This window comes from Elizabethkingia bruuniana, assembly GCF_002024805.1.
GTDB lineage: Bacteria > Bacteroidota > Bacteroidia > Flavobacteriales > Weeksellaceae > Elizabethkingia > Elizabethkingia bruuniana.
In genome coordinates this window covers 57,672-115,342 of sequence record NZ_CP014337.1, presented here as the reverse complement: position 1 = coordinate 115,342, position 57,671 = coordinate 57,672, and the positions used below count along the sequence as shown (strand labels likewise).

Below are 57,671 nucleotides of genomic sequence, written 5' to 3'. Positions count from 1 at the left end.
TGGAATAATGTAAAAATGTTATTCCGTCTTCCTTTAAATAAACTTTATATTCAAACTTAGACTGATCAAGTTGTTTAAAATCCTCCAGAAACTTTTTAATGTTGGTTTTATTTTCTTCAACATATTCAGGCTTTACTGTATAGCTAACCAATACATTAATCATAGTTTCTCGGATTAATTAAAACAAATCGTTTGCGGTAATACTCTTATCGTGTTTAGTATAATCCACCGGTCTCTTTGCAAAGAAGTCATCCATAGAATTAGCAAACACTTCTTCTTCAAACCACATCATTGGACGATACTGCTCTGGAGAAACATTGTAACGTGTTGCCATGTTGATTTTTTTCAAACTGTCATCTACACGGTACTTCATAAAGTTCAGTAAATCTTCTTTAGAGAAATTACTTAGCTCACCCAGTTCGAATATCCAGTCAAGGATTTCAGCTTCCAATTCTACAGACTGGTCTACTAATGTATAAATATCTTCGATATCAGAATCTGTAAGCAATTCAGGTTGCTCTTCTCTGATTTTGTTAATTAAATAGATCCCGGCATTAGCATGTATTTGCTCATCCACAGATGTCCATGCAATAATGTTGGATACATTTTTCATGTAGCCTTTAAATCTTGTAAACGAAAGAATAATGGCAAACTGAGAGAATAATGAAACGTTTTCAATTAAAATACTAAACAACAATAGAGAAGAAACATACTCTTTAGGTGTTGCAGAATTTGCATGCTTTAGCACATTAGAAAGGAAATCGATTCTTTTCTTTACTGCAGGAATTTCTACTACGTTCATGAACTCATCATTATAGCCTAATACCTCCAATAAACGTGAATAAGCTTCTGAGTGACGGAATTCACACTCTGCAAAAGTAGCTCCTAAACCATTTAATTCAGGCTTCGGCAAGTGATTATATAAATTCCCCCAAAAAGTCTTTACCGATACTTCAATTTGTGCAATTGCCAACAATGCATTTTTTACCGCATGTTTCTCATGAGGCTCCAATTGTGAATGGAAATCCTGCACGTCTGCTGTAAAATCTACCTCGGAATGTACCCAAAATGATTTGTTAATCGCTTCTATAAATTGTAAGACCTCTGGGTACTCAAAAGGCTTGTAACTGATTCGTTTATCGAAAATTCCCATAATGATTTGTGTATTTTAACTGAGTTCAACCAAAAACTTTTCTTTAACTGTAAAGTTAGATTACAAATTTATCAAAAGGTCCTTACAATAAAAAGTGGAAAAAGCCGTCATCCCCGTCAAAGCCTTATTTCTCGTAAAAAAGTTATCCACATTTATACCTAAGTACCTATGTTTACGCTAATTAAGAGGTGGATATTATTAGAAAATGCCTAATTACGTACTATATATTAAACACTTATTTTTTTTTGCCTGAATTAAAGCACTTATCGGTTAAACATTTTAAAATTATTCTCAAAAACATTTTTCGTGTAACAAACTGGCTTTCTATACTACCAATTAGTAAAACTCGTGAAATGATTACAATTGAGAATCTTGAAAAATCTTATGACACCGGAAAAAGCAAACTTCATGTTCTGAAAGGGATCAACCTGAATATTAAAGAAGGTGAGTTTGTATCTATTATGGGGTCATCCGGCTCAGGAAAATCTACGTTACTTAATATTATAGGAATACTAGATGAAGCTGATTCAGGAGTTTACGAATTGGCAGGGGTTCCCATTAAAAATCTTAACGAGGTAAAAGCAGCAGACTACAGAAGTAAATTCTTAGGTTTTATTTTCCAGTCATTCAACCTGATCTCTTATAAAACAGCATTGGAAAACGTAGCGCTACCACTCTATTATCAAAACATTTCCAGAAAGGAAAGAAATAAAAAAGCACTGGAATATCTGGAGAAAGTAGGTCTTGCTCAGTGGGCAGATCACTTACCCAGCGAACTTTCCGGAGGACAAAAACAAAGGGTAGCTATTGCCAGAGCCCTTATTACTAATCCAAAAGTAATTCTGGCGGATGAGCCTACAGGTGCGTTGGATTCCAAAACAACATACGATATTATGAAGCTATTGCAGGAGATTAATAACGAAGGAAAAACAATTGTAGTTGTAACCCATGAACCTGATGTTGCCGCACAAACCAAGCGTAATGTTGTCCTGAAAGATGGCGTTATTGAAAGTGACGAATTTATCAAACAATTAGTGTTAGAATAATGAATACATAAATGTGGATAAGTGAATTTGATAACAAAATGATTGCACTTCACCTCCAACTAATAAGCTTTATTCACTATTAACATACAAAATATAACAAAATATGTTCGATATAGACCGCTGGCACGAAATATTCAGTTCTATCCGAAGTAATATACTCCGGACGATTTTGTCGGGAGTAACTGTCGCTTTAGGACTCTTTATTTTTATTGTTCTTTTTGGTATTGGTAACGGATTACAAAATTCATTTCAAAATGAATTTAACGGAGATGCTGCAAATCTTATTACGATATTCAGTACACAGACTTCCAAGCCTTATGCGGGGATGCAGTCCAATCGTAAAATTATCATGCGGAACAGCGATTATAAAGAGATCACTGATAAAAATAAAACTCAGATTGAATCTGCTGCCCCGCGTTATAGTGCCAATATGATGGTAAAATATGGAAAAGAAAGTGGTAATTATCAGATTTCCGGTACCAATAGCGACGAAATAAAAATAGAAAACAGACTCGTTACAGATGGCAGGTATATTAATGCATCGGATGTAACACGTCAGCAAAATGTTGCGGTAATTGGCCGGCTGGTTCAGAAAGACCTCATCAAAAATGGAAGTCCTATTGGTAAAAGAATCAATATTAACGGAACCAGCTTTACTGTAGTCGGAGTATTCTCTGATAATGGTGGCGACTGGGACGAGCGTATGATTACTGTTCCGGTAAGTACTTTACAGATGATGAAAAAAAGTTCGGATACGCTGAATACTATTTTCGTTACCTACGACAAAAAAATGTCTACCCAACAAGCTATTGATCTGGGAAATGACATAAAAAAAGACATGAAAAGTAAGCACCGTATAGATCCTACGGATGACAATGGTATTATTGTAAGAAATAATGCTGAAAATATGAAAGATACCTTACAGTTTATGCTTGTACTAACTGTTATTGTAGGGGTTATTGGCGGCGGAACACTAATCGCCGGAATCATCGGGATCAGCAATATTATGGTGTATATTATCAAAGAGCGAACAAAAGAAATAGGTGTAAGGAAAGCTATTGGCGCCAGACCAAACAGTATTGTTGCTCTTATATTACAGGAAAGTGTGGTTATCACAGTAATCTCCGGACTAGTTGGTGTATTATTCGGCCTATTAACACTTAATCTGTTAGGAAATAGCCTGGAACCATATTTTATAAAAGAGCCAAAAGTAGGCACAGGAATGGTAATTTTCGCCTTCTTATGCCTTGTAATTGCAGGTGCTATTGCGGGATTCGTTCCGGCTTACCGTGCCTCCAAGATAAAACCAATCGAAGCATTACGAACAGAATAAAAACCTGACAAAGTGAAATTATTATTTAGTTTAGATACATGGCAGGAGATTTATTACTCACTGCGTAATAACAAACTCAGAACTTTCCTTACCATGATTGGCGTAGGCTGGGGTATGTTCCTGTATGTAAGTCTTCTGGGAGCTGCCAAAGGTGTTGAAAACGGTTTTAATAAAACTTTCAATGGCTTTGCTACCAATTCTATTTTTATGTGGGCGCAGAGCACTTCTATTCCCTATGGAGGATTCCCAAAAGGAAAATTAATGAAGCTGCATACCAACGACATAGAAATGTTGAAAAATAAAGTTCCGGGCATTAAGTACATTTCACCACAAAACAGTCGTGGAGCACGTTTTGGGAAACCCGAACCATTAGTACGCAACGGAAAAAAAGGTAATTATGGAATCACCGGAGACTATCCTATTGGAGATGCCATCAGTAAAAAGAAATTAACATTCGGGCGTTATATAAACGATCCTGATATCTCGGGCAACAAAAATGTAGTAGTAATCGGAAATGAGGTCTATGAATCTTTTTTTGATGCTAAAAAAAGAGAAAACCCTGTTGGTAAAACAGTAACAATAAAAGGAATATATTTTACTGTTATCGGAGTTTTTAAAGTGGCGACAAATGGCCCCAGAATGGAAAGCAATGATATGGTCTTTATCCCTTTCACAACATACAATAAAATGTTTAATAACGGAGATGTTGCCGAAATGTTTGCTGTTGTAGGAAAAGACAATGCAGATCTTGCTCAGATAGAAGATAATGCAAAAAGAGTATTAAAAGAAAAATACCATGTATCTCCTGAAGATGAAAACGCCTATGGAAGTTTTAATCTGGGGAAAGAATTCAAAAAGCTAACGGGTTTTCTTACCGGAATGCAGTTTTTGACCATTATTGTAGGAACACTTACTATTATTGCCGGAGTTATTGCCATTTCCAATATTCTTCTGATTACAGTGAAAGAACGTACTAAAGAGATTGGTATTCGTCGTGCATTGGGAGCCAAACCTTCGGAAGTTCGTAACCAAATCCTCTTGGAGAGTGTCGTTATCACACTTAGCTCAGGCCTTATTGGTTTCTTCCTGGGTATATTCCTGCTTATGGGGATTAATGCTCTTACGGAAAACAATGATTCATTCCCGTTTTATAATCCGAGTGTTAATTATTCCAATGTATTCTCTGCCATGTTTGTGATGGTATTCCTGGGACTGATTATCGGACTTATTCCGGCACAAAGAGCAGTAAGAATAAAACCTATTGAAGCATTAAGAACAGAATAAAACAGTGAATAGGTGAATGGGTCAATAAGTGAATTGAGGTGAATATATCAATAAAATAGTATGTTATGTTTTTAAAATTGAATCATCAAAATCTGGAAGTTTATAAATCAGCAAAGAAGCTACTTAATGCATCTTATGATATTCTTGAAAAATTACCTGATTCTGAAAATTTTAATTTAAAAAGCCAACTGAAACGAGCATCAACATCAGTACTATTAAATATATCCGAAGGTTCATCCAGAAAATCAAAAACAGAAAGAAACAGATTTTATAAAATCGCAAGAGGCTCAATAGTAGAAATCGATACCTGCTGCGAGGTTATTATTGAAAGAAATTATATAAAACCAGAAGAATTGACAGAATTAGGAAATTATATCATATCAACATTCATTTTACTAAGTAATCTTTTAAAATCATAAAAATTAATTATTCACAATTCACTCATTGACACATTCACAAACGACTGATTCATTACCCATTAATTTCTATTAATAAAAAAATAATAATTATATGAAAAAGAAGCTCAACTTCAAAAAAATCATTTATATCATCTTAGGAATTATCCTATTGCTGGTTCTTTTTAAAGGTATCAGTTATATGATCTCGTCCAATTCTGCAAAGGAAGAGGCCTTCTTAACACGTAAACCTACTATACAAACACTGGAGGATAAAGTACTTGCAACTGGTACAATTGTACCACGCAGGGAGGTTGAGATAAAACCAAATATTCCCGGGATTATAAAATCTATTCACGTAAAACAAGGAGATAAAGTTACAGCGGGGCAGTTAATCGCTACAATTAATGTTGTACCTAGTATTTCTGAGATGAATGCTGCACAACAGTCTATAAAGGACGCCGAATTGCAGATTGGCAATGCTAAAATTACTTTAAACAATCAGCAAAAGCAGTATGATATGCAAAAAAGGCTTTTTGCACAAGGTGTAATTTCTAAACAGGAATATTACAATGCTGAACAACAATATAAAGGTGCAGCACAATCTGTATCAATTGCAGAGCAACAGTTAAGAACTGCTGAAAAGCGCCTTCAGATTGCCAGAACCGGATCTACACCAGAATTACAAAGTCTGGCAACAACCCAAGTTCGTTCCAAGCTTAATGGTACTATTCTGGAAATTCCTGTAAAAGAGGGTAGCCAGGTTATCGAAGCAAATAACTTCAATGCTGGGACAACTATTTGTACTGTCGCTGACCTTAATTCACTTATTTTTAAAGGTACTATCGACGAAGCACAGGCTGGAAGACTAAAAGAAGGAATGAATATGAATATCATCATCGGGGCTTTACAAAATAAAACTTTCCCTGGAAAGCTAACGTTAATTGCTCCTAAAGGAAAGGATGAAACAGGAAGTATTAAATTCCCTCTGGAAGCAGATGTATTCAATCCTAACAACGAGTATATCCGCGCAGGATTCTCTGCCAATGGTGAAATCATTATGAACAGCCAGAAAAATGCTCTTCTTTTGGATGAATCTCTTATCCAGTATGAAAAACAAAATAACAAAGACAAAGCTTTCGTAGAAGTAAAACAAAAAGACGGTAAGTTTAAAAAAGTATATATAACTCTTGGTGCTAGTGATGGTATCAACGTACAGGTACTTTCTGGTATCACTAAAGATTCTGAAATCAAAGTATGGAATCCTTCTGAAAAGGATAAGGAGGAATTAAAGCAAAAAAACGCTAAATAAGTTTAAATTAGATATTGTTAAAAGAAGCGCCGCGGACTTTGTCTGCGGCGCTTCTGAATTATATAATCAGATAATTACTTACTTATAGTTCTTTGAATCCTCTGGCTAAACAGCCATTTCAACAAGTCAGGTTCTGCAAATGCCGAATCCCAGCTGTTATGATTTGCTTCGGGGTACAAAGTATACTTTACCTTTACTCCGTTCAATTTCATTGCTTTTACCATAGCATCTGAAAACCCTGAAGGCACTACATCATCTTTTCCACCATGAAAAACCCACCAGTTTGTAGCTTTCAGATTAGAAGCTGTGGACGGTTCCGCTCCACCACATATTGCGATAGCTCCGGCAAATACTCCCGGCTTGCGGTTCACCAGCTCAAAAGTTCCCATACCCCCCATACTAAGCCCCATAATATAAATCTGATCCTGTTTTATATTATACTGCTTTTGAAGATTTCCAAAAAGGCCAGATAATAGTGACATCGCTTTTGTTGGAACATCATTATTGGTGAAATAAAATTTTCTTTGCCCAACATCATCGGATACGATTTGCACGTTGCTCCAATAAGAATCCTCAGGGCATTGTGGAAAAACTACAATTGCCGGGAAATTTTTCCGATTACTATCATTCAAAAACAACTTCCCTCCATGAGTCAGCTGCTTCTCATTATCATTCCCACTTTCCCCTCTCCCATGCAGAAAAATAACCAACGGATATTTTTTCCCTGGATCGAAGTTTTCAGGTAATAATACCCTGTAAGGCAAAATCTGTTCTCCTTGTGAAAATCTGAATTTCTTGAACAATGAGAAATCCTGAGCAAAAAGAAAACTTACCCACATTAATGCTAAAACGAAACCTATCTTTTTTATCATATTTCAAAAATATAAAAAAGCAGCTTTTCAGCTGCTTTTGTTATTATTTATTCCAGTTTATTTTCGCATGTTTTACATCATGAGAATTTGTTCCTATCATAATATCGAATTCTCCGGCCTCCCAATCATACTTCAGTTCCGAGTTATAAAACTTCAGATCTTCCGGTGTAATTGTAAAGCTTACTTTTTTAGATTCACCAGCCTTTAAAAACACTTTTTGGAAACCTTTCAGCTCTTTTACCGGACGTGTCACCGAGCCTACCATATCACGAATATACAATTGTACTACTTCATTTCCATCGTATTTACCATTATTCGTCAATGTTATACTTGCTGTTAGCTGATCGTTACCACTTAGTTGCGTTTTACTCAGCTGTACATCTGAATATCCAAATGAAGTATAACTCAAACCATAACCAAACGGGAAAAGCGGTGTATTACATTCGTCTATATAGTTAGATCTGAATTTTTCGAATTCACATTTATCCGATTTGTCATCGCTCAATGGGCGGCCTGTATTTTTAGCATTGTAATAGATTGGAACCTGCCCTACACTCCTTGGGAATGTCATTGGCAGTTTTCCGGACGGATTGACTTTACCATACAATACATCTGCAATTGCATAACCTGCTTCGCTTCCTGCAAACCAAGCATTAACGATAGCATCAGCCTGCTTATTTTCATCATTTAAGACCAACGGACGTCCCGTAAAGAGCACCATCACAATTGGTTTCCCTGTCTTTTTAAGCTCTGCCAATAAATCTTTCTGAGCCTGAGGGATCTCTATATTCGCTCTGGAACTAGATTCTCCACTTAGTTCAGCTGTTTCACCCATAGCCAATACTACAACATCTGCTTTTTTAGCCGTTTCTACAGCTTCTTTCAGCAGTGCTTCTTTAGATCGGCTATCTCTGTTGGATACTTTACCAAACATTGTCGCCTTTTCTTCCATTTTAGCATCATAGAAAACATTGCTCCCTTTTGCATAAATGAAATTGACCCCTTTTACAGTTTCTTTAAGTCCTGTCATTATAGAAACAGCATCCTTTGTACGTGAAGCCACACTCCATGTTCCGGTCATGTTCTCATTATTATTGGCTAAAGGTCCAATAACAGCAACTGTTCCTGATGCTTTCAGAGGCAGAATTTGTTTATCATTTTTAAGCAGAACCATTGACTGCGCTGCAATATTTCTGGCTTCTTCGCGATTGGCTTTATTGAAAACTTCAGTTTTAGATCTTTTCTCATCAGTATATCGATACGGATCATCAAAAAGCCCCAGATCATACTTAGCTTCCAGAATTCTTCTGGCTGCAGTAGTGATTTGCTGTTCTGTTACTTTTCCTTCACTTATGGATTTTTTCAGTGTTGTTAAAAAACCTTCACCTACCATATCCATATCAATACCTGCATTCATTGCTAAAGCCGATACTTGTTGCAGATCTCCCATTCCATGCTGAATCATTTCATTGATTCCGGTGTAATCCGTTACAATAAAACCATTAAAGCCCCATTGTTTACGCAACACATCATCCATCAACCATTTATTACCTGTAGCCGGGATACCATCTACTTCGTTAAATGAAGCCATTACAGAACCTACTCCAGCATCTACAGCAGCTTTATATGGTGGAAAATACTCGTTGAACATTCTTATATGGCTCATGTCAACCGTATTATAGTCACGCCCTCCTTCCGGTGCTCCATACAGTGCAAAATGTTTTACACATGCCAATATGGTATTTTTAAGAGATAAGTCTTTTCCCTGATAACCATAAACCATGGCTTTTGCAATCTGGCTTCCAAGGTATGGGTCTTCTCCCGATCCTTCAGAAACTCTTCCCCATCTTGGCTCTCTGGAAACATCTACCATTGGTGAGAATGTCCAGTTAATACCATCTGCCGAAGCTTCCTGTGCTGCAATCTGTGCAGATCTCTGAATAAGATCCATATCCCATGATGCAGAAAGACCTAAAGGAATTGGAAATGTTGTCTCATAACCATGTATAACATCCATTCCGAAAATCATTGGAATCTTCAGACGGCTTTTTTCTACAGCTACTTTTTGTACATCTCTTATTTTACCAACACCTTTTATGTTGAATAATCCTCCTACTAATCCCTGTTCAATTTTTTTACCTATATCAGAACTCTGAGCCTGTCCTGTTGTAAAATCTCCGGATGACGGTAGATTAAGCTGTCCGATTTTCTCATCCAGAGTCATTTTTGCGATTAACTGATCTACAAATGCCTTCTTTTTAGAAGTATAAGCTTCTGTTCGAAAGCTTTGTACCGGCTGATGTACCAGCTGTGCTGAAAACAGAGGTGCAAGAATAAGCCCGGCTATAATTGATAGTTTCTTCATATTATTTTTAGTTTATTTATTGTCTCAAATAAAGACATTAAAAATTAAGACTAATATACAAAATTTTATTTTACTGCTTTTCTCCCTTTCGAAGGGTATTTTGAAGTAGTAAATCCTAGTTTTTTCAAACCTTGCTGAACCTCCGGAGCGTTCATAAAAAGTTTCCAGATTAATCCGGAACGGTAGTTCTCCAGCATAACAACTTCCGGCCCCTGATCTATCGCCAGATACCATTTGGCAGTCCATTTGTATTGAGGACTCAACGCATCATAGAACCCCGCTAGTCCCCATGAATCAGGATAGTTTTCATACAGGTTGCGTATGAAAGCTATAGACTCTTTGGGTGTATACACGATGGAGCTAATTGCCGCAGTTGGAGAAACAACACCTACATCATTTCCCGGCATATGCGCATTATAACCTGTACTTCCGTCCTCATTTCTGGAATAAGATGCTGTTAATCCCCAGAAATCTTTTCCATAGGCCTTATAAGCCTTAGGGTTTTCTACAGCATAGGAATAATTGATCATAGAGTGATCATAATTCAGTTTCTGATAGTCTGCATACTGATCTTTTAGTCCGTTCGGATCCAAACCAAGATAGGAATAATGTGCCCAAAATAGGGGCCCTCCCATTTTCTCGGCTCCATTATGTTTCAATACCAAGGGAAAATTATAAGCTACCTTATCGGAAATAATTTTACCATTACGTGCCCAGCCTTTATCATATGCATCTCTGCTTATCGTATGAGTTGGAGATGAAGCGGCCATTACATATGTAATTAAACATTCATTATAACCTTCCAATTTGAAGTTCATATCCCATGCATAATTTGGAGACCAGTGCCAGTACAGAGCATTTTCACCACCCTTTGTGTACCAATTCCATTCTATACCCTTCCACAGTTTGTCATACTTCCCTGCCAAAGCTTTTTCTTCAGCAGTTCCATTTTTGAAATACTCCCGCACAACAAGGAAGCCTTGGGCCAGAAATGATGTTTCTACAAGATCTCCACCATTATCTTTGGTTCCGAATGGTTTTACTTTTCCAGTTTCTCCGTCTATCCAGTGGGACCAGGCTCCATGAAAGCGATCTGCTTTCGTCAGAAAATCTGCTATTTTATTTAGACGTTCTACAGCTTCTTTCTTCTTAATATAGCCTCTGTTTGTAGCAGAAATAATAGACATTAGTCCAAATCCTGAACCTCCAGTGGTAACAATATTCGCATCACGATCCGGATAATTACCATCGGGATGATAACGCTCCCTTGCCATTCCTGAATGTGGCTCGGCAAAATCCCAAAAATACCGGAAAGTCTGTCTCTGAACTTTATCCAGTAGCTGGTCATCCGTTAGCTTTTTAGCATCTGGGTTCTTATTCTCCCTAACAGGACTTTGGCTACTGCAGGTAATCCCTGCAATAGCCAAAGTGAATATTAATATGTTTTTAAACCTCATTAGTAACCTGGGTTTTGAGTCAGAACATTCTGACTTTGTGTAATCGCATTAAATGGTATTGGGAACAATTCATTTTTACCTGCTTTAAAGCCATAAGAAGCTAAAACAGTTGCCGCTTGACCTGTTCTCACAAGATCTACAAAACGGTCACCTTCCATCGCCAGCTCAACTCTGCGTTCATGCCAAATTGCAGTTCTTAATCCTGCCTGAGATGAAGCCGTTGTATCTCCTAATTTTGCTCTGTTTCTCACTTTATTCAGAGAAGCCTGAGCTGCACCTGTATTCCCTAATTCATTTGCAGCTTCAGCATTAATCAGAAGAATTTCAGCAAATCTTAATACTCTTATATTTTGTACAGATCCCTGACCACATGTTGGATTTTGATCTGCCTTAGGAACATAAGCTTTATAGCTGTATGTATCTACAGAAAGTGGATCTCCTTTCTTAATCAGATCTCCTTCCGGAGTAGTCTGCCCTTCTCTCAGTATTGTAAATTGTTTTCTGAAATCTCCTGGTTCAAAGGCATCTTCTAAAGCCTGTGACGGAGTAAAGAATCCCCAGCCGAATTGATTTCTTACACCTTGTACCTCGGCATATTGGCTTCCTCCATATTGTGCGCTACATGAGCAGTCAACTTCGAATACTGATTCTGGTCCAAATTCCCCTTTCACACGGAACAAGTGATTGAAATCCGGATCCAGAGAATATCCCATTGCCATTACCTGATTTGAAGTATCATAAGCTTTCTGCCAGTCTTTTTTATACAAATAAACTTTTGATAATAGGCCTAAAGCCGCTCCTTTTGTTGCTCTTCCTAAATCAGAAGCACCATACTTATCAGGAAGAGCCTGTGACGCACTTAAAAGGTCCGATATAATGAAATTATACACTTCATCCTGAGTATTTCTTGGTTTATTATAATTCTCCTGGAGGCCATCAAAAATAGGAACTCCACCATAAATTCTCACCAAGTTAAAGTAAAAGTAAGCTCTAAGGAATTTAGCTTCAGCAATTAATCTACCTTTCATAGTAGCATCCATATTAATTTCAGGAACCCTTGTAATAACCTGATTAGAACGCGAAACGGCCTGCCACTGTCCTGTCCAGTACCCTTCTACACCACCATCACTGGCTGTATAGGTAAATTGGTCGTATGCATTAATAAATGAAGCATCTCCGGGATTAGAGCCTTTAATTACATCATCCGCTGGCACACCAAATATAAACTGGTAAGGAAAGGCTGAGTTTTCCCAACCTCTTAAAAAACTATAGATAGCATTGGTTGCCTTCAATGCGTCATCCTGTGTTTTGAAGAAGGCAGATTCTTCAGTCTGGCCTTCAACTGGTATATCTAAAAAGCTGTCGTTCTTACATCCTGCGAGAAACGAAACAACCGCTATTGACAAAAATATTTTTTTCATGATCTTTAATTAAAAGGTTAGGTTCATACCAAAAGTATAAATCGCCGAAATCGGATAGATATTATTATCAATACCCATCTGCACTCTGTCACTGTTCATAATCTCCGGAGAGAATCCATTGTATTTAAAGCTTGTCCACGGGTTTTGTGCACTGAAATACAATCTTAGCTTCTGAACAGATAACTGCTTTGTAAACTCTTTAGGCAGTGTATAACCTAACTGAATATTTCTGATTCTGAAGAAACTTCCGTCTTCAACAAAGAAACTACTTGGCAATATAATTGCCTGATTATTTGTTGTCATTGGGTAAGAGTTGGAAGTTCCTGCCCCCTGCCATCTGTTTTTGTAGAAATCCAAATCCCAGTTTTCGTTTCCGTAACGTTGTTCTCTGTTATAATTATAGATCTTATTACCCTGAACTCCCTGGAAGTCCATCGCAAAATCGAAATCATAAACGCTAAGGTTAAATCCAAAACCATAAGTGTACTTCGGAATCGGACTTCCTAAGAACGTTTTATCTCTGGCATCAATAACTCCATTACCATCTAAATCTGCAAATCTGAATCCTCCGACTGCCGCATTTGTCTGCTGTGGTGCCCCGTTGATTTCAGACTGATTCTGGAATACTCCTGCTACCTCATAGCCATAATAAGATCCTACAGGCTGTCCTGCCTGTAACCTGATAATTGTACTACCAAATAAATGAGCTCCCGGCTCATTAAAAGAATCTAAATAAACACTTGTTATTTTATTTTTAATCGTAGTAATATTAGCATAAACACCTAATCTTATATTTTCGCTAATCTTAGCGTCATAATTTACAGAAGCCTCAAAACCTCTGTTGTTGAATGAATACGCGTTGGTTACAAAATCGTTCCAGTTGCTTGCTCCGGAAATTGACGGCTGGTTAATGGCATAAACTACATTTTTGGAATCCTTATCAAAATAAGTTGCCTCAATTTTTAATTTATTATTCAGCAATGCCATTTCTACACCAATATCACGACCTGTTGTTGTTTCCCAGTCAATGTTAGGATCAACAACTCTGGTCACAGTTTCAGCAGGATTTCCTGTACCGCCAAAATAAGCACCAGAGTTAATGATGGTTGTTAACTTATCATAATCTCTTCGAACATCAGGATTCCCCAATTTACCCCAACTGGCTCTTAGCTTCAACAGATTAAAAAGATTCTGATTACTCATAAAGCCTTCTTTACTGATTACCCAGCCTACACTAACTGCAGGGAAAATTTTAAATCTGTTATTAGAGGAGAAACCTGTAGCTCCATCTCTACGGACAGAAGCATTTACTAAATATTTACCCGCATAATCGTAGTTTAATCTTCCGAATAAAGACTCAATACGATTTTTGTATGGGACCATATTTACTTCAGCATCTTTATTAAATGTAAAAGTTACCAGATCTGTTCCGTTAGTTGTTACCAGATCTTTATCGCTTCCGGTATAAGGAACGTTCAGTACTTTGGTATAGACTCCGTGATAATAATTTTGTGTACGGGAAAAACCTCCTAAAACTTCGAAATGATGTTTGTTGAAATTTTTCTTCCATGACAAAATGTTATCCCATACATATCCCTCGGTTCTTGTATCTCTTGTCACAAGATTGGATGGTATAGCCGGCTTGTTCGGATTATAGTCACTAATCGCAGTATATTCGTATTTATACAGATTTGTATTATCTATGGTATAACTAACTTTAAAACTAAAATCTTTTAAGAATTTAACTTCTCCCCAGACATTATTCAGAATTCTGTCCTGCTTATCTTTTGATCTGAACAAATCGAGCACAGCTCTTGGGTTAGCAGCAGAAATAAGTGAAAAATAATCATAATTATTAATTGCCGGATTTATCGGATAATAAACCGGAGGTGCTGAATAAGCTGTTAATAAAGGATTATTAGCATTGTTGGTATTAATATGTGACCATGTAAAATTGTTACCTATGGAAATATTATCATTAATTTTATAAGTAAGATTTAATCTTGTGTTTAGTCTTTTAAAATTATTACCGGAACTAACACCTCTGCCCGCTGCTAATGTTCCGCCATCATCTAAATAACCAATACTTCCAAAATAGTTTAATTTTTTAGCTATAGTACCTGAAGCAGAAAAATCATTAGAACTGATAAAACCGGTTTTCAGCACTTCATCAAACCAATTGGTATTCGCCGGATAATTAGCTCTTGAAATAAATTTGGTAGGATCAGTAACGCCTTCATTTCTCAGTTTTTCATTATAAAGCTCCACATACTGATCGGAGTTAGCCATTTTAGGAACATTCGTTACTGTTTTAACGCCTATATAAGAGCTAAAGTTGAATACTGTTTTATTTTTTCCTGATTTCGTTTTGATAATAACCGCACCATTTGTAGCTCTTGCACCGAAGATTGCCAAACTGGAAGGATCCTTCAGAATACTCATCGATTCTACATCCTGTGGATTAAGAAAAGAAATATCATCTGTAATCATTCCGTCAACAATAAATACGGTCTTCCCGGAAAGGGAGCTAACTCCCCGAATATCTACCCTGGGTGATCCTCCGGGAGCTCCAGAGTTCTGAATCTGAACCCCGGCAACTTTTCCCTGAATAGAACTAATTGGATTAGGGTTAGGCTTATCCGCAAGATCTTTGGCACTAATTACACCAATACTTCCGGTAACATTTTCCTTCTTCTGACTACCATAACCAATCATAACCACCTCTTCGATAGCTTTTTCTTTGGTTACAGTGTCATTTTTTTTGGTTTGAGCATGTACGTCGGCACTAAAATAAAATGCCGCTACAAGGCACGAAACCTGTAACACTTTTTTGTTCATACTAATACTTCTTTACTTTAACTTACATTCAATTGTCTCCAAAAAAGACTATATCAAATATATATTAATTTTTCTTAACATTACAACAACTTTTTTTAACATTTTATTATAAAAAAATAAAAACCCCTTAAAAAGGGGTTTTATATTGTTCTGTAAGCCAAATAATTAATGTTCCACTCTGAGTGTTCTTTTGCGAAGAAGCAATACCAGATTAAGGAATATAAGAAGAAAATCTAAAGTAATCCAAATGGCTTCTGTAACTGTATCATTAACATAAGCATTCACTTTTTTGACACCCAGATCGGACAAACGCTGACTTTGATTAATATAATTTCGTACCTCTACCAGCTGGTCTTCATTTTTGTTCACAACAGCATGCTGAGAAAAATATACCAGCTTTTTCTTTCCAATGAAGCCCATTAACCAGTATTCATCAGAATTTTTCACATTAAAATATTCTATTCTGTAGTATCCGGATCTAATTATACCCAAATGATTAATAACATCTCCGGCATCCGGGCCTTTATTAATTCTTACCGTATAGAAATCTATAGGTTGCTGTAAATTATTGATAATCTGAACCGATAAAGAGTTATCCGTAAGTCTTGGAAAGCTCTTTTTGAAAAACCACCAGCTAAAGAAAGTAATACCTCCGATAGTAATAACCCAGCGAAGTATTTTTATAGATAGTGCCAGCCTTCCTGTTCGTATTGTGGATAACAATAACGAAAGACACAGAAATATAAAGAGTATTATGGTAATAGCGTACATCATAATTTTCAACAAAAATAAGATTTTCTACGGAATAGCTCTACACTACTGCGTTCCATTCGTCATAAAATTGCTGCAAAAAATTTTCCATATACTGGTGCCTTATTGCTGCCATTTCTTTTCCTTTTTCAGTATTCATCAAGCCCCCCAATAATAAAAGCTTCTCATAAAAATGATTAATTGAGGTTCCGTTGGACTTCTTATACTCCTCTTTAGATAAATTTAGTTTTGGTTCTTCTCCAGGAATATAAATAGGATTATTCTTAAATCCTCCGAAATTAAAAACCCTTGCTATTCCTATCGCCCCGATAGCATCCAGACGATCTGCATCCTGAACCACCTGTAATTCTATTGGCTTTTCTTTAGGTGCTTCATTTCTGTTCTTAAAGGATATATTTCTGATAATAAAGATTACCTGCCGAATAATATCTTCATTTACATTATGGTTTTCTAAAAACCCTCTTGCAGTATCTGGTCCTATATTTTCATCACCATTATGAAATTTAGGGTCCGCAATATCATGTAATAATGCTCCTAATTCTACAACTTCAATATTACATTCTTCAGCCTCGGCAATCTTTTTAGAAAGTTTCCATACTCTTTCAATATGGAACCAGTCATGTCCTGCTTCTGCCCCTTCAAGTTTTTTCTTTACAAATTCAATTGTTTTAGAAATTAAATCACTCATGAATTAAATTTTATTGTTTGATTATCAATTATTTGAAAGATATTTTAAATTTTTCTGTAATAAACATCAACTCTTATCATCCTATATACAGAATATTCTAAGAAATAAGTTTATCAACCTTTAAATTAGTCACAATGGAAATTACATTTTTCAGTTACAACAAAGATACATTTAGTCCTTTTAAAAAAATATTTAAAATTTTTTTTTTAGCAGTTATGTTTTTTGGGTTTACCGTTTCTTTCGCCCAAAACAAATATTCCTTTGATGTAAAAGTTATAGGAAAAGGAACTCCGGTTATTATGATCCCTGGCTACAGCTGTAGTAGCGATGTATGGAAAGAAACGGTAGATCACTTAAAAAATAAATTCGAGTGCCATATCCTTACTCTTGCGGGCTTTGCCGGTCAGCCTTCTATAAAAGAACCTTTATTAGAAACTACGAAGAATGAGATCATTGCTTATGCAAAAGATAAAAAATTAAAAAATCCTGTTATCATAGGACATAGCCTGGGAGGATTTCTCAGTCTTTGGGTATCAAGCACAAGCCCTGAATTATTTAAGAAGGTTATTGTAGTAGACGGAGTTCCTTTCTACACAGCCTTACAAAATCCTGATATAACATCTGAACAAGCAAAGCAGCTCATTAATAAAGAGACTTTCTCAAAACAATATGCTGCCATGACCAACGAACAACTGAAAACCTATGCAGAAAATATTGCAAAACAATTAGTAACAGATTTGGAAAAGGCAAAATTAATTGCAGAATGGCAGGCAAAGAGCGACAGAAATACTTTGGCTGGTGCATTTTATGAAATGATGACAACTGACATCCGAAGCGATCTCTCTAAAATTACTGCTCCGGTTTTGGTATTGGGTAGTAAATTTGAAACATTAGAAAATTCAAAAAAGCAATTTGCTGAACAGTATAAGAATGTAAAAAACCTAATTTTACACATTGCAGACAGTAAACATTTCATTATGTATGACCAGCCCGAATGGTTCTTTCAGGAACTGGATACTTTCTTAAAATAATCCCATGAATATGAATACTCAGGAAAACTTCGAGAATATCTATAGACAGTATGCCCCGGGAATACGAAAGTTATGCCTTAGTTACACTGGAGACATGGACAATGCGGAGGATCTGCTTCAGGAAACATTTATCACAGTATGGAAAAACCTGAATAAATTCCGAAACGATTCTAAACTGAGTACCTGGATTTATCGGATTGCTGTGAACAATTGCCTTATGACCCTGCGCAAACAAAAAAATATAAGTAGGATCTCTGAAGAAAAAATAGTTGGTCTCCCCGATGAAGTCCAGCAGGATAAGACACAAGATACAGAGCTTTTATACAAATGTATCAGTGAATTAAAAGAGGCTGACAGGGTTATTATCACACTTGTACTAGATGAAAAACCTTATGAAGAAATAGCCGAGATTACGGGAATTACAGAAAATAATCTGAGAGTAAAAATTCACAGAATAAAAAAAGAACTCACCGAAATTTTTCAACAACATGCAAGACTTTAATGACATTCAACAACTTTGGAAACAAAATGACACTTCTGTTTCCATACCTAAAATGAACCTTAGCGCGGTAAAAAATACCCGACAGAAGATGAAAAACAAAGAGCTTTTTTTAGCTACAGTATTAATCGCTACCGGAATTATCATTCTTATCATGGCATATTTCCTAGACTTCAGATACAAAACATCTGCCTTATACATTTCAATGGGTGCAATTTCTTTAATCTGCTTTATACAGGCTGTATTGCTGCTGCTAACTGTAAAAAAAATTGCACAGATTAACGCTGCCGCACCACCCTCTGAACATTTAAAACAATGGCAGGAGTACAATGAGTTTAGGAAAAAACAAATCCGCTGGAATATGCCTGTATATTATCTTCTGTTAGGCTCAGCTCTTGTTATTTACTTACTGGAAGTTTTAAAGGATGTCAGTATTACCTATAAACTTGTTGCTTTATTTCTTACTTTTGGTTGGATGTTTTTTACCTATTTTTATCTTGGTAAAAAAAGTTTAGCAAAAACAGACCTCAAAATCAACACTATTATTTCAGAGTTACAAAATCTGGAAAAACAATTTAAATAACCGACTCCGGGTCAGTATTGAGCCTGACAAGCTATATAATCTTCAATAGCTAAAGCGGGAATATCCGCTTTAGTTATTTTATTTCCTGCAGAATAATTCCCCATAGTTTTCGGTTGTAGCTGCGGAAAAAATTGATGTGTCCTATTTCTCCTTTTTCAGATTCTGATACCTTTATCAGTCTGTAGGTAGGCTTCATATTCGGATATGTATCATTCAGCAGACTCTTAACACCTTTTTCTGTTAGCCATACATCATCCTCTGCACGAATTACAAAAACTTTATGGTTAAGACTTTCGGCAAAGCTTTCTGTACGCTCCAGAAGTTTATTAGTAGACTTTTTATTCAGAATTAATTTTCGCCAATCGAAAGCATTTCCTTTTGGCAGACTTTCTCCCAAACCAAACCATTGTGCAGGGAAATAACCGAATAGTCTTGTGATTAAAGGCTGTACCACTCCGAAGCCCAGATATGCTTCAATTCTGGTTTTCCATTTAAGATTTCCGACATACGCATTCTGGGTTCCCACAAAAATAAATTTTTCAAATATCTCTGAATCAGCATTCATACCTAGTATTAGAGCACCTACAGAATGCCCCAAACAGTATTTTTGATAATCAGAAAAGTTTTCTTTGATATAAGTTGTAATAATTCCAAAGTCTTCTTTACCCCATAAAACAGCATCGGAATTGAAGTTGCGCATATCTGGAGGTTTAGAGAGTCCTATTCCCCGATAATCATAGGTAATGACGGTAAAAAAATTCTCGGCAAAATATTGGGCAATAGCAAAATAAACCTGCTGCTTCACTCCTGTTGCAGAATTAATCAGTACTAATTTCCCATTACTTTTATCGGGTTGAAAGAGATGAGCTATAATATTTACGCCATCCCGGGTTTTCAGAATTACTTCCTTCATATCGTTGGTAAAAGAAAAAATCCACTTAAAGGTGGATTTTTATTCTCAATATATTATATTTTATTCAGACTTTCAGTATGCAGTAAATAGCTTAAAAGCTGAAATCTTTCAGATATGGTAATCCTTTTTGAGAACCTTTATTAGCAGATGCTTTCAGGGATACTTCATTACCAAATCTTACACATTCGTCTATTTCATTTCCATGGCAAAGAGCAATTGCAAAACCTGAAGTAAATGCATCTCCCATTCCCATTTTATATGCAATAGTATCCGGAGCATTACGGTAGTACTTCATTTCCTCACCATTAAAATAAACGGTAGAGTTAGTATCATCGCGAATAAATAATTTATTCGGCAGTTTTTTCAGGACTTTATCGCGTCCCTCTTCTCCAAATACAACAGACAAATCATTGCTTTTAATAACAATAAAATCTGCTTTCTCAGCAATATCCTCTCCTATAAACTTTGCAGGTGAAGCATACAGCCCAATTCTGGTATTATGCTTTTTGCAAATTTCAAAAAGATATTCTACTACCTCAACCGGAATTTCCAGTTGTGTTAATACGATATCTGCTTCTGCAATTTCTGCTTCTGCTTTGTCTATATCAGCTGTGGTTATAAAATTATTAGCAGCCGGCGCTACTATAATACTGATTTTACCATGTGCAGAAGTAACATAAGCCGTACCAGTAGGGTAATCTGAATTTTCCTCTACAAAATTGACGTTTACCCCTTCATTTACAAGATTTTCCAGTACATGTTTGCCGTTAGTATCTTTACCAACACACCCTACAAAATGTACCTTAGCTCCCAACCTGCTGGCTCCTACAGCCTGATTTGCTCCCTTACCACCAAAGAAATTTTCAGTTTGGGTAGCCAATACTGTTTCATTGATACGCGGGTGATGCTCGGTTGTAAGCACCAAATCTATTGATGAACTTCCTACTACTACAATTTTGGGTATATGATTTGAAAATTTCATTATAATACTATCAAAAAAATTTCAAGGACTAATCTACTACTATTTCGATAAATTCGGTAATTAATTTTACAGGAATCCCATTTACATCATAGGCTATATAACTCGCATAAAAGCCTTCTCCGAATCCAGTTTCAAAGGCAAAGATGTTATTAGCTTTATCCAGGTAAGGCTTTAGCAGTGTATATTGATGTACTGCACCATCCTGCTCATAAAAATGTTCATGGAAAAACTCTGCATAAATTCCTTCAAAATCATCTGCTTTTTTCTGAAAAATTTCCTGCTCTAAAGCATTGAGTAGCTTCTGGGTTTCATAGTCCATAAAACAGCCCATTCCGCTTTCTACAGGATATCCGAATACTTCTCCTTCGGCTAAATCTTTTACATTCTGCCCTTTTGTTGTTGCTAGTTTCCAATCTGTAATCTTAGCCTCCTGAAATACAACTTCAGCATAAGCAACACAATTACTTTCTCTTTCTTTATGGATATTTACAGCAAATTCCCCTGTTGGAAACTGTTGATCAAAAGCTTCCTTATCTGGTGTAATCAGCGGATCACTGGCCACAATTTCTCCTGTAGTAATTACCAGTTTTCCTGCATCAAAACTTTCCAGCAAAGGTGACTCTACAAAATTCTTAGAAAAAAGCTTCTGTATGTTTTCTATATGATTCATTACGATTCAATAATAATTAAAGATAATGTTTATTTACAACTATCCCGCCAAAATTATTCAGCAGAATTGTCAGGCTGAGCGGAGTCGAAGCCTTCTTTGTCTTTTTGATAGTTATTAAAGTGTGTACCGTTTGTACAAATGGATAATTCTTTAAGCTTATTAAAATTTCCATCTATTAATGCTTCTTTCTTTTTTCTACTCCAACCTTTAATTTGCTTTTCAAATAAAATTGCATCATTTATATCTGAAAACACACAATAATAGACTAATCTAACGGGTCTACGATTATGTGTATAGCTTTTGGAATTATATCCTGATTCATGTTGTTGCAAACGTTGTAACAAATCTCTTGTAACTCCTGTATAATAGGAGTTATCTGCACACTTAATAATATAAACATAATACTCTTTCAATATCCGACTATTAATCAGGAATATGAAAGAAATTTACAAAATATTTTATGATAAAAAAAACGCTTCGACTTCGCTCAGCGTGACACAAAGTCTACACTTTACTAAGTCGAAACGTTCTTATAATTTTTAAAGAGTTTTCAGTTTCTCTTCCAATAATGTTATTTTATCCTGAGCATCTTTTTGTTTTTTCAGCTCATTATCTACAACTTGTTGTGGAGCTCCAGCCATGAATTTTTCATTACTAAGCTTCTTTTCAACAGAGATAAGGAAACCTTTCAGATACTTCAGTTCTTCTTCTGTTTTGGTTTTCTCCTCACCAAGATCAAGATTCTCACTCAACGGAATAGAGCATTCCACTGCACCTACAAGGAATGTAAAGCTTGGCTTATCCGTTTTTTGTGCATAATGAATCTCCGAAACATTAGCCAGTTTTTTGATAACAGCTTCGTTTTCGAACTGAGAAACATTGGTATAAACTTCAACCTCTTCTCTTGGAGAAATACCTTTGCTCTGGCGGTAATTTCTTACTCCTGAAACGATTTCTTTCGTTTGCTCGAAGTTTTTAAGAACATCAGCATCAAAAGCTGTTTCTTTATTTTGTTGGGTAATAATTAATGCTTCAGAAGTTTGTCTCTCTGCAATCGCCTGCCAAATTTCTTCTGTCAGGAATGGCATGAAAGGATGCAGGAACTTCATTAAATTTCCGAAGAATTCTATTGTTTTGTCATATACCTGCTGACTGATAGCCTCACCATAGTTTGGTTTTACAATTTCCAGATACCATGAACAGAAATCGTCCCAAACTAATTTATACAATAAATGTAATGCATCAGAAATTCTGAACTTTTCAAACTGGTCATTGATAGCAGCAACAGTCTTATTGAATTCTGCTTCAAACCATTCAATAGCTTGCGCATTTTCCTCAGAAATCTCTTTATCCTCTTTCTTCCAGCTTTGTGTCAGCTTGAATGCATTCCATATTTTGGTTGCAAAATTACGTCCCTGAAGCATTAGATCTTCATCGAACATAAGGTCATTACCTGCCGCTGAACTTAACAAAATTCCTACTCTTACTCCATCAGAACCATATTTGTCCATTAATTCAATTGGGTCCGGAGAGTTTCCTAAAGATTTAGACATCTTACGACGCTGCTTATCTCTTACAATTCCGGTAAAGTATACATTTTTAAACGGAACCTGGTTTTTGAACTCTAATCCGGCCATAATCATACGGGCTACCCAGAAGAAGATAATATCTGGTCCAGTTACCAAATCCGAAGTTGGATAATAGTAATTGATATCTTTATTATCTGGTGCTGTAATACCATCGAATACTGACATTGGCCATAACCATGCAGAGAACCATGTATCTAGCGCATCTTCATCCTGTCTTAGGTTATCAGTTGTTAGTTCTGTATTACCCGTTTTTTGTTTTGCAAGTTCTAATGCTGCTTCAATTGTTTCAGCAACTACAAAATCGTTCTCACCAGATGCATAGTAATAGGCCGGAATTCTGTGCCCCCACCATAGCTGGCGGGATATATTCCAGTCGTGTACATTCTCCATCCAGTGTCTGTATGTATTCTTGAATTTTTCCGGATAGAATTTAACTTCATCATCCATTACAACATCCAATGCAGGCTTTGCCATTTCACTCATCTTCAGGAACCACTGTACAGAGATTTTTGGCTCTATTACAGCCCCTGTTCTTTCGGATGTACCTACTTTATTCAGATAGTCTTCAGATTTTAACAAAAGACCTTTCTCTTCAAGTTCTTTAGCAATCTCTTTTCTTACTGTAAATCTGTCTTTGCCTTGATAGTGCTTTCCGTTTTCATTAAGAACAGCATTATCGTCCATAGAGTCTATAATCTCTAACTGGTGACGCTGACCAATTTCGTAGTCATTGATATCATGAGCAGGAGTAATCTTCAATGCTCCGGTACCAAATTCTATATCAACATAATCGTCTTCAATAATAGGAACTTCACGTCCTACAATTGGCACGATTACTTTTTTACCTTTCAGGTGTGTGTAACGTTCGTCATTAGGATTGATACATACAGCTGTATCACCGAATATTGTTTCCGGACGTGTTGTAGCAACTGTCAGGAACTCATCTGAACCAACAATCTGATATTTAAGGAAGTATAATTTTCCGTTTTGCTCTTTATAGATTACCTCCTCGTCAGAGATATTTGTCTTTGCCTCCGGATCCCAGTTTACCATTTTATAACCACGGTAAACAAGTCCTTTATTATAAAGATCCACGAATACTTTGATAACTGCTTTAGACAAATCATCTTCCATTGTGAAGCGGGTTCTGTCCCAGTCACAAGAGCATCCTAATTTTTTTAGCTGCTCCAGAATTGTTCCACCATATTGATGCGTCCAGTCCCAGGCATGCTCTAAAAACTTCTCGCGTCCGATATCCTGCTTAGAAATTCCTTCAGCTTTCAATTTAGCTACTACTTTAGCTTCTGTAGCAATAGAGGCATGATCGGTTCCGGGAATCCAGCATGCATTATAACCACGCATACGTGCACGGCGAACTAGTACATCCTGCAATGTATTATTTAGCATATGCCCCATGTGCAAAATCCCTGTCACATTTGGAGGTGGTATGACGACAGTATATGGCTCTCTTTCATCTGGCTCGGAATGAAAAAATTTATTTTCCTGCCAATATTGGTACCACTTTTGTTCTGCTTGTTGCGGATTGTACTTGTCGGAAATTTCCATTAGTTTGATAATTAATGTTTTTATGAGATAAGTTGCAAAAATACGGGAAACGAGATGAAAATAAAAACTCAGTACCAAATAATTGACTAATTTTGTTATTTAAACTAACCTTATAAAAATTCATTCGAAATGAAAAAATTATTTTTAGGATTGTTTTTAACTGGTGCATTCGCAGCAGTTTCTGCTCAGTCTATAGCCTTTGACAAAACGACATTAGAATATGGTGATATCGCACAGAACTCTAACGGAGAAAGATTCTTCACCATTACCAATACAGGAGACAAGCCTCTTATTCTTACAAACGTAAAAGCTTCTTGCGGGTGTACGACCCCACAATGGAGTAAGGATCCTATCCTTCCAGGGAAAAGTGCGAAGCTAAAAGTTGGGTATGACACTAAATTTACAGGAACTTTTAAAAAGCTTATCGAGGTTTATTCCAATGATCCGGAAAGCCAAAGAAGTGTAATTTGGATTGCGGGGAATGTAACCGGTAAAAAATAAAAAAGATCAGAAAAAGATATATTAAAGCGCCTTTTTAAGGTGCTTTTTTATTTTCAGTAACATGATATTCTAAATCCATTTTTTTTACTGACATATTGTTGTCACAATAGTATTTTAGCTTTGCTAAACAGCAGACAAAAGAAAATATGAAAAAAACACTGACACTACAAGATCTCCAACGAATAACTTTAGAAAGCCAGGGATTGGCTCAAACCCCTATATTCGGAACAGGAAAGAATGCTGTACTCAATGCTTTGGAACATCTTGGCTATGTACAAATAGATACCTTATCAGTTGTTGAACGTGCTCATCATCATACCTTATGGTCAAGAATAGATGATTACAAAACACATTATCTGGACGATTTACTAAAAGAACGCAAAGTATTTGAATATTGGTTTCATGCAGCATCATATCTCCCCATAAAAGACTATCGGTATGCTTTACCTCAAATGTTGAGTTTCAAACAGAATCAGTCTCAATATTATAATGCTGACCCCAAAGTCATGCAATATGTAATAGATACAATACGCACTGAGGGCCCTAAAAAGGCTAAAGATTTTGAGAATGAAGGAAAGACTGCGGGAAGCTGGTGGAATTGGAAACCTGCAAAACTTGCCCTCGAAAGACTTTTCATGCAAGGTGATCTAATGATTAGCGGCCGGGATGGTATGCAGAAAATATATGATATTAGTGAAAGAGTATTGCCCGAAACGACCGACTTAACAATACCAACGCCCATTGAACTTGCAGAATATCTGGTCAAAACACATCTTCGTGCCTATGGACTCACGACCTTAAAGCAAATAACTCACCTTAGATCAGACCGTGCTTTAAGAAAAAATGTGGAACATGTCTTACAATCGATGGTTGAGAATAAAGAGATACAAAAAACAGAAATTGACGGAATTTCTCCGATGTATATCCGAAAGGATTTAATCGAAAAAGAAACAGACTCTTCTGCCTCAGAAATTAAACTTTTATCTCCTTTTGATAACTCTCTTATCCATCGCGATCGTTTTAAACAACTTTTTAATTTTGACTTTCGTCTTGAATGTTACTTACCTAAGGAAAAAAGGCAATATGGCTATTTCTGTTTGCCTATTTTGTACGGAAATATATTTATTGGCAGGGTCGACTGTAAGGCACATAGAAGCATTAAAAAGTTTGAACTTATAAACATGCATATTGAGAATACCAACATTGATATTGAAGTATGGATAGGAGTTTTTGCTGAAGCTATAGAACGCTTTGCCCATTTTAATGGCTGTGATTCTATAACACTGACAAAGGTTAACCCCTCAAAATATACAAAGCGGATAAAGCAGGCACTATATAAGTGATTATAAAACCTGAGTATTACTACCTTTCAAAAAATGATATTTTCATTAGGGATACTCTATTCACTAATAACAAAAGAATATTCGGATATTACCTCCGAACCTGTAATTTCAAAGTATTTCTTAAAAAATATTTTTATCTTTATATAAATACAAAAATATATGAGTAAAGATTTTAACGACTTTATTGCTGAAGACAAGTTTTCTATAAAAAAAACATCAACCCGATATGAGGGTAAAATGGTCAAAGACGAAGGGATAGCTTTACTGGATGAAGAAAAAAAGAAACTTCATAAACTGCAGGAAAAACTATATGCAGACGGAAGTAAGTCTCTTCTGATTATCATTCAGGCTATGGATGCAGCAGGAAAAGACAGCCTTATAGAACATGTTATGAGTGGTATTAACCCACAAGGCTGTCAGGTTACCAGTTTTAAAACGCCGAGCTCAAAAGAATATACACACGATTTTCTATGGAGACATTATCTTGCACTACCTGAAAAGGGTAAAATCGGAATTTTCAACCGTTCACATTATGAAAGTGTTCTAATCTGTAAAGTGCATCCGGAATACAATCTGAGTGAAAAAGTATGGAAAGATGTTAAAGACTTTGATGATAAATTCTGGAACAACCGCTACGAAAGTATCCGCAATTTTGAAAAGCACCTATCCGAAAATGGGACAAAAGTCATAAAGTTCTTCCTTCATGTTTCTAAAGATGAGCAGAAAAAGCGTCTCTTAGACCGTATTAATGAGCCGGAAAAAAACTGGAAATTTTCCTCAGGCGACCTTAAAGAAAGAGCACTTTGGGATAAATATCAAAAGGCATATGAAGAAGCCATTAATGAAACATCTACAGAATATGCACCTTGGCATATATTACCAGCCGATCAGAAATGGTTTACAAGACTTACCGCCTGTCAGATTATAACACAAACTCTGGAAAAAATGGATTTAAAGTTTCCTGTCCTTAGCGATGAAGAAGCCAGTGAGTTGGAAGCTTCTAAGACTAGTCTGGAAAACGAAAAATAAAAAGACAAGCGCTATAAGCCGGATTCTGTATCCCGCTCCCAAGGGAGCGGGATGCCTGTTATTTATCTGCCCGTACCGTTGCCGATACGATGTAGCTGCTTACCCCCCGACATGGACGAGCCGCCCTTAATTGCCGGTATACATAGCATTGCACCGCATAGAGTTTACCTGGTTTCACTACAGCCGAACTGTACTTGCTTTCTGTTGCACTTGTCCTACCCTCACGGATGGCGGCCATTAACCGCTATGCTGCCCTACGGTGTCCGGACTTTCCTACCCTTACGGATCAACAGGCTGCGCTTGTCGGCTGCAAAGATAGAGTTTTCATCCCAATTACAGAGTCGGAACGACGAATTACAAAATCTAAAGATTGTCGCTATATTAGCTATTTCACAAAAACTATAAAGTATCAGTCATAAACTGGCAAGTAATTATGTCTTTTTTTCTATCTTCGTGAAAAAATTTCACCATTCATCACTTTCTGAAAAAAATAAATGTCACAGAAGGAAAAAGATTTCTCCAAACTGGTTAAAGAAAACCAAGGCCTGATCATTAAAGTGGCGAGGATGTATACCAACACGCCCGATGATCAGCAAGATCTTTTTCAGGAAATCGTGTTACAATTGTGGCGTTCTTACGACACATTCAAAGGAAACTCTAAAATATCAACCTGGATGTATCGTGTAGCACTTAATACAGCCATTACATTATTCAGAAAGACAACCAGAACTGTTAAAACAGATGAACTGGCGGATTTTCATCAGCCAATAGATGATGATAATGATGACAACCAGCAACAAATAAGCCTGCTTTATAAAGTTATTAAAATGCTGGGAGATATTGACAGAGCTATTGTAATGATGTATCTGGACGATGTGCCATATAAAGATATTGCTGAAAATATTGGGATTACAGAAGTGAATGCCCGTGTAAAGATGAACCGATTGAAAAAAACTCTAAAAGACTTAATGACCCAACATGCAGAATGATTTTGACATAGACCAACTGAAAAATGCCTGGCAAAAACAGGAGACAGGTCCTAAATATCAGGATTCGGAAATATTGGAAATTCTGAATAAAAAGTCGCGTAACTATGTGAAATTTATTTTTTGGGTTAGTGTTGCTGAATTTGCACTTTTTCTTATCCTTAATATTTCTGCGTGGCTGCGTCATGAGAACGGAGATGCTTATTTCACTCAGCTTTCTCAGCTGGGAATACAGATTAACGAAAGTGTAAAAGCTACCTTCCACAACATTTACTTTGTATTTAAAATGATAAGTCTTTTCATTATTCTTTTCTATGTGTGGGTTTTCTTCCGGAAATATAAAAAGATAGATGTAGAAAGTAACCTGAAAAGCTTTATCCTGCAGATTATTTCTTTCAAGAAGTCGGTTAACCGTTTTATACTGGTTAATATTCTGTTTTTATTATGCTTCTTGCTGCTCATAACTTTGTTCCCGGTAATCTATATACAACAGCAGCATATACAGATTAGTGATAGTAAATACGCCGGCTTTATTGTAGGAATTATTATTTCCTGTATTGTATGTGTACTTCTAATATTATTATACTACAAGCTTATATACGGCATATTGATGAAGAAGCTTTCCAGAAATCTTCAGCAACTGAAAAACATCGAAAACGAACAATAAAAAAAGCGCTGAATTCAGCGCTTTTTATTTTTATAACTCTTTTCTTAATCTTGCTACCGGAATATTTAGCTGCTCCCTGTATTTAGCAATCGTACGTCGGGCAATATTGTATCCTTTATCTTTCAGCATTCCTACTAATGCATCATCAGTATAAGGTTTTCTTTTATTTTCCTTGTCTATAATATCCTGCAGGTGATTTTTAATCTCTTTGGTTGAAACCTCTTCACCGTCATCATTTGTAAGACTATCTGAGAAAAGATTCTTCAGATAAACAATACCGTTAGGTGTATCTGCATATTTACTTTTTACTACACGGGAAATTGTAGAAATATCAAAACCTGTAATATCTGCTACATCTTTCAGAATCATAGGCTTTATACTTTTGTCGTCTCCGGTAATAAAATAATCTTTCTGCAGCTTTATAATAGCATTAATGGTTTGCATCAATGTATTCTGGCGCTGATTAATAGCATCTATATACCATTTTGCAGCATCCAGCTTTTGTTTGATAAACAAAGCTGCCTGCTTATGTTCCTGAGATGTTTTATCGTGTGAGTAAGTTGTCAGAATTTCTTTATACTCATCTGAAACACGTAGCTGCGGAGCATTCTTACTGTTAAGTGCTGCTGTAACTTTTCCGTCTTTTACATTGATGACGAAATCCGGAATAATTTCCTGATTGATTGTAATGGTCTGCGTGTCGAAATTACCCCCTACTTTCGGAGATAATTTAGAGATTTCATCCAGCGCATCTTTCAGATCATCCTCCTCCACATCATACTTATGCATGATTTTGTTATAATGCTTGTTACTTAAAGCATCAAACTGGTGAAGCAAAATATTATGAGCCAATGACACTGCCGGATTTCCGCTTACTTTTTTCTCAATCTGTAGCAGAAGGCATTCTTTCAGATCTCTTGCAGCTACCCCTGGCGGATCCAGCTTTTGTACATAATTGGTTAATACATCTTCTACATTTTCAGGTGTAGTATATACTCCTAATGAAAAAGCCATATCATTAACCAAAGACTTTATATCTCTTCTCAGATAACCGTCATTGTCCAGGTTACCTATAATATATTCTGCTATTTTCAGATCCTCTTCGCCGATCTTCGTCAATCGGATCTGCTCTATAAGATAATCGTACAAGGATTGTCCTTCTGTAAGCAACGACTGGTTATCGAATTCCTCATCGTCCGGCGAGTAATTACTTGCCGCAGTTTTATAAGAAGGTTCGTCATCAAACAGGTATTCATTTACATCGAAATCAGTTTCTATAGACTCTGTTCCTTCATCATCATAACTACTATCAATATCCGAATAATCATCTTCCTTGGCCTCGTCCACAGCTTTTTCTAACGCCGGATTTTCTTCCAGCTCCCGTTGTAATTCTTCTTCAAATTCAAGAGTATGGAGCTGGATAAGCTTCATTAACTGAATTTGTTGTGGTGCCATTTTCTGGCCAAGTTTTATCTGTAAATTTTGTTTCAGCATAGGTATTTCTCCTTAACTACATTGTAGATTAACTCTACGAAATTAAACATTTTTATTTTAAAAAAAATAAAATTGCACGATTTTTGCTATGGAAATTCGTTTTCATAAAAAGGCCCTTAGAGAAATCTCTAAGGGCTTTTTATTTATTATTTTTTAGAATTCTGCGCTCTTAGGCGTTCTTGGGAAAGGGATCACATCACGGATGTTGGTCATTCCTGTAACAAAAAGAACTAATCTTTCCAGTCCTAAACCGAATCCTGAATGCGGAACAGAACCAAACTTACGAGTATCTAAATACCACCAAAGTTCTTCCTGATCTACATGCATATCCTCCATTTTCTTCTTCAGAACATCTAGTCTCTCTTCTCTCTGAGAACCTCCGATAATCTCACCAATACCAGGGAAAAGGACATCCATCGCAGCGACAGTTTTGTCATCTTCATTCAGACGCATGTAGAACGCTTTAATCTCTGCAGGGTAATCAAATAACACTACAGGACATTCAAAATGCTTTTCAACAAGGTATCTTTCATGTTCAGACTGAAGGTCTGCACCCCATTTTTCCACAGGATATACGAATTTTCCTTTTTTATTTTCTTTCGAATTCAGAAGAATGTCGATTGCTTCAGTATAGCTTACACGCTTAAATCTCTTCGCAACTACATTTTCCAGCTTCTCAATAAGACCTTCTTTTGCTCTTTCCTTTTCTGGCTTTTGTTTTTGCTCTTCAGCAAAACGCTTATCCAGGAATTCTAAATCGTCCTTACATTTATCTAAAACATACTGAATTACATATTTTAAGAAATCTTCAGCAAGGTCAATGTTATCTTCCAGATTATTAAAAGCTACTTCAGGCTCCACCATCCAGAATTCTGCAAGGTGACGTGTTGTATTAGAGTTTTCTGCACGGAAAGTAGGTCCGAATGTATAAATTCTTCCTAATCCCATTGCTGCAGTTTCTCCTTCTAATTGTCCTGAAACAGTAAGGTTGGTCTTTCTTCCGAAGAAATCCTGAGCATAATCTATAGCTCCTTCTTCATCTCTTGGAATATTATCCAGATCAAAGTTGGTAACACCGAACATTTCTCCCGCACCTTCAGCATCTGCTCCCGTAATTACAGGTGTATTCAGATAGAAAAACTGTCTGTCGTTGAAGAAAGAGTGAATAGCAAAGCTAACAGCATGACGTACTCTGAAAACAGCGCCAAATAAGTTCGTTCTGAATCTTAGGTGAGCTTGCTCACGAAGCTTTTCCAGGCTATGCTTCTTTGGTTGAAGTATAGTATTCTGCAATTCTTCTGTAAAGTTATCTCCAAGTACTATAATTTTCTTAGCGATAATTTCAACCGTTTGTCCGGCACCCTGACTTTCCACCACTTCGCCAACAATTTTAAGTGAAGAAGCCGTATTTATATTCTTGATAAGATTCTCATCAATATTTTCGAAATCAACTACGATTTGCAAATTATTGATTGTTGAACCATCGTTTAAGGCAATAAACCTGTTTGAACGAAACGCACGTACCCACCCATACACGGTGATATCGTGATGCAAGAATTTTTTGTAATTTTCTAAAACTTCTTTAATTGTCTGCTTATGCATGATGTAAAAATTAACGTTCGCAAAGTTAAGAAAATTATATAGTTCTTTGGGCTTTAGCTGTTCAGATAAATGTTCTTTTTAATATCTTTTCCTTTTCGGATTCGCCACGCATGATAAGAACTAGGTACATCATGCTGCCATTTCGGAAGAAATAAAACAATAAGAATAACATCTATATGCGATACAAACCCTAAAATAATAGCCAGATAAAAGAAGAACCCTGCCTGCTGAAAACCTATTAAAGCTGTAAATGCGAATAATAAACTCAACCCCCACAGCTTGGACAGGAAAGCGTGTGTACAAGTTTCTCTTCCAAATCTGGCAAGGCTTATAATATAACACAAGGCTTCCATTATAAAAATTAATGCAATACCTCTCCAGTGTACTTTTATCAATTCCGGATTCAGCAGATAAGCTGCAAAACCAATACATAACCAAAAAATTAAATCTGTCTGACTATCCAATCGCCGGAGTTTTTCCGAGGACATTCCCGTTTTCCGGGCAATAATACCATCGAAAATGTCAGTAAATAGCCCAAAATACATTAGTATTAGAAGCAATATTCGCGATTCATCTCCTTTTATATAAGCGAGGTCCAAAATAAGCGGAGCAAGGATAAACCGAGTTGCAATAAGAATATATGGCATATTTTTCATGACTTCATTTTTATAATTATTGAATTCTCTTATATTTCTCCGCATAATTAATACTAAAACCAGCCCACATAATTAACAATGCAGCTCCAGAATTTTCATAATAATCCTGTATTAAAAGATGATTATCTTTTGTAAGCCCTATCCTCGACTGAAAATTTTGACAACCTCCAAACAAATAAGGAATTCCATGACATTCCGATGTATAATTGTCCAATAGAAACAAGCCTTTTTTTAGTTTTGCATTGTGTCTAAAGACATATTTCACCGAATCATTTTTTGTCATTCTAAACTCTAATTGATAGGATTTATTTTTAGCTAGAGGTTTTAATTTTATATCTACTTTATCATTCTCTTCGGATCTCACTTTACTTTTCTGACTCAACATTTTAGAAAATCCTTCTACTTTTTCAGATTTATTCCGGTTCGAATCAATATGTTCATATCCTGCGGAATAGTATTTTCCTTCTATTAAATTCACATTATTCTTTTTTATAACTGTCAAATCATCTTTTATCATTCTTTTGTTAAAACTCACACAAGAACCAAAGACCAAGCATAGTACCAATAATATCATAATTTTTTTCATTGCCTTATATTTAAAATTATACTCCAAAGCTAAATGTGAAAACCACGATACTAAATGTGGAAAAGCATTAATAAAAATTATACATTTGTGAAAAACGCAAATTATGTATCAGGAATATTTACTGAGAGAAATCCGTAAAAAGATTGGTGAAAAATCTTTGAATGATGAAATCGCTAATATTCTCAACATTAGCTATGATGCTGCACACAGAAGATCCTCGTCAAAGGCAAAATTTAGCTTTGAAGAAGCTCTTGAACTGGCAAAATATTACCAGATTTCTCTGGATCAGTTTCTGGGCGCAGAAAATCAAATGGTCGTAAAACGTACTCAACCGGTAAGGACTACCGAAGATTTATTGAGTTATTTTGAGAACTCGCTTAAAGTACTCCATGTATTTCAGGAAACTGAAAACTCACAAGTCTATTATTCCGCAAAAGACATCCCTTTTTTTTATACTATTTCTGATTCTGTTTTATCAAGATTCAAGTTTTATGTCTGGATGAATCTCCTGAATCAGGACAAATTTCTAAGCCCTTTCAGTGAATTCAGTTTGCAATACCATTCCGGTAAAAATGAGGCTCTTGAAGAGTTCTATGAACAGCAAAATGTTACTGAAATATGGAATGAGACAACAATTAACAGCATCCTTCAGCAGGTCTCTTTTTATTATGAAATCAGAATGCTAGACACCACAACTATACTACATATTCTGGAAGAATTACAGGAACTGATTACAAATCTGGAAAAGAAAACATTGCAGAATCCCAACTTTCAAATCTATGTAAACGATCTGGTTATTCTGAATAACAGTATTCTTTTGAAAAACGGAAAACAAAGTTCTTACTTTCTTCCGTTCAATATGTTTGGCTACATTATGATGAATGACCCTGCAGTCTGCGCAGAAACTCTAAGCTATTTTGAACATCAGATTAAAAATTCAAAATCACTGAATACTTCTGGTAACAGAGACAGAAAAGCCTTTTTTAATTCGATGTTGGAAAAAATAGAAAAATTGAAGGAAATGATTAAGTTGAAATAATCCCGGATCAGTAATAAAATTCGGAGAAGCATGACTGTATTAATTTTGAGACCAGTATTCCTCTAAAATAGTATCCCTTCGGAAAACCTTGTCAGGGTTAGTACTGTATTCAATAATAACCCTGACAAGGTTTAATACTGCATTTATAGTTGAGAACACAGCAAAAAAAATGATCGAAATTTCTTCCGATCATATCTTATAATTACTCATCTTTCTTTGAAGAGGTTGTAAACACATCCAGAAGCCCTTCCGGCAACTGCATTGTCATAACTTTTTCTTCTCGGTCCAGAGCAATAATCCAGTCTTTAATTATAGGAACTACAACTTCTTTATCATTAAGTACCAAAATGAAATAGTGTTGTGCCGTCTGATCATTCACAGAGCGGATAAGACCATAAGATTTCCCTTCGGTATCTTTAATCTCGTAACCAACAATTTCGTGGTAATAGAATTGTTTTCCGGATAGTTTTGGCAGGGAAGAAAGAGGTTGGTATACCTCCTTTCCGATCACCTGATCTACCAAAGCCTCGGTAGAGTTTTTAAACAGGATATTTAAAGAATCACCTTTACTCCATGACAGTTTATCAACAAAAAACGGAACCAATAGTCCATTGATTTCAATGAACATTGATTCCATTTTACTGTAAAATTCGGGTTGATCTGTATCCATTTTCAGGATTACGTTGCCCGAAAGGCCATGTCTGCGGGTAATTCTACCAAGAAAATAACATTCTTCTTTACGCATCAGGCAAATTTTGTATTAAGCTTCAGCGTTTTCTTCAGAAGCATCAGCAGCTGGAGTTTCTTCAGTTGTCTCTTCAGCAACTACTTCTTCAGCAACAGGTGCGTTAGCAGCCTCCTCAGCAGCTTTAGCGTCTGCCTCAGCTTGAGCAACAGCAGCTAATCTAGCTTCGTTTACTTTAGCTTCAGCTTCTAAAGCAGCTTTCTTAGCGTCAGCCTTAGCTTGAGATAAACCATCTACTTTACCTTGTACTTTAGTTTCTTTAGCTTCTAACCAAGCGTTGAATCTTTTTTCAGCTTCAGCTTCGTCAAATGCTCCTTTAGCTACACCACCTTGAAGGTGTTTTTTGTAAAGAGCTCCTTTGTAAGAAAGAATAGCTCTTGCAGTGTCAGTTGGCTGAGCACCGTTGTTTAACCACTTTACAGCAGCATCAACATTTAAGTCGATAGTTGCAGGGTTAGTAATTGGGTTGTAAGATCCTAGTCTTTCGATGAATCTACCATCTCTTCTAGCTCTTGAATCTGCTACAACAATGTGGAAAAAAGGCTTCCCTTTTTTACCGTGTCTTTGTAATCTAATTTTTACTGACATAAATAATTAATTTTGAGGGAACTCGTCCCGGTTAATTTTAAGCTGCAAAGATATAAAAAAACTTTCAATTCTAAAGCCTGTCTAAATTTTATTGTTAATACTCTTCGACAGGCTCAGAGTGACATTACTCGTTCAAGATATCTTCCTTTTAGGAGTGTCAGACTGAGCCTGTCGAAGTCTAATATTTTTTAATCAAAATTCAAACAGACTCTAAAGTTACACGTTCAAAGTTTTTCAACACTTATTTGCCAATCATTTCTACATCGAATATATCTGTTCGGTTATAAAATATTCTCTATAGATCAATCACCAAAACTACTCATTATCAAGTCAGTAAACCTTATTAAATCACCAATAATTGAAATTTACAGATTTAATTGATTCAGGTCTCTCTTTTTTTTCGAATATTTGCAGATTACTCCCAAAAACTAACCCAACTGTCAGAAATAAATACTAACCCAACTACAAACATATAGAATATACATTCTCTGAAATGTTATTGCGAATAGACTTAATGAAAAACTAATATAAAATTTATGAAATTATTCTTTCCTTTTTTATTACTTATGGGCACCATGAGTATTCAGGCACAGAATTGCAACTGTAAAGAAAACTATGAATGGACTAAAAAGACTTTTGAAGAAAATGATGCGGGCTATCGTCATATACTAGATACAAAGGGAAGAACAGCCTATGATCTCCATAATAAAATTACAAACGATAAAGTTACTAACATTACAGATTTCTACCAGTGCAAAGCAGCTTTGGAAGAATGGATTAAATTTTTCCGCACCGATCATTTCAGATTTACATTAACAGATAAAGCTGTAAAAAATCAATTAAACTCCGAGCACTTTCAGCCGGTAAAACAAAAGGCTTTCAATATCGAACAATTCAAGAAAACCCTTGCCACAAGTAAGGAAGACAATATTGAAGGAATATGGTCAAGAGGAAGTAATCTTATTGCTGTAAAAAAAGAAGGAAACACTTTTGTTGGCAGTATTGTAAATACACAAAACAAAGACTGGAACAAAGATGATATTCTATTTTCATTAAATCAGGATCTGAAATCAGGAACTTATTATCAGAAAAATTTCAAACCAGTTCCTGTAAAAAAAGCTTTATATCTTGGAAAAAATTTACTTCAGATTGATGATGCGGTTTTCCAGCGATCCTACCCTAGCTTTACATATCAGGACAATACAAAAGAATACAACCAGATAAAAACCAGCGGTAAAACATTTGGTTACAAGAAAGATGACAATACTGTTTATCTCCGAATTCCGGCTTTCCACCAAAACAAGAAAGCAATAGACAGTACATTGGCTAGTCTGGATAACCTGATAGCTTCTACTCCAAACCTCATTATTGATCTAAGAGACTGTCAGGGCGGGCAAGATTCCAATTATCAGGGACTCATCAAGTATCTCTATACGAATCCAATCCGTACTGTAATGACAGAAATGTACTCCACTCCACAAAACAACAAAATTTGGGATACACTGATTAACAGTTCCGATACCGACGCAGAGGATAAAGAAACATATAAAAAGATTCAGTCAACTCTTAATAGCAAACTAGGACAATTTGTTAACATTTATGGGAAAGATGTTACGGTTAGTAAAAAAGACCAGGTTCTTCCTTTTCCAAAAAATGTAGCAATTATTATTCACGAAAATAATTTTAGCACAACAGAACAGTTTATTCTGTTGGCAAAGCAAAGCAGAAAAGTAAAATTCTTTGGAAGAAAAACCGGTGGTGCTGTTGATGTATCCAATATGATTGAGGCAACCTCTCCTTCTGGTGATTTTGTCTTTGAATACTGTATCTCCAGATCTCTCCGTATTCCGGAATTTCCTGTGGACGATTTAGGAATTCATCCGGACTTCTATATTGACAAGACAATTCCTGAAGATCAGTGGGTAGACTTCACAAGCAATACAATGAAAAACTGGAACTAAGAAAAATGCGTTGTCAATAATATTGACAACGCATTTTTATATTTACCAGCTCGGATATCAGGCTTAGTATATTTCCTCAATCTTTTGATGAATCCGATTGAGAACAAACTCATCACCTACCTTCTTTCCAATCATCATTTTTGCCATAGGACTCTCTTCAGAGATTGCATACATTCTATCCCCTTCAAAGAAAAATTCTCCCAGGGAAACAGAAATATAAAAACGGGCTTTATTGGTAATCACCAATGATCCTAACTGAATAACGGACATTTCAGAATTCAGGACACGGGCCATTCCGTTTTGCAACTTATGAAGTTCTGCCAACTGCCTTTGCATCTGGTAGATTTCTTCATGTGCCTCTTCCCGGACACTATCGTATTTAGGAGTTTTTTTAATGTCTTTACTGGCTTCTTTTGTAAAATGCACAAATTTCTCCAGCGTTTGGATTTTATCAGCAATAACGCTTTTTACATAATTCCGGATATCCTTTTTATCGTAAATCGTCTTCTTCATAGGTCCAATTCTTTCTTAAAGATAACAATTTCCTAAAATGATCCCTATAATTATGCTTCTATTTTTACATCCTCATCATCTGCATCTCTGTGCAATTGTGCCTTGTAAAGTGTAGCATAATAACCATCTCTTTGCAACAGTTCTTCATGTTTTCCTTCCTCTACAATTTTACCCTGATCCATTACAATAATCTTATCCGCATTTACAATGGTGGAAAGTCTGTGTGCTATAATAATAGAAGTTCTGTTTTTTGTAATTTTTTCAGTTGCCTTCTGAATCAGTTTTTCGGATTCATGGTCTATAGAAGATGTGGCCTCATCCAGAATCAGAATGCTTGGATTTGTTAAATAAGCTCTTAGGAATGATAATAGCTGACGCTGCCCTAATGAAATAGAAGAACCTCTTTCGCTTACAACATAATCATATCCACCTGGCAACCTTTCGATAAATTCGTCCACCTCGATTTCCTGTGCCGCCTGTTTTATTCTTTCTAAAGGAATATCTTCACCTAATGTAAGGTTCTCGTAAATAGAACCGTGGAACAAAAATACATCCTGCAATACAACACCAATATGGCTGCGCAGATGATGAAGTTCATAATCCCTAAGATCTATATCATCCAGTAATATTTTCCCGGAATTAATATCATAAAACCTTGTAATAAGCGTAATAATGGTAGATTTTCCGGCTCCTGTAGCCCCGACAATAGCAACAGATTGTCCAGGTTCTACTTTCAGACTTATCCCTTTTAATACTTCTTGTTTCTCATCATAAGAGAAATGTACTTTCTGGAATTCGATTTTCCCCGCAACCTTTTCTTTTACAACAGTTCCGTTGTTAGGCATTGCATTGTCCTCGTCCATAATTCCGAGTACACGTTCCGCACCAACCAAACCTCTCTGAATATTATTGAATCTGTCTGCGATCTGACGCAACGGACGAATCAGCATACTGATAAACTGAATAAATGCAATAACATCTCCCGGACTGGCATCACTACTTGTTAGCGCATTATAACCTGCATAGAATAGAATAAGTCCTATAGACACAGAAGAGATAAGTTCTACTACCGGGAAAAATAAAGAGAAAAAGAAAACAGTTCGCAAAAGCGCTCCCTTCAATTGTTGATTAATATCATCGAATTTTTCAAATTCAGCTTTCTGACGGTTGAACACCTGTATTAAAGACATACCGGCAAGTCTTTCCTGTACAAAGCTATTCTGAGTTGCAGTCCAGGTTCTTTCATCTCCAAAAGCTTTCTTTAGCCTTTTCTGGAAGAATCTTGTAACCAATAGCATAATCGGTAAAATGGCCAGCGCAATAAAGCTGAGCTGAACGTTTACATTAAACATAGCTACCAGTACCAAAACTACACGTAATACATCTCCAAAAACCATCAGGAATCCGTCTGTATATACAGTAGCAATTGTTTCCACATCTCCTACAGCACGAGTTACCAAATTACCAATAGCTGTTTTATCAAAAAATGAAGTCTTGAAATAAATAAGTTTACGGTACAAACGCTCCCTTATATCACGGATTACATTTTGCGAAATGTAATTGGACAGATATACCAAACCGAAGTTCAGGATTGTTTCTGCAGCAACCAAGCCTATCAGGAGGTAAACATCATGCATTAGTAAGTCGAAATTCTTCTCCCTAATAATGTCATTATCCACAACATCTTTGGTTAGTATGGGCCGATATGTTCCTACTAAAGCCAGAACAACAGATATAATAAATGCAGAAATAAACCAACCCCGGAAGTTCATTCCAATTTTAAAGAGTCTGGCAATTATATTTCCAGTGCTTAATTTTTTCATATTTTCTACCTCAACAGAGGCTATATTATTCAGTTTCTTTCTTTCCTATAAGATCTATATCTATAGAGGGCTGGGTTTGTCTTTCACTGATCAATTTATGTTCAAGTATTTTATGAACTCCCCATACCGCTCCTCCGGCAATTGACCAGCCAATCAGGTTAAGTGGTGTAATCCCTACAACAGTACTTTCATCTTCCAGCCCACCAGGTTCTGCAATAGCCAGATAAAAACCATACAAACCTCCGACTGTCATTTGTACTGCCATAAAAATAATACTTCCCAGTAACCCATAATGCCATTTAACTTTAGCATATCGTTTTGCTAAGTTCGCATAATACCGATAAATAAAGATCAAAAATAAAATTCCCAGCATATATTCCTCTGCTTAATTATCAAAGTTATAACCTACATCCACCAGATACAATCCGTGGGCAGGAGCCGATGTTCCGGCGGCATTCCGGTTTTTCTTTTCAATAATATCATGGATATCTTCCGGCTTTATTTTTCCAGTACCCACTTCCACCATAGTCCCTACTATTGCACGCACCATATTTCGTAAAAAACGGTCAGCTGAAATGGTCAATACCAGTTCATCCCCACGTTGCTCCCACACCGCTTTTTTCATTTCGCAGAAATTGGTTTTGTTATCGGTGTGCAGTTTTGCAAAACTTGTAAAATCTTTATACTGAAACAAAATTTCACAGGCTTTATTCATTGCATCTATATCCAGCTTTTTCCGCCAAAGCTGCCATGCAGAGTTTTCTGTAAACGGATTCTTTTTCAGCGAAATATAATATTCATAAGTCCTGTATAACGCGCTGAATCTCGCATGCAGATCTTTAGAAACCTGAAAAACTTCCTGAACCGCAATACTTGGTGGTAAAAAGCTGTTTAGCTTATGTACCAGCTGATCTCCCAATACATTACTGGTTTCAAAATGTGCATACATTTTTTTAGCATGAACTCCGGTATCCGTTCTTCCGGCACCTGTTATTTTAATGTCTTCACGCAGCAACGTACTCAATGCTTTTTCCAAAGTTTCCTGGACACTAATTTCGTTGGGTTGTATCTGAAACCCGAAGAAGGATGCGCCGTTATAGGAAAAAGCGATGAAATAGCGTAATTTGTTTGTATTTTTGTCTAGATTTTCGATACGCAAAAATACGAACTCTATCGCAACTGAAAGTTCTCTTTATGAAAAAAATATTATTACTTTCCGACACTCATTCTTATATGGACGACCGCATCCTCTCTTATGCTGAACAGGCAGATGAAATATGGCATGCAGGTGATTTCGGAAATACGGATGTAATAGAGGCTTTACAAAAAATAAAACCTTTAAAAGGAGTCTACGGAAATATTGACGGAACCGAAATAAGAAAGGAGTTTCCGGAGGTTTTACGTTTTCAGTGTGAGGAGGTAGAAGTATTAATGATCCATATCGGTGGATACCCCGGACGTTATTCACCTTTAGCTAAAGCCGAGATTAACAAACAAACACCTAAAATATTTATATCAGGGCATTCTCATATTTTAAAAGTTATGATGGATAAGGAAAGAAATATTCTCCATATTAATCCGGGGGCCTGTGGTAAAGTTGGCTGGCATAAAGTCCGTACGATGCTTCGTTTTACAATTGACGGGAGCGAAATAAAGGATTTGGAAGTTATCGAATTGGGGGCAAAATAAATAACAATGAAGGCAGGAGATAAAGTTTCGGTACTAAACGATAATTTAAAAGGAAAGATTATCAAAATTCACAAAAATCTCATCACCATAGAAGATGAATATGGTTTTGAGCATACTTATCCATCATCTGAAATTGTTCCGGCAGAAGCAGATTTATACAACTTGCAACCTGTTACGGTAAAACAGGAACCCAAAAAAAATATTTCTAAAAAGAATAAAATTCCGGCTTTGGTTTTGGATCTTCATTTTGATCAATTGGTCAACAATCCGTCCGATTACGATTCATGGGAACGACTTTTTATTCAGAAACAGCGCCTACAGGAAACTATTAATTTCTGTAGAAAAAATCACATCAAAAAGCTAGATGTGATCCATGGTATTGGTGACGGTGTATTACAGTCGATGGTTTTGGATGTTCTTCGTGGAGAAACAGGCCTGGAGTATGAGGATGGAACTTTCTTCAAACACCAGTCCGGTACAATTACCGTAATCCTGAAATAGGTTCTCCATTACAATTATCATAAATACATTAAGCCAAGATAACGTCTTTATTCTAAAGTTTTCAACAGTTTAATTAATTTTCCGGCCTGTCTTTTAGCTTTGCTCTTTACCTCCTCTTCTGTATAACCTGCATTTAGTGAAGTCCCGTGAAAATAAAATGGCTCGATATAATTCATCTGTGTATAATAAGCTGTTTGCTCAAGGTTTTTACAAAATTCAGGAATTCTGAAATGATGTTCTCCTAAAGTTTTATATTCATTCTCAGCTGATCCGACAGTAAAACTGGGAATGAAATTCTTACCTTTCAGCTTATCACCTGTCGAGCCGTAGGCAAACCCATATTCCAATACCAAATCGAACCATTGTTTTAGAATCGCCGGCATAGTATACCAATAAAAGGGAAACTGAAACACTATATTTTTATGTCTTAATAATGCTTCTTGTTCTTTCTTTATATCAATTTTAAAATCGGGATATAACTGCTGAAGATTTCGGACTTCGACATTTGCCTCACTATTTACCAATCCATTCACAATCTCTTTATTCGCTAATGATTTTTCCCAATCGGGATGTCCTAAAATAATTAATGCCATTGTTTTTTATTTAGATTTCGTACTATCAAAATTATAGTTGCAAAATTATTTTTAGTCCTTTAAATTTGCAATAACTATCAATTCCGATAGGCCTTAAATCACCGGATATGAAAAAAGAATGTCTAGGAAAATATGTGAAAATAGAAGATAAAATATACCCTTGTTCAGTAAGTTTGGCAATGGATCTAGTCGGCGGAAAATGGAAAACTGTTATATTATATCATCTGAAGGATGGTGAGAAAAGGTTTAGTGAGCTAAGGAAAGAATTGTTCTCAGTTACTGAAATGACGCTGAGCTTACAATTAAAACAACTAGAAAAAGACGGACTAATCTCAAGAAAGGTTTATGGCAAGAAGCCACCAATAAAAGTTATTTATAAATTAACCGATTTTGGAAGTACCTTTATCCCGGTATTGGATGCGATTACCACCTGGGGAAATCAAATTGTGGATAAGAAAGGGAAATTTGTAGATAGCTTATAAAGATTTATCTGATATAATTTTCCCCGTTGAAGGTGATAATTTTCAACTGCCAACTAAAATACTTAAATTTGCACATTAGGCTGAAAAACATGCAGAAATTATCTCTACTTTTCACAAAAGACGGTTTACAATGGACCATAGGCAAGGGCTCTTCTTACACTGAGAGCGCTTTTTTCAAAGATGAAGAAACGCCTGAAGGTTATATTTCCGATAAACTTACAGAAGTATTAAAACAAGGGAATCTCAAAAAAATTGAGGTAGTCTCTGCGCTTAATCATTTCAGTATGTTACCTTTTGGTTTCGACCAGCACCAGTTGGGCTACCAACTTATTTCTTATAATGCTCCGGTAGATGAAGCTAATGAAGAATTAATGCTGGCGATTAACAAAAAATTTCACGTCCAGTTTTATTATACCATGCCGAAGGAATTTTATCAGAAAATAAAGTCTTCTAATATTCCTGCGGTTTTTAATTTTTCCGGAGAGAAATTTCTGAGTCAGACTCTTACCAAAACCAATGGTGAGCAAATACACATTAATCTTTACCATAATCAGGCAGAGTTTTTTGCTATGAAAGACGGAAAGATTTTACTTTACAACAATCTGGATGCTAATTCCGAAGTAGACTTTCTTTACTTTATCATGTTTGCTGTTTCCAAACTAAACTTTGACCTGAAGAATCTTCAGTTCCTTGTTTATGGAGAAATAGACGAGAATGAGACCTTCCTTAGCGAATTACAGAAGTTTGCCCATCAGGTAAAAATTGTAGAGAAAAGCATTAAAAACAAACACAACTTTATCCTTCAATAAAATGTACAGAATTATATCGGGGAAGTGGAAGGGTAAAAAAATTGCCGCTCCGAAGAACTTTGAGGTTCGCCCAACAACAGATTTTGCAAAAGAAGCGCTATTCAGTATTATCGAACACCGCTTCGACATCGAATATTTATCCGTATTGGATCTTTTTGCCGGAATTGGTTCTATTTCATTAGAATTTGCTTCCCGTGATACAAAAGATATTACTTCCGTGGATCTTAACCCTAAACATTGTGGATTTATTAACTCCACAGCAAAAGAATTAGGTTTCGACTCTCAGATTAATATCAGTCGCGGTGATGTATTCGACTGGGTAAAAAAAGAAAGAAACCATGGTAAATTATACAATCTGGTATTTGCAGATCCACCATTCGACATGGACAAGACCAAGTACGATGAATTAATAGACCTTGTACTGAATAAGAATATACTTGCTGAAAACGGAGTTTTTATTTTAGAACACCAATCCAGGCAGAAGTTTGAACATCCAAACCTGTTGGAAACACGAAAGTATGGAAACGTAAGTTTCAGTTTTTTTGCAAAAAAAACAGATTGATAATAATTAATTATATTTTGCTCCATTCGGAAAACCGGATGGAGCTTTTTTATAAATTTGTGAAACACAAACAAATAAACTACTATATGAAAAGACTGTCCTTACTTCTTATCATAGTTTTCTCATTCACAGTAAAATCACAGCAAAAAAACGATTCACTGAACACAGCACTACAAAACATTACCAAAGACACCAAATTTGGTCTGGCTCTTAGTGGTGGTGGTGCAAAAGGTTTTGCACACCTGGGAATTCTGAAAATGATTGATTCATTAGGAATTAAGATTGATTACATTACCGGAACCAGTATGGGCGGAATTCTTGGAGGTCTGTATGCAATGGGGTATAATGCGGATCAGTTAAAAGAAACTGTCTACAAAGTACATTGGAACAGAATTCTGAGTAATAAAATCCCATATAACAAAATCAATATCAGCGAAAAGGACGAATATGACAAATATATTCTGGAATTCCCTGTTGTAAAGGGATTCCCTACCCTCCCAAGCTCTTACATCGAAGGACAATATATGGGCGAAGTTCTCAATACTCTTACCTTCAACGCTAAACATATCAATGATTTCAGCAAACTAAGAATTCCGGTTGAACTTACTTCTTCTGATATTGAAAATGGCGGATTGGTGATGCAGAAAAAAGGATCTTTACCCTTAGCGATTCGCTCTACACTGGCTATCCCCGCAGCATTTGCTCCTGTTTATATTGATGGGAAACTTTTGGTAGATGGTGGATTGGACAGAAATTTCCCTGCAAACGAAGTAAGGGAGATGGGAGCTGATTTTGTTGTTGGCGGCTATACCGGATTCAGGCTTTTTACCAAAAAGGAGATTGAGAATCCCATGAAGATGATTTATCAGACACATGCCATACGTTCAGTAGAGGATTTCAAACATCAGAAAGCACTATCCAATATTATGGTTGACTTCGTGAAACCGCTGGGAGATATCACCACAAAAGATTTTGCCAAATATGATGAAATTATAAAAATTGGGGAGAAAGAAGCAAAAAAACACTTATCCGAATTCGTAGCATTAGCAGAAACCCAGCGAAGATTGGGAATAAAATATGAGCACAAAATGATTGAGGAGGTAAAATTGCCTACTACCCAGTTTACATTTAGTGAAGAAGACGGAACTCCGATTACGGATACTAACGAAATAGAAAATATCCGCAAACAGATGGAACTGAAAGAGGGTAACTATTATGATGCTAAAACAGTAAACGAGGCAATAGACCGTGTATTCGGAATGCGACATTACGAAAAAGTATATTATACTTATACCAATACGGGTGATGCTCTTACAATGAATATTTTTGTAAAAAGAGCAAAGAAGGGAGCATTTAAGGTGGCTTTGCATTATGACAATGAGCAGTCTGTAGGAATTATTGTGAATTACACTTATCGGAATTTTGTTTTCAGTAAATCCAGATTGTTAGTAACCGTAGATGCTGCAGAACGTTTTAAAGCCAGAATAGATTATCAGAAATTTTTGGACAATGGACATCGCTGGTGGCTGAATCTGGAAGGGAAAATGGTATATCTGCGGAGTAATGATTTAACATTCAGATTAATTGATACCAATAGTGATGACGATAATATAAGATTCCCTAACTATATGTACAGAAATATTACCGGGAAAATCGCACTGAACTATAATATTCACCCTAATGCTTTTATTTCTTTCGGAACCGAGTTTAGTGCAGAGAGAATGAACCGTTTTCTGGACAAAGTAGACCAGATCAGAGTAAATAACTATAGCAAAAAATTATACAGCCATAGTAATTTTAACACTTTTCTAAATTTTGAGCAGAACAATCTGAACAAAAGATATTTTTCCACCAGAGGGAATCACCTGCAGGTAAGTACGAGATTTTACTACGGAGATCAGTATGATTTGTATGACCTGGCAAAAGTTCAGCCTGAATTAAATTCAATACTGGACCCTAAATCAGAGAATTATAAAGAAACCAAAAATATAGTTTCGTTTACGCTTAACGAAAATTATTCACAACCCATTACCAAAAGGCTTACTGCTAAGGCTAATCTTTTCCTCGGTGCCAGTGTTGGTAAAGAAACAGATCAAAACCGGAAACCAAATACAGATCAATACCCTTATCTATTTCTCAATCAAAAGTATAACTTAGGAGGCAGCGAGTATAATTATGACATCATGAATCCGGAATTTAATGGTTTTCGCCAAAAAGAGTTACCTATAACCTCTGTTGCTAAAGCAGGATTATCTCTGCAATACAGAATTATGAAAAAATTCTACCTTACACCTTCTTTTAGCTACAGTATACTCAGTGATGAGCTTTCACCATTCAAAAGTAATATCAGTATGATTGGATATGGGCTGAATTTAGGTTACGAATCCCTATTAGGCCCTATTAACATTAATGTTTCTAAAAATGATTTACTCGATATTTGGAGAGTATATTTCAGTATAGGATTCAAATTCTGATACTACTTAATAAAAAAGAGGTTTCCATTATAATGGAAACCTCTTTTTTATCAGAAATCTATTTATAACTAGGTTACGAAATTAAATTTGCCAAATATATTTGTGCCGGCTCTTCCAACAACTCATCAGCTTTGGATATAAAAGCTTTAATATAATCCTGTTGATTATGTTGCTCTAATCCTTCTGAATTTTCCCATATCTCATGGAAAATAAATAAATTTTCATCCTCTGCTCCTTGCTGCAGGTCGTATTTAATACAAGCGTCTTCTTTTCTTGTATTTTCTACCATGTTTTGAAGAAGTACCAACAGTTCTTCTTTTTTCTCTCCTTTAGCTTTTAATATAGCAGTTAAATAGATTTTCATATAATTATGTGTTATTTATAATTGTATTTTCATTTCTGTTTTTAGTTCTGAAGAACACATTTTTCTTTTGTGAAAACATTCTGTACGTATTCTTTATAATCGGTTTCATACTGACTAACTCTTTCCAGGGTAGCATTCTTTTCCATATCGTGGAAATGAAAACTTCCGATATGAGCCAATCCGGCAAAAGCATTCATTCTGTGGAAACCAAATAAAATACCTTCATCAACAGATTTCTGTTGAAAGAACTCTCCCTCCATCGTAAATGCTGTATCCGGAGCATTCCAGCTGGAAGTCACAAAATATTTTTTTCCATGCATTAGTCCGCCAGTCCCATAATTGATCTGCGGATTTGTACGGGAGCGGCCATCACTTTCATAGATACCATTTTTATGTCCGGCAGTAAATACCTCATCTATATAAAATTTAAGTCTGTTAGGTACCTGAAACCACCAAACCGGAAAATGATAAACGATAACATCTGCCCATTTAAAGTTTTCAGCCTCATCCATAGGATCAAACTCATCGTTAACATTACTTACTCTTACTTTAAAGCCTTCTTTTTCTAAAACTTCTTTTGTCCATCCTGTAATAGATTTATTAAATGCTCCGCCTGAATGTGCAAAAGTCTGCCCTCCGTTGATGATAAATATATTTTCCATTTCTAATTGTTTTTTTTGATGATACAAATTTCCGACAGAAAAATCAATTATAAAAATAATTTAATTTATAACTTTGTATCATAATTATGATACATTTAAGATAAAACGTTTATCAGAATAAGACACTATGTTTTTAAAAATGAAAAAGCCGAAAGATAATTCTTCCGGCTTTTATTAATGTTTTAAAGAGCTCTTACTATAACACTTTTAGCTCCAGGCTAATCTTGTTTCCGAAAAATTTTCTCGAAATTTTCTCGAAATTCTTTGTAATATCTGATAAATAAAAATGATAAGAAGGCGTATGATTTTGCTCATTAAGCAAATGATACTTATCCAGAATTATTTTCAGCTGATTAGCCACAATATTCGGAGAATCGATAACCCTCACCCTGTTCCCGTAGTATTGTTTGATTTCGTCAAGCAGCAAAGGATAGTGGGTACATCCCAGTATAAGTGTCTCTATATTTTTCAGCTTATTATTACTCAGATAATTATAAATAATAGCATGAGTAATAGGATGATTTTTAAAACCTTCTTCTATTGCAGGAACCAGTAACGGAGTTGCCAGTTCGTCTACTTTGATAAATTTATTGTGCTTTCTGATACTTTTTCTGTAAAGTCCTGAATTAACGGTTGCCTTTGTAGCAATAACACCTACATTAGTATGTATTTCATATGCTACTTTTTCTGCGACAGGATTAATCACATCAATTACCGGAACTCTGCCCGCCACCAGTTCTAATACTTCTTTCAGAGCATTAGCTGTTGCAGTATTACAGGCTATAACAATAGCTTTACAATTTTGTTCCAGCAAAAAGTTGGTGATTTTGGTAGAATATTCTACGATAGCTTCCTTCGATTTTTCACCATAAGGAAGGTGTTTAGTATCTCCGAAATAGATTAAATCTTCATTCGGAAGCAGCCTTTTAATTTCTTTAGCCACAGTAAGCCCACCAACCCCGGAGTCGAAGACACCTATCGGCTGGTTTGGAGAAAGTCCCTGTATATTTACTTTATTCAAAGTTTTCATCTAAAATTGGGCATGCAAGTTACAAAAATTAGAAGGTTTAATTAAGTTTTCGTTCCGATTATTCTTCATAAAATTCAACTCCGGCAACGGTGAACTGCAGCCCCTCCGTAAGCTCTTTTGGAACGAGTTTTATCAACTTGGCTGCAACCGGTTTATCAAAGTTTATTCTCGTCCATACAGGGTTGGCTTTTATATTGGAAAATTCGCCCTCTTTTAGCAGCTTCCAGCGTGAATTACCATCGCTGGTATAAACAGCATATTTTGTAATCATACCGTCAGTTTTACCATCCTGTCTAGGCAAATATCCTAAACCTGTAATATTCCGGCCTTCAATATTAAAAATCAAAGATTCACTCTTTGGAACAGATACAAATGTATTGGAGTTTTCATTTAGAATAACCTGGTCTATTCTGGCCATTCCGGTAGGAATTTTTATCTTTTTAGCTTCTGTTGTATGATCGAATACAAACGCCTCTTTATATTCTTTATACAGTCCGAAGTCACTTAGTGTAATTGCTACGGGCGCATAAATATGAACTCTGAGGTCCGTAAGGCTAACTGGTTTATCCAGTTTAATCAGGCGGTTTGCACCAATACTGGTTGCCTTACCGAGTGTTTCCCATTTTCCGTTAACTAAGCCTTCTATTTTCACACTGTCTATGCGCTGTCCCAGTTTAATATTTTCTCTTAAACGAATAATATCGAATGTTGACTGTTTTGCCAATTTAATATCTAACTGAGCCTTCGTTACTCCGTCATTTGTTGCCCAGTAGCTATAGCGGTCTTTATCCAGAATAAACTGTGTCCCGAATTTTTTCAGATTTTGACCTCTTACATCAGATGCCTTAATACTTGCCCGTTCTGCAAAATTAGTTTTAAAAGTTTCTGCTATTTTTACCCCAAAAGCCTTTAGGGATTTTACATCATTATCATGAAGGATTCCTGAAGGCATAGGCGATAATCCCAAATTCATATCAGCTCCTCTCCCAACAGACTTCATATAGATATCAAACAACTGATCCGGAGTTTTTACTTTAGCATCCTGATCTTTATGATAAAACCATCCTGGTCGTAAAGGTACATCACACTCTGCAGGAATCCAGTATTTACCATTTCGGTCTCCGGTTCCGGCATTTGTATAAACCGCCGCTCCCGGCACAGGTTTCTTTCCGTCTAATCCTATGGGTGTAAATGTTGCCCATGATGTTTCTGCTGCATATCCATGCTCATTCCCAACCCATCTCATATCAGGTCCTATATCCGAAAATATTACAGCTCCAGGTTGTAGCTTTCTTACTATAGGCCAGGTTTTCTCCGTCCACTGATAATATGTAGTACGATCAATAGTTCTCTTCTCATTACGCCCGCCATAGTAACCATCTCCTCCGTTTGCTCCGTCATGCCATGAGGTAAATAATGGTCCGTAATTAGTCATAAGCTCTGTTAGTTGTGCCCTGTAAGCATCTGCATAGGCGGAAGTTCCGTATCTTACATCATTTCGGTCCCACGCAGACAGGTAAACACCAAATTTGAGATGTGCATTTTTGGAAGCCTGCATAAAATCCTTTACCATATCTCCTTTTCCTCCCCTCCATGGTGAAGAGGCTATACTATAAGATGTTGTTTTCGTAGGCCAAAGACAAAAACCGTCATGATGTTTTGCTACCGTAATCAATCCTTTTAATCCTGCAGATGCAGCAGCTCTGGTAATCTGATTTGCATCGAATGAAGTGGGATTAAAAATTTCCGGTGAAGCATCTCCGAACCCCCATTCTTTATTCTGAAAAGTTGTAGGCGTAAAGTGTATTAATGCATAAGTTTCCATTTCGTGCCATCTCAGCTGTCTTTCCGAAGGAACAGCTCCGTAAGGCTTCAGCTCCTGAGCAAGGAGAAAAGGTGCACTCATCAAAAGAGCCACATGTACTATTTTTTTCATGGTAAAGTTTTTAGTTCTTGCAGCCTTTGGCAGCAAAGGTTAGTCTCCCAAAAATAAGGAAGATTTTTGAATGTTAGAATAATACATTCAGAAACCTGAATTATACCAAGAATAAATCAGAAGCTATACCATCAGCCAAAAACCAATGTTTTTCAGGAATTTTGAGATAACCTGAATCTTCAACAATTAATCCTTCTTCCTTTTTTGAATTCAAAAGATAAAGGAATTCTTCCTGAATATCTTTTTCAAAAGTCGATTGTATTTTAGCCATGTCTACTCCCCATATCGTACGAAGCCCAATCATAACCAGTTCATTCAATTGGTCTTTCGGAGAAAGCAGCTCTTCTTCAAAGTTTCTTGTATTTTCAACAAGGCCCTTTATGTACAATGCATTATTAGCGATATTCCACGAACGTATATTCCCGCCGTTGTAAGAATGAGCAGAAGGCCCAAACCCTAAATAAGGCTGTCCTTTCCAATACGCAGAATTATGTTTGGAATAAAAACCTTCTTTTGCAAAATTGGATATTTCGTAATGAATGAATCCCTGTTCTTTTAAAAACTCCGACATGTAGTAAAACTCTTCATTCTGGACTTCTTCATTCGGGGCTTTCACAACTTTATCTTTTATCCATTTTGCAAGTGCAGTCTTAGGCTCAACGGTCAATGCATAGGAAGAAATATGAGGTATCTGCAATGTTATTGCCTTCTGTAAATTTTCTTTCCATATCGGCATAGACGACGAGCCATAAATAAGGTCAATACTTATATTCTCAAGTCCAAAATCCTGTGCTCTTTTAATAGAATCTTCGGCCTCTCCGGAAGTATGTGCGCGATTCATAAGCTTAAGATCATCTTCAAAAAAAGATTGTGTTCCAATGCTTAGTCTGTTAACGCCACTTTTGGAAAGCTCCTTCAGAAACGAAGCATTCAAATCATCGGGATTGGCCTCTAAAGTAATTTCTATTTCAGAATCGAAATCATAATACTGTGCACTCTTATCTAGTAAAGCTTTTATTTCATCAACTGAAAGCAGTGAAGGGGTACCTCCGCCAAGATAAAGTGTTTTAATATGCTTATCAGTAAGTTCATGATGCCTGGAATCTATTTCCTTATGGATAGCCTTCATCATGTCATCCTTCAGGTTTAGTGAAGTTGAGAAATGAAAGTTACAATAACTGCATTTTTGTTTGCAGAAAGGTATATGGAAATAAAGCATAGCCTGTATATATAATTATCCGTTGTTGGACAGATAATTTCGCCACTTTTCAACTGCTGTACTCATATCTTCCGGCATAGGACTTTCAAAGAACATTTCTTTTTTAGTCGTCGGATGTATAAATCCTAAGGTATGAGCATGTAAAGCATGACGTGGTAAAACATCAAAAATATTCTGAACAAACTGTTTATATTTTGGAAGGTTTATTCCTCTCAGTATGGTATGTCCTTCATAACGTTCGTCATTAAACAAAGTATGTCCTATATGCTTAAAATGTGCTCTGATCTGATGCGTTCTTCCGGTTTCCAGCTTACACTGTACCCAGGTCATATAACGGAAGCGTTCCAATACCTTGTAATGCGTTACAGCATGTTTTCCATGACTGCCATCTTCATACACGGCCATTTGCATACGGTTTTTAAGATGCCTTCCGATATGCCCTCTGATGGTCCCTTCATCCTCATCTACATTACCCCATACAAAAGCCCAATACAAACGTTTTGTCGTTCTGTCGAAAAATTGTTTTGCAAGAAAGCTTAATGCATATTCATTCTTAGCAATTACCAATAACCCAGAAGTATCTTTATCTATACGGTGGACAAGACCTACACGATCCAGGTCCGATTTATCTCCGTTTTGTTCAAAATGGTATGCCAATGCATTGACAAGAGTTCCGCTCCAGTTTCCAAATCCTGGATGCACTACCATTCCTGGCTCCTTGTCTACTACAACAAGATCATCATCCTCATAAATAATATTAACCGGAATATTTTCAGGAATAATAACATTCTCTCTTGGCGGATGCGCCAGTAGAACGCTTATTTCATCACCTGGTTTTACTCTGTAGTTTTGTTTAACAGGCTTACCGTTAACCACAACATTACCAGCACGACATGTTTGCGAAATTTTATTTCTTGTAGAATTCTGTCTGAATAACAGCAGATATTTATCTATACGCAGGGGTTCCTGCTTTTTATCGACAACTAAATTAAGATGCTCGTAAAGACCTCCGGTTTCATCTGATATCTCTATATCATTAACATCATCAAAAAGGTCTTCATTTTCTTCTTCTGTCATTATTCAATAATTACCTTTTTCTTTTCTTTTGGTTTATCAGCAGGTTTATGTTCTTCAGACTTAGGTTTCTGCTCTGTTTTTGTAACCGGTTTTTTATCTGTCGTTTCCTTTTTCTCAGGCACTACTGTCTTAGGCGCATCCGTTTTTGGTTTTTCCACAGGTTTTGGTTTTACGGGACGTGGTGGCGGTGGAGTATCAAAATCATCGAAATTAGTATCTCCCGGATCTACTTGTGGAATAAGATTATGACGATAAATATTATCCAGTTCACTAATCTTAGCATGCATTTCTGCCGGTGTTTTCTTACTCGCCCACAAGTCTACCTGTACTCCCTGATCGGAAATACTTCCGGCAGCAGGGTTCTGATAGAATACAATCATTGACGGATCGGACACAGACTGGTCATATTCATCATAGAACAAACCACTCTCAAAATAATTCTGCTTAATAATTTCTTTAGCTTCCTGTAATGTTCTTCCTACAATATTAGGTACAGGTACATTTCTTTTAGGTCCCTGGCCAACTACTACATCAATAACAGAGAAACGAGGTACAAAATCACCTGGTTTTACCTGTGCCCCATTGTACATTAAACGGATTACAGCATCTTTAGCAATACTTGGTTCATATAAAGTGTCTCCAACTTTTAACCCTACAAGAGTAAGTTTATCAAAAGCTCTGTATTTATATGTGTCTATAACCTCCGGGATAACAACTTTAGCCCAGGTTTTAGGATTTATATATACTTTAATTGGTCTTCCGTCTTTCACACGTGAACCTGGCAGCGGATCTACTTTTAATACCTGAGATGGTTTAAATTTAGGATCGAATTTAAGGCTGTCTAACTGATAAGCCACCCCTGCATTATCCAATACCTCAATGGCCTTTTGTGCTGACATATTGATAACATTAGGCACTTCAATTTCTTTTCCGTGATTGGTGTGAAAATCTAACCAGCGAAAAGTTAACCAGACTAAACCAACGAAAACAACGATGGCTAAAAGGATATTAAGTAATACTTTCCAATTGAAAAGTGATTTTAGCATAAGGCAATTCTTAAAAATAGTAACGCAAATATATAAATTATTCAGCTAAACTTTATCGCAATATTTTTTTAGCTAAATTTGCCCTAATACATACCTTTTTATTTAATCGAATGGCAAAAAGAAATGTGGCCGTAGTAATGGGCGGCTATTCCGACGAATATGTAGTATCCCTGAAAAGCGGACAGCTTATTTTTGATGAACTAGACAGAGACCTGTACAATGTCTATAAAGTTCACATCCTGAAAGACGGATGGTTTTTAATTACTGATAATAACGAAAAATTCCCGATCAATAAAGGTGACTTTTCTGTTGACTTAAACGGAGAGCAGCTAAAATTTGATGTATGCTTCAACATTATCCACGGTACTCCGGGAGAAAATGGAATATTACAGGCATACTGGGATGCGGTTGGACAAAAGTATACAGGATGCAACTTTTATCAAAGTGCACTAACCTTTAACAAAAAAGATACACTTGCTGTATTGTCAAAATACGGAATCCCTTCTGCAAAAAGTATTTACATCCGAAAGGGAGAAAGTATTAATCATGACGAAATCATCGGTACATTAAGCTTACCTCTTTTTGTAAAGCCTAACCAATCAGGATCATCATTGGGAATTTCAAAAGTAAAAGAGGCTTCAGAACTTCAGAGTGCTATTGAAATCGCATTTAAAGAAGATGATGAAATCTTAATAGAAAGTTTTCTTAACGGAACAGAAGTTTCGGTTGGTGTATTAGATTATAAAGGAGAAACAATTGTTTTGGGAATTACCGAGATTGTTCCGAAGAACGAATTTTTCGATTACGAAGCAAAGTACAACGGTGCTTCAGAAGAAATTACACCCGCAAGACTAGATGACACTACCAGATTAAAAGTAGAAGAAATTTCCAAGAGAGCTTATGATTCATTAGGAATGAGTGGTTTCTCCAGAAGTGAATTTATCATTATGGATGGTACACCATACATGTTGGAAATGAATACAAATCCAGGATTCTCGCCAGCCAGCATCTTACCTCAACAGGCAAAAATATATGGTATTTCCATTAAAGATTTATGTGGAAATGAAGTAGAAAAAGCCTTCGAAAAAAAATAAAATCATGAAAATAGCCGTATTTCCGGGATCTTTTGATCCGATAACATTAGGTCATTACGATATTATTGAAAGAGCAGCACCTCTTTTCGACAAACTGATTATTGCCATTGGCCAGAATTCACAGAAGAAGTATATGTTCTCTCCTGAAAAAAGGATGGAATTTATTCAGAATTCTGTTGCTGAATTCCCAAATGTAGAAGTTGATTTCTTCGAAGGGCTAACTGTTGATTATTGTTTTGAGAAAAATGCTCAGTATATTATCCGCGGATTAAGAAATCCTGCTGATTTTGAGTTTGAAAAAGCAATTGCTCATACCAACAGAACGTTGGCTCATAAAAAACTGGAAACAGTATTTTTGCTGACTTCTTCTGGAAAATCATTCATCAGCAGTAGTATTGTCCGCGAGATTATTACCCACGGCGGAGAATATGAGCTATTAGTTCCTAATGCTGTAAGAGTTTAGAAATAAAAAATGAGTAATAGGTAATATATGCATGAACAACTCAATTTCGTTATCGAAATTCTCGGGACAATTTCCTTTGCCATGTCAGGATCTTTTGCTGCAATGCAAAGGAGGTTCGATCCTTTTGGCGTCGTTATTATTGCATTTATTACATCTGTAGGAGGTGGTACAGTTCGGGATCTATTGTTAGACGTTCCTGTTTTCTGGATGCACGATCTTACTATGTGTTCTGTAATATTCATTACCGCTATTTTTTCAATGATTTTTAAATCTATTGAAAAGAATTTTCAGGTGACACTCTTTATTTTCGACTCTTTTGGACTAGGTCTTTTCACTATTATAGGACTTCAGAAAGGCCTCAATGCGAACCTTCATCCCATGATATGCATCGTTTTAGGTACAATTACAGGGTGCTTCGGTGGTATTATCCGGGATATTCTTCTGAATAAAATTCCATTAATCTTCCGTAAAGAAATTTATGCAACAGCGTGTATTATAGGAGGTTCAGTATTTCTATTACTGGCAAAATTCACAACTCTTACCTATTCGTTTGTACAGGTTCTGACCATTTTGCTAATTGTAGCCATACGAACTCTGGCAGTAAAATATCATTGGGAAATGCCCAAGTTTTATGTCGGAAAAGAAAATTCTGAAATGTAAAATTAAATCAATAAAAAAAGCCACTTTTCAGTGGCTTTATATTTTTAGAAGTATTTTCCTCTTTGGCGCATATGCGGGTTATGCATGTGTTTTTGCATATTCGGCATCTTCAATTGCTCTCTCATCATCTTAATCTGATCCCCCATCATATCTGAAGTATCTAATCTCTTTGCTTCATCCATTAGGATTTTAGCTTCCTGCTTTCTGCCTTTTTGCATTGCAGCAGCGGCAAGATTAAGAGTTGCCAGTGCACGGTCATGCTTCATATTTAATCCATATTCCAGTGCTTTTTTCATATAAGGCTCTAATTTCGCCGGATTATCCTGCGCTGTGGTTAGCCCGGTTAAATAATGAAAATAGCCATACTGACTTTTATGAAGCTGAGACTGATAGTTTTTAATATTTGAAAGCCATTGTGCTGCTTTGGCAAAGTTTTGTTTTCTTAATTGCCAGAATGCCAACAGAATGTATTCATTTTTAAAAAATAATAGAATTGGTATTGCAGATAAAATAACAACTACTACTCCCCACCCTATGTTCCTATTAAACATCAGATAAATTCCGGCAGCAATTAATAAGCCAGCAATAAGAAATTTTATATACTTATTCATCTTTAAATTTTGAAGTGCAAAGATAAGAATTTTAAACAGTAAATTTATTCAGATGCGTTTACCTGTGTTCCTTTCTCTTCTTTTTTTATTCTTTCGAA

Annotated in this window: 58 protein-coding genes and 1 other RNA gene (2 of these 59 cut by a window edge); 24 read left to right on the top strand and 35 right to left on the bottom strand. The window is 36.1% G+C overall.

The window, feature by feature from the left end:
* Together AYC65_RS00555 and AYC65_RS00550 are read right to left on the bottom strand one after the other, a co-directional pair.
* On the bottom strand, positions 1-163 hold the 5' portion of the coding sequence (locus AYC65_RS00555; protein ID WP_034866534.1) for a hypothetical protein. It extends 125 nt beyond the left edge of the window; only the first 163 of its 288 coding nucleotides appear in the window; it begins with the start codon at positions 161-163; its stop codon lies off the left edge, out of view.
* Between the two features lie 15 nt (positions 164-178).
* A complete protein-coding gene (locus tag AYC65_RS00550) occupies positions 179-1,153 on the bottom strand; it encodes a ribonucleotide-diphosphate reductase subunit beta (protein ID WP_034866536.1) in 975 nt (324 codons plus the stop codon).
* 353 nt (positions 1,154-1,506) lie between these two features.
* On the opposite strand from AYC65_RS00550, the gene AYC65_RS00545 reads away from it, so the two are divergent.
* The 5 genes from AYC65_RS00545 to AYC65_RS00525 all read left to right on the top strand — a co-directional run bounded on the left by AYC65_RS00545 (position 1,507) and on the right by AYC65_RS00525 (position 6,523).
* Positions 1,507-2,199 (top strand): ABC transporter ATP-binding protein, encoded by a 693-nt coding sequence (locus AYC65_RS00545; RefSeq protein ID WP_034866538.1) that lies wholly within the window; start codon positions 1,507-1,509, stop codon positions 2,197-2,199.
* 103 nt (positions 2,200-2,302) lie between these two features.
* Complete coding sequence (locus tag AYC65_RS00540) at positions 2,303-3,532, top strand: ABC transporter permease (protein WP_034866540.1); 1,230 nt, start codon at positions 2,303-2,305, stop codon at positions 3,530-3,532.
* A 93-nt stretch (positions 3,533-3,625) separates the two neighbouring features.
* Positions 3,626-4,816, top strand: coding sequence for an ABC transporter permease (locus AYC65_RS00535; protein WP_078674685.1), 1,191 nt, complete (start codon positions 3,626-3,628; stop codon positions 4,814-4,816).
* A 65-nt stretch (positions 4,817-4,881) separates the two neighbouring features.
* A complete protein-coding gene (locus tag AYC65_RS00530; protein ID WP_034866543.1) occupies positions 4,882-5,235 on the top strand; it encodes a four helix bundle protein in 354 nt (117 codons plus the stop codon).
* Between the two features lie 91 nt (positions 5,236-5,326).
* Positions 5,327-6,523, top strand: a complete 1,197-nt coding sequence (locus AYC65_RS00525; RefSeq protein WP_034866546.1) for an efflux RND transporter periplasmic adaptor subunit — start codon at positions 5,327-5,329, stop codon at positions 6,521-6,523.
* A 74-nt stretch (positions 6,524-6,597) separates the two neighbouring features.
* Here the strand turns inward: AYC65_RS00525 and AYC65_RS00520 are convergent, their stop codons facing one another.
* From AYC65_RS00520 to AYC65_RS00490, 7 genes are all read right to left on the bottom strand, one after another.
* A complete protein-coding gene (locus tag AYC65_RS00520; protein WP_034866547.1) occupies positions 6,598-7,395 on the bottom strand; it encodes a carboxylesterase family protein in 798 nt (265 codons plus the stop codon).
* 43 nt (positions 7,396-7,438) lie between these two features.
* The gene (gene bglX / locus AYC65_RS00515) at positions 7,439-9,760 is read right to left on the bottom strand and encodes a beta-glucosidase BglX (RefSeq protein ID WP_034866550.1); all 2,322 of its coding nucleotides are present in this window, start codon (positions 9,758-9,760) and stop codon (positions 7,439-7,441) included.
* Positions 9,761-9,825: 65 nt separating this feature from the next.
* Positions 9,826-11,217, bottom strand: a complete 1,392-nt coding sequence (locus AYC65_RS00510) for a glucoamylase family protein (RefSeq protein WP_034866553.1) — start codon at positions 11,215-11,217, stop codon at positions 9,826-9,828.
* Positions 11,217-12,638, bottom strand: coding sequence for a RagB/SusD family nutrient uptake outer membrane protein (locus tag AYC65_RS00505; RefSeq protein WP_034866556.1), 1,422 nt, complete (start codon positions 12,636-12,638; stop codon positions 11,217-11,219). The genes AYC65_RS00510 and AYC65_RS00505 overlap by 1 nt, the downstream gene beginning before the upstream one ends.
* A 9-nt stretch (positions 12,639-12,647) precedes the next feature.
* The gene (locus AYC65_RS00500) at positions 12,648-15,476 is read right to left on the bottom strand and encodes a SusC/RagA family TonB-linked outer membrane protein (protein WP_034866560.1); all 2,829 of its coding nucleotides are present in this window, start codon (positions 15,474-15,476) and stop codon (positions 12,648-12,650) included.
* A 165-nt stretch (positions 15,477-15,641) separates the two neighbouring features.
* Positions 15,642-16,250, bottom strand: a complete 609-nt coding sequence (locus AYC65_RS00495; protein WP_234300208.1) for a hypothetical protein — start codon at positions 16,248-16,250, stop codon at positions 15,642-15,644.
* Between the two features lie 37 nt (positions 16,251-16,287).
* Entirely contained in the window at positions 16,288-16,935 is a 648-nt protein-coding gene (locus tag AYC65_RS00490; RefSeq protein ID WP_034866565.1) for an HD domain-containing protein, read from the bottom strand.
* A 134-nt stretch (positions 16,936-17,069) separates the two neighbouring features.
* Here AYC65_RS00490 and AYC65_RS00485 point away from each other — a divergent pair, with 134 nt between their 5' ends.
* From AYC65_RS00485 to AYC65_RS00475, 3 genes are read left to right on the top strand one after another with little or no spacing between them, the layout of a single operon-like run.
* Positions 17,070-17,966 carry an alpha/beta fold hydrolase gene (locus tag AYC65_RS00485; protein WP_052114594.1) on the top strand — a complete coding sequence of 299 codons (897 nt, stop codon included), beginning with the start codon at positions 17,070-17,072 and terminating at the stop codon, positions 17,964-17,966.
* A gap of 4 nt (positions 17,967-17,970) precedes the next feature.
* Entirely contained in the window at positions 17,971-18,468 is a 498-nt protein-coding gene (locus tag AYC65_RS00480) for an RNA polymerase sigma factor (protein ID WP_200289548.1), read from the top strand.
* Positions 18,455-19,048: a hypothetical protein gene (locus AYC65_RS00475; protein ID WP_034866568.1), complete on the top strand. Its 594-nt coding sequence runs from the start codon at positions 18,455-18,457 to the stop codon at positions 19,046-19,048. Before AYC65_RS00480 ends, AYC65_RS00475 begins: the two co-directional genes overlap by 14 nt.
* A gap of 73 nt (positions 19,049-19,121) precedes the next feature.
* Here the strand turns inward: AYC65_RS00475 and AYC65_RS00470 are convergent, their stop codons facing one another.
* From AYC65_RS00470 to AYC65_RS00450, 5 genes are all read right to left on the bottom strand, one after another.
* Positions 19,122-19,961: an alpha/beta hydrolase family protein gene (locus AYC65_RS00470; protein ID WP_034866570.1), complete on the bottom strand. Its 840-nt coding sequence runs from the start codon at positions 19,959-19,961 to the stop codon at positions 19,122-19,124.
* Between the two features lie 91 nt (positions 19,962-20,052).
* Positions 20,053-20,943: a ribokinase gene (locus AYC65_RS00465; RefSeq protein ID WP_034866573.1), complete on the bottom strand. Its 891-nt coding sequence runs from the start codon at positions 20,941-20,943 to the stop codon at positions 20,053-20,055.
* A 28-nt stretch (positions 20,944-20,971) separates the two neighbouring features.
* Positions 20,972-21,613: a DUF4241 domain-containing protein gene (locus AYC65_RS00460; protein WP_034866576.1), complete on the bottom strand. Its 642-nt coding sequence runs from the start codon at positions 21,611-21,613 to the stop codon at positions 20,972-20,974.
* A gap of 53 nt (positions 21,614-21,666) precedes the next feature.
* A complete protein-coding gene (locus AYC65_RS00455; protein WP_034866579.1) occupies positions 21,667-22,026 on the bottom strand; it encodes a GIY-YIG nuclease family protein in 360 nt (119 codons plus the stop codon).
* A 126-nt stretch (positions 22,027-22,152) separates the two neighbouring features.
* Positions 22,153-24,768, bottom strand: a complete 2,616-nt coding sequence (locus AYC65_RS00450; protein WP_034866582.1) for a valine--tRNA ligase — start codon at positions 24,766-24,768, stop codon at positions 22,153-22,155.
* 129 nt (positions 24,769-24,897) lie between these two features.
* Here AYC65_RS00450 and AYC65_RS00445 point away from each other — a divergent pair, with 129 nt between their 5' ends.
* The 3 genes from AYC65_RS00445 to AYC65_RS00435 all read left to right on the top strand — a co-directional run bounded on the left by AYC65_RS00445 (position 24,898) and on the right by AYC65_RS00435 (position 27,641).
* A complete protein-coding gene (locus tag AYC65_RS00445; protein ID WP_034866583.1) occupies positions 24,898-25,269 on the top strand; it encodes a DUF1573 domain-containing protein in 372 nt (123 codons plus the stop codon).
* A 146-nt stretch (positions 25,270-25,415) separates the two neighbouring features.
* Complete coding sequence (locus AYC65_RS00440) at positions 25,416-26,612, top strand: winged helix-turn-helix domain-containing protein (RefSeq protein ID WP_034866585.1); 1,197 nt, start codon at positions 25,416-25,418, stop codon at positions 26,610-26,612.
* Positions 26,613-26,771: 159 nt separating this feature from the next.
* Positions 26,772-27,641, top strand: a complete 870-nt coding sequence (locus AYC65_RS00435; protein WP_034866586.1) for a polyphosphate kinase 2 family protein — start codon at positions 26,772-26,774, stop codon at positions 27,639-27,641.
* Here the strand turns inward: AYC65_RS00435 and rnpB are convergent.
* An RNA gene (gene rnpB / locus AYC65_RS00430) (RNase P RNA component class A) lies at positions 27,640-27,947 on the bottom strand. The genes AYC65_RS00435 and rnpB overlap by 2 nt on opposite strands.
* Before the next feature lie 188 nt (positions 27,948-28,135).
* Between rnpB and AYC65_RS00425 the strand changes: the two genes are divergently transcribed.
* Positions 28,136-28,630 (top strand): RNA polymerase sigma factor, encoded by a 495-nt coding sequence (locus AYC65_RS00425; RefSeq protein ID WP_034866588.1) that lies wholly within the window; start codon positions 28,136-28,138, stop codon positions 28,628-28,630.
* Positions 28,620-29,294: a hypothetical protein gene (locus tag AYC65_RS00420; RefSeq protein ID WP_034866589.1), complete on the top strand. Its 675-nt coding sequence runs from the start codon at positions 28,620-28,622 to the stop codon at positions 29,292-29,294. The genes AYC65_RS00425 and AYC65_RS00420 overlap by 11 nt, the downstream gene beginning before the upstream one ends.
* A 30-nt stretch (positions 29,295-29,324) precedes the next feature.
* Here AYC65_RS00420 and rpoN read toward each other — a convergent pair whose 3' ends face one another.
* From rpoN to AYC65_RS00400, 4 genes are all read right to left on the bottom strand, one after another.
* Positions 29,325-30,788 carry an RNA polymerase factor sigma-54 gene (gene rpoN, locus AYC65_RS00415; RefSeq protein ID WP_034866592.1) on the bottom strand — a complete coding sequence of 488 codons (1,464 nt, stop codon included), beginning with the start codon at positions 30,786-30,788 and terminating at the stop codon, positions 29,325-29,327.
* Positions 30,789-30,941: 153 nt separating this feature from the next.
* On the bottom strand, positions 30,942-32,390 hold the full coding sequence (gene asnS / locus AYC65_RS00410) for an asparagine--tRNA ligase (RefSeq protein ID WP_034866594.1): 1,449 nt from the start codon (positions 32,388-32,390) through the stop codon (positions 30,942-30,944).
* A gap of 53 nt (positions 32,391-32,443) precedes the next feature.
* On the bottom strand, positions 32,444-33,046 hold the full coding sequence (locus AYC65_RS00405) for a CDP-alcohol phosphatidyltransferase family protein (RefSeq protein ID WP_034866673.1): 603 nt from the start codon (positions 33,044-33,046) through the stop codon (positions 32,444-32,446).
* Between the two features lie 16 nt (positions 33,047-33,062).
* On the bottom strand, positions 33,063-33,632 hold the full coding sequence (locus tag AYC65_RS00400; protein WP_234300207.1) for a hypothetical protein: 570 nt from the start codon (positions 33,630-33,632) through the stop codon (positions 33,063-33,065).
* Between the two features lie 103 nt (positions 33,633-33,735).
* Here AYC65_RS00400 and AYC65_RS00395 point away from each other — a divergent pair, with 103 nt between their 5' ends.
* A complete protein-coding gene (locus tag AYC65_RS00395; protein ID WP_034866596.1) occupies positions 33,736-34,671 on the top strand; it encodes a helix-turn-helix domain-containing protein in 936 nt (311 codons plus the stop codon).
* A gap of 202 nt (positions 34,672-34,873) precedes the next feature.
* On the opposite strand, the gene rimM is transcribed toward AYC65_RS00395, so the two are convergent.
* Positions 34,874-35,416 carry a ribosome maturation factor RimM gene (gene rimM, locus AYC65_RS00390; protein ID WP_034866598.1) on the bottom strand — a complete coding sequence of 181 codons (543 nt, stop codon included), beginning with the start codon at positions 35,414-35,416 and terminating at the stop codon, positions 34,874-34,876.
* 15 nt (positions 35,417-35,431) lie between these two features.
* Positions 35,432-36,004, bottom strand: a complete 573-nt coding sequence (locus tag AYC65_RS00385; RefSeq protein WP_034866600.1) for a 30S ribosomal protein S16 — start codon at positions 36,002-36,004, stop codon at positions 35,432-35,434.
* Positions 36,005-36,540: 536 nt separating this feature from the next.
* On the opposite strand from AYC65_RS00385, the gene AYC65_RS00380 reads away from it, so the two are divergent.
* Positions 36,541-37,965 carry a S41 family peptidase gene (locus tag AYC65_RS00380; RefSeq protein WP_034866602.1) on the top strand — a complete coding sequence of 475 codons (1,425 nt, stop codon included), beginning with the start codon at positions 36,541-36,543 and terminating at the stop codon, positions 37,963-37,965.
* Between the two features lie 63 nt (positions 37,966-38,028).
* Here AYC65_RS00380 and AYC65_RS00375 read toward each other — a convergent pair whose 3' ends face one another.
* The 4 genes from AYC65_RS00375 to truA are packed head-to-tail and all read right to left on the bottom strand — an operon-like array spanning position 38,029 to position 41,460.
* The gene (locus AYC65_RS00375) at positions 38,029-38,478 is read right to left on the bottom strand and encodes a GreA/GreB family elongation factor (protein WP_034866604.1); all 450 of its coding nucleotides are present in this window, start codon (positions 38,476-38,478) and stop codon (positions 38,029-38,031) included.
* Positions 38,479-38,528: 50 nt separating this feature from the next.
* Positions 38,529-40,301, bottom strand: a complete 1,773-nt coding sequence (locus AYC65_RS00370; RefSeq protein WP_034866606.1) for an ABC transporter ATP-binding protein — start codon at positions 40,299-40,301, stop codon at positions 38,529-38,531.
* Between the two features lie 25 nt (positions 40,302-40,326).
* Complete coding sequence (locus AYC65_RS00365; protein WP_034866608.1) at positions 40,327-40,674, bottom strand: hypothetical protein; 348 nt, start codon at positions 40,672-40,674, stop codon at positions 40,327-40,329.
* Between the two features lie 12 nt (positions 40,675-40,686).
* On the bottom strand, positions 40,687-41,460 hold the full coding sequence (truA, locus tag AYC65_RS00360) for a tRNA pseudouridine(38-40) synthase TruA (RefSeq protein WP_045183533.1): 774 nt from the start codon (positions 41,458-41,460) through the stop codon (positions 40,687-40,689).
* A gap of 35 nt (positions 41,461-41,495) precedes the next feature.
* Between truA and AYC65_RS00355 the strand changes: the two genes are divergently transcribed.
* Positions 41,496-41,990, top strand: a complete 495-nt coding sequence (locus AYC65_RS00355; RefSeq protein ID WP_034866609.1) for a metallophosphoesterase family protein — start codon at positions 41,496-41,498, stop codon at positions 41,988-41,990.
* A 6-nt stretch (positions 41,991-41,996) separates the two neighbouring features.
* Positions 41,997-42,491: a Smr/MutS family protein gene (locus AYC65_RS00350; RefSeq protein ID WP_034866611.1), complete on the top strand. Its 495-nt coding sequence runs from the start codon at positions 41,997-41,999 to the stop codon at positions 42,489-42,491.
* A gap of 47 nt (positions 42,492-42,538) precedes the next feature.
* Here the strand turns inward: AYC65_RS00350 and AYC65_RS00345 are convergent, their stop codons facing one another.
* Positions 42,539-43,084, bottom strand: coding sequence for an NAD(P)H-dependent oxidoreductase (locus AYC65_RS00345; protein WP_034866613.1), 546 nt, complete (start codon positions 43,082-43,084; stop codon positions 42,539-42,541).
* 107 nt (positions 43,085-43,191) lie between these two features.
* Here AYC65_RS00345 and AYC65_RS00340 point away from each other — a divergent pair, with 107 nt between their 5' ends.
* The 4 genes from AYC65_RS00340 to AYC65_RS00325 all read left to right on the top strand — a co-directional run bounded on the left by AYC65_RS00340 (position 43,192) and on the right by AYC65_RS00325 (position 47,411).
* Positions 43,192-43,566, top strand: coding sequence for a winged helix-turn-helix transcriptional regulator (locus AYC65_RS00340; RefSeq protein WP_034866615.1), 375 nt, complete (start codon positions 43,192-43,194; stop codon positions 43,564-43,566).
* An 89-nt stretch (positions 43,567-43,655) separates the two neighbouring features.
* Positions 43,656-44,375: a DUF3822 family protein gene (locus AYC65_RS00335; protein ID WP_034866617.1), complete on the top strand. Its 720-nt coding sequence runs from the start codon at positions 43,656-43,658 to the stop codon at positions 44,373-44,375.
* Between the two features lies 1 nt (position 44,376).
* Complete coding sequence (gene rsmD, locus AYC65_RS00330) at positions 44,377-44,937, top strand: 16S rRNA (guanine(966)-N(2))-methyltransferase RsmD (protein ID WP_034866619.1); 561 nt, start codon at positions 44,377-44,379, stop codon at positions 44,935-44,937.
* 86 nt (positions 44,938-45,023) lie between these two features.
* The gene (locus AYC65_RS00325) at positions 45,024-47,411 is read left to right on the top strand and encodes a patatin-like phospholipase family protein (RefSeq protein ID WP_034866680.1); all 2,388 of its coding nucleotides are present in this window, start codon (positions 45,024-45,026) and stop codon (positions 47,409-47,411) included.
* Positions 47,412-47,484: 73 nt separating this feature from the next.
* Here the strand turns inward: AYC65_RS00325 and AYC65_RS00320 are convergent, their stop codons facing one another.
* From AYC65_RS00320 to AYC65_RS00290, 7 genes are all read right to left on the bottom strand, one after another.
* Positions 47,485-47,775 (bottom strand): putative quinol monooxygenase, encoded by a 291-nt coding sequence (locus tag AYC65_RS00320; protein ID WP_034866620.1) that lies wholly within the window; start codon positions 47,773-47,775, stop codon positions 47,485-47,487.
* 41 nt (positions 47,776-47,816) lie between these two features.
* Complete coding sequence (locus AYC65_RS00315; protein ID WP_034866623.1) at positions 47,817-48,437, bottom strand: NAD(P)H-dependent oxidoreductase; 621 nt, start codon at positions 48,435-48,437, stop codon at positions 47,817-47,819.
* Positions 48,438-48,633: 196 nt separating this feature from the next.
* Positions 48,634-49,467 carry a glutamate racemase gene (murI, locus tag AYC65_RS00310; RefSeq protein ID WP_034866625.1) on the bottom strand — a complete coding sequence of 278 codons (834 nt, stop codon included), beginning with the start codon at positions 49,465-49,467 and terminating at the stop codon, positions 48,634-48,636.
* A 58-nt stretch (positions 49,468-49,525) separates the two neighbouring features.
* Positions 49,526-51,403, bottom strand: coding sequence for an alpha-L-fucosidase (locus AYC65_RS00305; RefSeq protein ID WP_034866627.1), 1,878 nt, complete (start codon positions 51,401-51,403; stop codon positions 49,526-49,528).
* Positions 51,404-51,503: 100 nt separating this feature from the next.
* Positions 51,504-52,622, bottom strand: coding sequence for a radical SAM family heme chaperone HemW (hemW, locus tag AYC65_RS00300; protein WP_078674686.1), 1,119 nt, complete (start codon positions 52,620-52,622; stop codon positions 51,504-51,506).
* Positions 52,623-52,637: 15 nt separating this feature from the next.
* Entirely contained in the window at positions 52,638-53,699 is a 1,062-nt protein-coding gene (locus tag AYC65_RS00295; protein ID WP_034866629.1) for an RluA family pseudouridine synthase, read from the bottom strand.
* Positions 53,699-54,745 carry a PASTA domain-containing protein gene (locus AYC65_RS00290; RefSeq protein ID WP_034866631.1) on the bottom strand — a complete coding sequence of 349 codons (1,047 nt, stop codon included), beginning with the start codon at positions 54,743-54,745 and terminating at the stop codon, positions 53,699-53,701. The genes AYC65_RS00295 and AYC65_RS00290 overlap by 1 nt, the downstream gene beginning before the upstream one ends.
* A gap of 110 nt (positions 54,746-54,855) precedes the next feature.
* Here AYC65_RS00290 and AYC65_RS00285 point away from each other — a divergent pair, with 110 nt between their 5' ends.
* From AYC65_RS00285 to AYC65_RS00275, 3 genes are read left to right on the top strand one after another with little or no spacing between them, the layout of a single operon-like run.
* A complete protein-coding gene (locus AYC65_RS00285; RefSeq protein WP_034866635.1) occupies positions 54,856-55,839 on the top strand; it encodes a D-alanine--D-alanine ligase in 984 nt (327 codons plus the stop codon).
* Between the two features lie 4 nt (positions 55,840-55,843).
* Positions 55,844-56,302, top strand: coding sequence for a pantetheine-phosphate adenylyltransferase (gene coaD / locus AYC65_RS00280; protein WP_009086358.1), 459 nt, complete (start codon positions 55,844-55,846; stop codon positions 56,300-56,302).
* Between the two features lie 27 nt (positions 56,303-56,329).
* Positions 56,330-56,962, top strand: a complete 633-nt coding sequence (locus AYC65_RS00275) for a trimeric intracellular cation channel family protein (RefSeq protein WP_024568725.1) — start codon at positions 56,330-56,332, stop codon at positions 56,960-56,962.
* A gap of 44 nt (positions 56,963-57,006) precedes the next feature.
* On the opposite strand, the gene AYC65_RS00270 is transcribed toward AYC65_RS00275, so the two are convergent.
* Both AYC65_RS00270 and AYC65_RS00265 read right to left on the bottom strand, forming a co-directional pair.
* Complete coding sequence (locus AYC65_RS00270; RefSeq protein ID WP_034866636.1) at positions 57,007-57,573, bottom strand: hypothetical protein; 567 nt, start codon at positions 57,571-57,573, stop codon at positions 57,007-57,009.
* Positions 57,574-57,617: 44 nt separating this feature from the next.
* Positions 57,618-57,671, bottom strand: the end of a protein-coding gene (locus AYC65_RS00265) for a dihydrofolate reductase (RefSeq protein ID WP_034866638.1). The gene runs 471 nt beyond the window's last position; the window shows 54 of its 525 coding nt (coding positions 472-525); its start codon lies beyond the right edge, outside the window; it ends in the stop codon at positions 57,618-57,620.

Excerpts from the sequence above, each read along its gene's own strand:
- AYC65_RS00550 (WP_034866536.1), bottom strand. The coding sequence starts at position 1,153 with ATGGGAATTTTCGATAAACGAATCAGTTACAAGCCTTTTGAGTACCCA.
- AYC65_RS00545 (WP_034866538.1), top strand. The coding sequence starts at position 1,507 with ATGATTACAATTGAGAATCTTGAAAAATCTTATGACACCGGAAAAAGC.
- AYC65_RS00540 (WP_034866540.1), top strand. The coding sequence starts at position 2,303 with ATGTTCGATATAGACCGCTGGCACGAAATATTCAGTTCTATCCGAAGT.
- AYC65_RS00535 (WP_078674685.1), top strand. The coding sequence starts at position 3,626 with ATGATTGGCGTAGGCTGGGGTATGTTCCTGTATGTAAGTCTTCTGGGA.
- AYC65_RS00530 (WP_034866543.1), top strand. The coding sequence starts at position 4,882 with ATGTTTTTAAAATTGAATCATCAAAATCTGGAAGTTTATAAATCAGCA.
- AYC65_RS00525 (WP_034866546.1), top strand. The coding sequence starts at position 5,327 with ATGAAAAAGAAGCTCAACTTCAAAAAAATCATTTATATCATCTTAGGA.
- AYC65_RS00520 (WP_034866547.1), bottom strand. The coding sequence starts at position 7,395 with ATGATAAAAAAGATAGGTTTCGTTTTAGCATTAATGTGGGTAAGTTTT.
- bglX (WP_034866550.1), bottom strand. The coding sequence starts at position 9,760 with ATGAAGAAACTATCAATTATAGCCGGGCTTATTCTTGCACCTCTGTTT.
- AYC65_RS00510 (WP_034866553.1), bottom strand. The coding sequence starts at position 11,217 with ATGAGGTTTAAAAACATATTAATATTCACTTTGGCTATTGCAGGGATT.
- AYC65_RS00505 (WP_034866556.1), bottom strand. The coding sequence starts at position 12,638 with ATGAAAAAAATATTTTTGTCAATAGCGGTTGTTTCGTTTCTCGCAGGA.
- AYC65_RS00500 (WP_034866560.1), bottom strand. The coding sequence starts at position 15,476 with ATGAACAAAAAAGTGTTACAGGTTTCGTGCCTTGTAGCGGCATTTTAT.
- AYC65_RS00495 (WP_234300208.1), bottom strand. The coding sequence starts at position 16,250 with ATGATGTACGCTATTACCATAATACTCTTTATATTTCTGTGTCTTTCG.
- AYC65_RS00490 (WP_034866565.1), bottom strand. The coding sequence starts at position 16,935 with ATGAGTGATTTAATTTCTAAAACAATTGAATTTGTAAAGAAAAAACTT.
- AYC65_RS00485 (WP_052114594.1), top strand. The coding sequence starts at position 17,070 with ATGGAAATTACATTTTTCAGTTACAACAAAGATACATTTAGTCCTTTT.
- AYC65_RS00480 (WP_200289548.1), top strand. The coding sequence starts at position 17,971 with ATGAATATGAATACTCAGGAAAACTTCGAGAATATCTATAGACAGTAT.
- AYC65_RS00475 (WP_034866568.1), top strand. The coding sequence starts at position 18,455 with ATGCAAGACTTTAATGACATTCAACAACTTTGGAAACAAAATGACACT.
- AYC65_RS00470 (WP_034866570.1), bottom strand. The coding sequence starts at position 19,961 with ATGAAGGAAGTAATTCTGAAAACCCGGGATGGCGTAAATATTATAGCT.
- AYC65_RS00465 (WP_034866573.1), bottom strand. The coding sequence starts at position 20,943 with ATGAAATTTTCAAATCATATACCCAAAATTGTAGTAGTAGGAAGTTCA.
- AYC65_RS00460 (WP_034866576.1), bottom strand. The coding sequence starts at position 21,613 with ATGAATCATATAGAAAACATACAGAAGCTTTTTTCTAAGAATTTTGTA.
- AYC65_RS00450 (WP_034866582.1), bottom strand. The coding sequence starts at position 24,768 with ATGGAAATTTCCGACAAGTACAATCCGCAACAAGCAGAACAAAAGTGG.
- AYC65_RS00445 (WP_034866583.1), top strand. The coding sequence starts at position 24,898 with ATGAAAAAATTATTTTTAGGATTGTTTTTAACTGGTGCATTCGCAGCA.
- AYC65_RS00440 (WP_034866585.1), top strand. The coding sequence starts at position 25,416 with ATGAAAAAAACACTGACACTACAAGATCTCCAACGAATAACTTTAGAA.
- AYC65_RS00435 (WP_034866586.1), top strand. The coding sequence starts at position 26,772 with ATGAGTAAAGATTTTAACGACTTTATTGCTGAAGACAAGTTTTCTATA.
- AYC65_RS00425 (WP_034866588.1), top strand. The coding sequence starts at position 28,136 with ATGTCACAGAAGGAAAAAGATTTCTCCAAACTGGTTAAAGAAAACCAA.
- AYC65_RS00420 (WP_034866589.1), top strand. The coding sequence starts at position 28,620 with ATGCAGAATGATTTTGACATAGACCAACTGAAAAATGCCTGGCAAAAA.
- rpoN (WP_034866592.1), bottom strand. The coding sequence starts at position 30,788 with ATGCTGAAACAAAATTTACAGATAAAACTTGGCCAGAAAATGGCACCA.
- asnS (WP_034866594.1), bottom strand. The coding sequence starts at position 32,390 with ATGCATAAGCAGACAATTAAAGAAGTTTTAGAAAATTACAAAAAATTC.
- AYC65_RS00405 (WP_034866673.1), bottom strand. The coding sequence starts at position 33,046 with ATGAAAAATATGCCATATATTCTTATTGCAACTCGGTTTATCCTTGCT.
- AYC65_RS00400 (WP_234300207.1), bottom strand. The coding sequence starts at position 33,632 with ATGAAAAAAATTATGATATTATTGGTACTATGCTTGGTCTTTGGTTCT.
- AYC65_RS00395 (WP_034866596.1), top strand. The coding sequence starts at position 33,736 with ATGTATCAGGAATATTTACTGAGAGAAATCCGTAAAAAGATTGGTGAA.
- rimM (WP_034866598.1), bottom strand. The coding sequence starts at position 35,416 with ATGCGTAAAGAAGAATGTTATTTTCTTGGTAGAATTACCCGCAGACAT.
- AYC65_RS00385 (WP_034866600.1), bottom strand. The coding sequence starts at position 36,004 with ATGTCAGTAAAAATTAGATTACAAAGACACGGTAAAAAAGGGAAGCCT.
- AYC65_RS00380 (WP_034866602.1), top strand. The coding sequence starts at position 36,541 with ATGAAATTATTCTTTCCTTTTTTATTACTTATGGGCACCATGAGTATT.
- AYC65_RS00375 (WP_034866604.1), bottom strand. The coding sequence starts at position 38,478 with ATGAAGAAGACGATTTACGATAAAAAGGATATCCGGAATTATGTAAAA.
- AYC65_RS00370 (WP_034866606.1), bottom strand. The coding sequence starts at position 40,301 with ATGAAAAAATTAAGCACTGGAAATATAATTGCCAGACTCTTTAAAATT.
- AYC65_RS00365 (WP_034866608.1), bottom strand. The coding sequence starts at position 40,674 with ATGCTGGGAATTTTATTTTTGATCTTTATTTATCGGTATTATGCGAAC.
- AYC65_RS00355 (WP_034866609.1), top strand. The coding sequence starts at position 41,496 with ATGAAAAAAATATTATTACTTTCCGACACTCATTCTTATATGGACGAC.
- AYC65_RS00350 (WP_034866611.1), top strand. The coding sequence starts at position 41,997 with ATGAAGGCAGGAGATAAAGTTTCGGTACTAAACGATAATTTAAAAGGA.
- AYC65_RS00345 (WP_034866613.1), bottom strand. The coding sequence starts at position 43,084 with ATGGCATTAATTATTTTAGGACATCCCGATTGGGAAAAATCATTAGCG.
- AYC65_RS00340 (WP_034866615.1), top strand. The coding sequence starts at position 43,192 with ATGAAAAAAGAATGTCTAGGAAAATATGTGAAAATAGAAGATAAAATA.
- AYC65_RS00335 (WP_034866617.1), top strand. The coding sequence starts at position 43,656 with ATGCAGAAATTATCTCTACTTTTCACAAAAGACGGTTTACAATGGACC.
- rsmD (WP_034866619.1), top strand. The coding sequence starts at position 44,377 with ATGTACAGAATTATATCGGGGAAGTGGAAGGGTAAAAAAATTGCCGCT.
- AYC65_RS00325 (WP_034866680.1), top strand. The coding sequence starts at position 45,024 with ATGAAAAGACTGTCCTTACTTCTTATCATAGTTTTCTCATTCACAGTA.
- AYC65_RS00320 (WP_034866620.1), bottom strand. The coding sequence starts at position 47,775 with ATGAAAATCTATTTAACTGCTATATTAAAAGCTAAAGGAGAGAAAAAA.
- AYC65_RS00315 (WP_034866623.1), bottom strand. The coding sequence starts at position 48,437 with ATGGAAAATATATTTATCATCAACGGAGGGCAGACTTTTGCACATTCA.
- murI (WP_034866625.1), bottom strand. The coding sequence starts at position 49,467 with ATGAAAACTTTGAATAAAGTAAATATACAGGGACTTTCTCCAAACCAG.
- AYC65_RS00305 (WP_034866627.1), bottom strand. The coding sequence starts at position 51,403 with ATGAAAAAAATAGTACATGTGGCTCTTTTGATGAGTGCACCTTTTCTC.
- hemW (WP_078674686.1), bottom strand. The coding sequence starts at position 52,622 with ATGCTTTATTTCCATATACCTTTCTGCAAACAAAAATGCAGTTATTGT.
- AYC65_RS00295 (WP_034866629.1), bottom strand. The coding sequence starts at position 53,699 with ATGACAGAAGAAGAAAATGAAGACCTTTTTGATGATGTTAATGATATA.
- AYC65_RS00290 (WP_034866631.1), bottom strand. The coding sequence starts at position 54,745 with ATGCTAAAATCACTTTTCAATTGGAAAGTATTACTTAATATCCTTTTA.
- AYC65_RS00285 (WP_034866635.1), top strand. The coding sequence starts at position 54,856 with ATGGCAAAAAGAAATGTGGCCGTAGTAATGGGCGGCTATTCCGACGAA.
- coaD (WP_009086358.1), top strand. The coding sequence starts at position 55,844 with ATGAAAATAGCCGTATTTCCGGGATCTTTTGATCCGATAACATTAGGT.
- AYC65_RS00275 (WP_024568725.1), top strand. The coding sequence starts at position 56,330 with ATGCATGAACAACTCAATTTCGTTATCGAAATTCTCGGGACAATTTCC.
- AYC65_RS00270 (WP_034866636.1), bottom strand. The coding sequence starts at position 57,573 with ATGAATAAGTATATAAAATTTCTTATTGCTGGCTTATTAATTGCTGCC.